The following is a 57,671-nucleotide window of genomic DNA, read 5'->3' as shown; positions in this document are numbered from 1 at the left end:
ATATATATGTTCTATATGCTTAAAAGATGCAAGAAGTATAGAACAGTTATACAGTCAGTTGTTTTGTTTTAAATGTAAATCATCCAAGTAAGATTTGGATGATTTACGCTTATTTGCTAATTATTTAAAATGGAAATTTATTTAACCATTGTCCTCCATCCATAGTAATAACTTCTCCATTAATGTAAGCTGCCTTTTCAGATAACATAAAAGCTGCCAGCTCTGCTATTTCTTCTGGGGTACCGGTGCGGCCTAAAGGTATAGATTGAAGTGTGCGCTCTACTGCTTTTTTTGATTCGAAAAGCTTTTCAGCTCCCCCAGTTCGTTCAATGGCTCCCGGTGCAATAGCATTTACTCTAATCCCGTACTTTGTTCCCCATTCTACTGCCAAAGTTCTGGTCATATTTAATACCCCTGCCTTAGCAGCTGATGAATGAATTACTCCCGCCCCCGCATTCCAGGCATATGTAGCTACCATATTCAAAATAGAACCTTGCTTTTTTTGATCAATCCAATACTTACCGACTTCTTTGCTACAATAGAAAGTTCCATTTAAAACTATATCAATAACAGAGTTCCAACCATTTACGGACAATTCTTCTGCAGGACAGATAAAGTTCCCTGCAGCATTATTTACCAAATGATCAATAGTACCAAAGTTTTCAACAGTTACCTCAACCATTTTTTTGATATCCTCTGGGCATCTGACATCAATTGGAATGTGTATAAAACTTCCTTTGGATGCCTTTAACTCTAATTCTTTTTTTGTTGTTATTAACTTTTCTTCATTTCTTCCAGTTAGAACTACATTTGCTCCCTCGAGCCCAAAACGTTCTGCCATTGCTTTACCCATACCACTAGAACTTCCGGTGATTACAACGGTTTTATTTTCCATATGATCCCCCTTCTCTGATATTATTATCAATAGTATAATTAATAAGCAGTAAAGTCAAAGAACAAACTGACAATTAAGATAATTACACTTTAAGATAATTGATTAAAAAAAATGATATACTAGAATCTTAGTATTTATGAAGGGTTGGAAGGGGCATGAACAGGCGTTCTTTTTTAAAAAAAGCATTTGGAAGTGTTATTACACTCCTAGGCTTAACAGGCGGGACTTATTATTACGCAAAAGAATTAGAACCACAAATGTTAACAATCAGCGAGCATGAAATCTATTCCAACAAAATTACAGCCGCTTTCAATAAATTTAAAATTATCCAGTTTTCTGATACACATCTTGGTTTTCACTATACACTTAAACAATTGGAAGAATTAGTTAACAAAATAAACCAAGAAAATCCTGATCTTATTGTATTCACCGGTGATTTAATTGACGAACCTGATAAATACATCCCTAATAGCCACCTTATTCGCCTATTGGGCAGTTTGGAGGCAAAATTCGGTAAGTATTGGGTGTATGGTAATCATGATCACGGTGGTTATGGAACAGATATGCTAAAAGAAATTATGAATCAAGCAGATTTTAAACTCCTAAAAAATAGTCATACTATCATAAAAAATAACAAGGAAGAAATTGTACTTGCTGGTGTTGATGATATTATGCTAGGAAAACCTGATTTAAATAAAACTTTGGCCAATACAAATAGTAGTCTCTTCACAATACTGTTGGCACATGAACCTGACTATGCAGATGTTACAGTAAATCATCCTGTCGATGTACAGTTGTCCGGTCACAGTCATGGTGGTCAAGTACGCTTTCCATTCATTGGACACCTTTATACACCTGCATATGCAGAAAAATATGTACAAGGTGAATACAAAATTAATAATGGCAGACTCTTATTATATGTTAACAGAGGAATCGGTACTACCCGCTTACCTTATCGTTTCTTATGCAGACCTGAAGTTAGCATTTACACTTTAAATAATGAAAGATGAACTAGGGTTTTGTTTATCTAGAATTTTCATGGCAATCTAAATATACATTAAAATAAATAATTGCTTTTTGTCCGCCACTTTTATTTTTATTCTTGCGCTGATCATTACTTTGCGATAGGATAAAGACAAGCTTTAAAGAAATAGATGAAAGGGGGAAGCATAAGGTGGATAAAGAGCATTTATATACACTGGCAAAAGCTTTATATACAATTAATCGACACGCCAAAACTGCTCCTCAGCCAAAACATTTGTATGAGATTAAAAAACAAGCAATAAATCAGCTGCTGAAAGAAAAATCAGCAATAAAAATAGGTCTTCATTTCTCTGAGCATCCGAAATTTAGTAATCAACACTCCACATTACTTGTAAAAGTAGCAGATTACTATTTTCACATTCCTCCTAGCAAGCAGGATTTTGAACAGCTTGAACATTTGGGCTCTCTTGATAGTGATTTTAGAAATCCGCAAGCCAAAATGCCCTTATCCCAAGCTAAAAAAGAGATCTATCAATATATAGGTTGGAAACGGCCCCCTCAAAAGAAAGATAGAAGGAAACAACAGCATTATTCTTCTTATTATACACCTTCCTCTTTAGGCAAAATGGAATGGCCACCAACAAAACCACACCGGAATTTTTAATTTAAAATGTTAATACCTTCTTATACATGTTTGAGCTAGACCTAAACAGGTAATATATAAACTATATAAGGAGGTAGAGTTATGGTTGAATTAGATGATTTTTTATACGATTTTCATCGATTTGCAAACGAAACACATAATTTGAAGGATAAATATGAAAAACTCCCCCCTGCTGAAAAACAAAGAATTATTGATGCGGCTCCAGAAATGATTAAGTCACCGAACGAACTATTCCATGCTATTTATACTTGGCTTGAACGTGTAGATAAAGAAATGAATATAACAGATAAAGACTAGAAGCGCAGTAATCAATACTGTGCCTCTAGTCTTTTTAAATTTGCTTTAAAGCTTTTCCTTCCAAAACCGAATACTATGGAGACAAAGTAATAACGCACCAAATCCCGCTAAGCATTGCAGACCTATTTTTAACAAGTCCGTTGCAGACACTGCCGGTAAATTCAGATATGAAGTTGAAAACATAATGAGAATTACAATTATTAAACTGCTAAGTATGTAATTAAGTAATTTTCTAGCTTGTAATTTTAAAGCCATATGAATAAATGGTTTTATTATACTATAGCAAATGATTGCACCGATAAATAAAAATAAATAATATATAAAATCATTTTCTCTCCCTACAAACGGCCACTTAAGAAAACTTAATAAAACATATGTCGAACCCATATGCCTCCTCCTCTTTTCATTTAATTAAAGGATACCTTCATTGTTTCCTCTAACTATAAATTTATACAATAAACTCAAAATAATCTGATATAATCGATCTATGGAAATGGGGGATAGAAAAATGAATAAAGCATTTTTATTAATCATTACAGGCGCAGCTCTGGGGAACAATTGGATGGTATGTCAAAAACTTATATTCATTCGGGTTTACCCCAATGGAAGTCGTTTCATTAAGAGCATGGACTTCGGCCCTTATGCTTGTAATTTTCTTGTTTCTCGTTTCACGAGATAAATTAAAGCTACACAAAACAAGTGACCTCAAATATTTTGTCGGTACTGGAGTTTTAAGTATTGTCTTTTTTAACTATTGCTTATTTACTGCAATTGAATTATCAACTATACCTGTAGCAACTGCTTTATTGTATACTGGGCCAGCTTTTGTCACTATTATGTCATTTTTTATTTTTAAAGAAGCTTTAACAAAAGTAAAGCTCCTTTCTTTGCTTATTACATTAGTTGGAACGTGTCTGGTAGTTGGAATCTTGCCTGTAAATGTAGGTTCAATACATATTGGTAGTATATTATTCGGTTTGGGGGCTGGACTAGGATATGCTATGTACAGTATTTTCAGCAAGTTTGCATTAAGAAAATACTCAAGCCTTCAAATTACAACATTTACTTTTATTGTTGCCGGTATAAGCTTACTGCCTTTTTTTCCATATAAAGAAAAGCTTCATATATTACTAAACCCTAATGTTCTTCTCTATGCGTTTGGACTCGGGCTCCTCCCTACTGCATTTGCATATATAATTTATACATATGGATTACAACAGACCGAGGCATCCAAAGCTTCTATATTAACAACAGTTGAACCTGTTGTTGCTACACTATTAGGCATATTTGTTTTTCAGGAGCATTTCTCTATTATCCAGTTACTTGGGATGACTTGCATTATTGGTGCAGTAATTCTCATACAGATCTTTACAGCTAAACCGCATCAACAACTTTCTCCCTAATGGCAATCAACTTTATTTGCCCTAAGTGACCTGCATCACAGAATATTCGCTAGCTTTGGGTTATTCTTTACTTACATTACTGAGTGGGAGGCAAATAAGATGCAAACATTTACAGTGGAGCATACACCAGCTGAGATAGTAAAAATTTTCCCTAAAGCAAGTGACCTTTTTAAAGAACGACGGATTGATTTCTGCTGTGGTGGTGACAAACCATTAAGTGAAGTTTTTCAAAAAGATAACATAGACAAGGACCAGGTTCTATCTGAATTAAATATAGCATACCAACAATGGAATAAAGAAAACCATGAACTTGTAGACTGGGATTCTCTTCCTTTATCAGACTTAGTGGATCACATTGTATCTAGTCATCACACATATCTAAAAAAGGAGCTTGCACCATTAGGTGAATTTGTGACAAAAGTGTATAGAGTTCACGGTTCAAACCAACCTCACCTTAAACAGCTTTATCGAACCTACAATGAATTTAGAATGGAAATGGAAGAGCACATGATCAAAGAAGAGAATGAAGTATTTCCTCTAATTAAGGAATACGAAAATAATCCATCTGAAAATTTGAAAGCACGTATTCATGAAGCAAACGGTGATTTAGAAGAAGAACATGAAGCTGCAGGAAAACTATTAAAAAGCATCAGAGAAATTACTTTTGACTTTACCCCACCAACAGATGCATGTAATTCTTACCGAATTACGTATGCCCGTTTAGCTGATATCGAACAAGATACATTCCAGCATGTTCATTTAGAAAATAACGTCCTGTTTAAAAGACTTTGAATACTGGATTTATTAGTATATTTAAGTAAATTAATAGTCAACTGCGAAATAAAAAAAGGATTGGGCGCGTCCCACTCCTTTTTGCTTTGTTTAAAAATATAAAACTATACTTTGTTTCGTTTTTTCTCCACCATTGCAGCTTGTTTAGCTTCTAACCGCATTTCAAGCTGCATAACCTCCTTTTCATTTCTTAATAACTCTTGTTTATTTTCCTTCACTAATTGCTCAAAGTTTAATGTTTTTGGTCTCATGTGATACACTCCTTTTATACATTCAATCATATTATACCCTTATTTTTGTGTAATTACTCATAATTGTTTGAACATTTTATAACATTTTAAATTTTATTTTTTTGGAGGATGAAAAATGGAGTATTTATTGAATAAAAAAATTCAACAGATTGAGATATCAGGAATTCGTCAGTTTTTTAATTTGGTATCCGGAGAGGAGAATGTTGTATCTTTAACCATCGGCCAACCGGATTTCCATACTCCTAAGCATGTAAGAATGGCTGCCAGTCAAGCATTAGCTGATAATAAAACGACGTATACACATAATGCAGGAATTATAGATCTTCGGAAGGCTATCTCTAAATTTAACGAGGAAAAATATCATCTTCTATATAATCCGGAGAATGAAATTATAGTTACTGCTGGTGCCTCGCAGGCTATAGATATTACATTCAGAGCTATCCTTAATCCAAATGATGAAGTGATACTACCGGGGCCTATTTATCCAGGCTATGAACCTTTAATCAAATTAGCTGGAGCTACACCAGTATATGCGGATACTACTAGTAATGGTTTTAAACTGTCAAAAGAGATTTTGAAGAGACATATCAATGAACGTACAAAATGTGTGGTGCTCCCTTACCCTTCTAATCCCACGGGTGCTTCTTACACGACCACCGAATTAAAAGAACTTGTTTCTATTTTGAAAGATAAAAATATATTCGTTTTAGCTGATGAAATATACAGTGAATTAATATACGAGGAACCTCACACATCAATTGCTAGTTTCCCTGAAATGAAAGAAAAGACCATTGTAGTAAATGGTGTTTCCAAATCCCATTCTATGACGGGCTTTCGTATTGGATATGTGCTTGCGCCAAAATGGATCTCAAATCACATGCTGAAGGTACACCAATATAACGTTTCCTGCGCTTCCTCCATTAGTCAATATGCAGCATTAGAAGCTTTAACCAATGGAAAAAATGATGCAATTCAGATGCGTGAAGTATATAGAAAAAGAAGAGACTATGTTTATAGCAGGTTATTATCCTTTGGCTTAGAAGTAGATTGTCCAAAAGGGGCATTCTATATTTTTCCGAAGTTTCCTATTACGGAGATGAATTCATTTGATCTTGGAATAGATTTGGTAAGGAAAGGGAAAATTGCTTTAGTACCGGGGAGCAGCTTTTCGCCACTAGGTGAGGGTTATATGCGATTATCCTATGCATATGAACTTAATACCATAGAAAGAGGCCTTAATCGACTGGATGATTATTTGCAAAAAGGTTATTTACGTTGAATGTTTTTTATTCAGCAATCTTACTTTTATGTTCTAGCTCATTATAAATGTTAAGTAGATGATCCAATTCCTGACTAATAGCAACTGAATCCGTATGGGTAAAACCTTTTTCCAATGCTACTTCAGTCATTTTATGACGCAGGAACTCTATACGTTTTAGTAAAGTATTGGTATTCATTGGATTAGCTTGCCGCCTCCTTTAGTTTAATTAAAAGAGCATTGTTACATGGAATATTTAAAGAATATGTTTTTATGCTTCCAGCTTTCCTATAAAATAGCTACTTTGTTCTCTGAAGTGGCTATTTTTAATGCTCAACTTCTACAAAACATAGGCAAAAATAACATACAATTTAACTATTAGTGACAGTTTACACTCGAATATATGTTCCTGTCAACACTAATGACTTTATATATAATTGGGAATTAGTATCTGCTACTCGAATACTTGGTATCTCTATGCTAATATAATATAGTAATGTTTTAAATTCGGAAAGGATGTCTCCAGTGACAGAAGGTAAAAAGAAAAATGAATGGCTTGAATGGATTAAAGCAATCATAATTGCAGTCTTAATTGCGTTATTTTTAAGAACTTTTATTTTTGCTACTTCTATAGTGGATGGTGAAAGCATGTATCCAACACTTGAGAATGGAGAAAGAGTAATATTCAATAAAATCGTCTACTTACTCGATGAACCTGAGCGTGGGGATATCGTTATAATAGAAAGACCATTAAAAAACTATGTAAAACGAGTAATAGGACTGCCTGGAGAAACCATTGAAATCAATGGTAGTAATTTATTAATTAATGGCAAGGAAGTTAAACAATCTTATCTAACAGAGGAAGCATTAAGACAAACTGGAAATTACGGACCAATTGAAGTACCACCTGACAGTTATTTTGTTATGGGTGATAATCGGGCAATAAGTAAAGATAGCAGGAATGGACTGGGGTTTATTGAAGAAGGAAATATAATAGGACGTTCGGAGTTTATTATATTTCCATTTGATGAATGGTCTATGACAAGGTGAGGTCAGACATTAGTCTGACCTTGTGTTATTTTTCATTATCAAAAAGACAATAGCCTATATTTAATGCAAGAATACCAAAGCAGATAATTCCAAAAGCTGTTTCCCACATATTTTAAGCACCTCTCTTTCAAATGGTGATGTTCAAAAATCTCTTACTATTTAAATAAATTAGTGCTTTAACTCCCTCTCTATCATACCAATATCTTTACCCTAAATAAAGTAGAAATATGATAAAATAGCATTAATAAATAATTGCATCAGAGTTATTTTAAATATTAAATTACTCTATTTTCAAGCAAAGTTCTTAAAAAAGGCAGGTAAGTTTATGTTTCATTGCCCATATTGTGGTACAAAAGTAAAAGAAGGTGAAAACTTCTGTATAAATTGCGGGAAACAACTTCCAACTGATATGGAGGAACGTTTCTCTATTAAAAAGGAATTCAATCAATTGTGGTTGCTCCCTATTGCTGTGGCCATTTTTTCGGTATTAGCTATTGGGTTTTATTATCTTATATTAGAGACCCAAGAAGGAAAAGCAAAAGAACTGTATGAAAAAGGCGAGCGAGAAGCGATGAATACGAATTATGAACAGGCGAAATCCTTCTTTGAAGAAGCGCTTCACCATAAGAAAAATTTTAATCAAGCTGAAATATCCTTTAATTTCATGGATATTGCTATCCAGGTTGAGTCAACCCTTGAAGAAGCATCAGATTTGTCGAAAGAAAATAACTACCAGGAGGCTGTGACGCTAATCAATGAGTCTGAAAAAAAATTACAAAACTTTAAAGGACCTGTTGTAAAAAATGTCATCACGATGATCTCCGAGAAAAGAAATCAAGTGAAAATAGAACAGCTTAACAGCAACTTAAATAAAGACCCTTCTATAGATGAATTAAAAATATTACTGTGGGAAGCAGAAGATATAAAAAACGAAGAGGCAGAACAAATTACTTCAGAGATACGTGACCAAATTATAGACTACACTTTTACAAAAGCTAGTGAGCAAATGATGATTAGTCATTTTAATGATGCAGCAGCGATTGTTCAGGATGGAATGAAATATGCCCCTGATTCCGAAAAACTAAAAAGTCTGCAAACTACGATCGATAAAGAGCAAACTGCTTTTGAGACTGCACAACAAAAAAGAATGGAACAAGCTATAAATATGGCTAATGAGGAGAAGCAGATAAATAAAGATGACGCGATCAAGCTCCTCTCTGTAAAAAGAGAAAGTGATCATCAAGGTAATTTAGTAGTTAAAGGGAAGGTGAAAAGTGTTGCCACCATACCTATTAACTCCATCTTAATAAAATATTCTCTTCTCTCTGAAAAAAATGAAGAGATTTTGAATAATGAAGTATATGTATACCCCGACAAGCTTCTTCCAAGTGAAGAAGGAAAGTTTGAATTCACTCATTTTGATATTAATAAACCTGCAGAAGGTTTCACCATACAGGTTAACAATATTACTTGGTATACAGATTAAATAGCAGCCAGAGAGGAGAAGTTATGAAAAAAATTGATTTAAAACCAGTTATTCTATCTGCTCTACTCCTTTTTACCGCTTTTATAATTGCATTCAGTTTATATCAAAAATGGAGCGGAACAGAATTGACTATTAATAACCCCGCAGTCACTAAAGTAACAACAGAATCAAAACAGCTAGATTTAAAAACAATTATCCACGAGGCTGAAAAAAGTGTTATACAGATTGAGGGGCAGAATGATTTCAACACAATAACAGGCTCTGGTTTCCTTTTCAATGACAAGGGTGACATCATTACAAATGCTCACGTCATTCGTGATGCAGATGTATTGTATGTCAGAACTGCCAATGCCCAAATTTATCCCGCAGCGGTTGTTGGGGTAGGAGAAGAAAAAGATGTTGCGGTTATTCGAGTTCCACAATTAGCAGATCAAAATTTAAACGTAGAGGAAAACAGCACCGTAGAAATAGGCGATGAAGTAATCGCCCTAGGAAGCCCTCATGGATTTCAAAATACAGTGACTTTAGGAATTATATCAGGTACGGACCGTAATTTTTCTGTAGATGGTTTCGATTATGAAAATGTTTATCAAATATCCGCACAAATTACACATGGAAATAGTGGCGGGCCTCTTATTGACAGAGAGACGGGAAAAGTTATTGGCATTAATTCCGTAGGTACTGAAGATGGATTAATTGGCTTTAGTATTCCAATGAATGAAGTTCTTTCGGATATTAAAAAATGGTCCAATGAAATGCAAAACACTCAGCTGGATTTTACGACTACCGCGGATATAATACGTTCTCAAAATGATGAGCAATTCGTACAGGACGCTGAATATTTAATTGAATATTTTTTGGACAGTGTTAATATAAGAGATTATATAAATGCGTACTCTCTCCTTGGGAGCAATCTACAAACAGAAAACACGTACGCTGAATTTAGAGAAGCGTACATTAACATAGTAAACCTATCCTACTCTGAGCTTGAAAGTAAACCGACTGAAAATGACCAAATCAGCACAAGCACTACATTAAAAATAGAACGTAAAAACCAGAAAAAGGATACCCAAAAAGAGTTGAAGTCATTAAAATTGAATTTCTTGGTTGGTTATGAAAATGATCAACTTAAAATTGTAGATCTCAAGAAAACCGAATTATAGATCACTATAATCCTCTCTTTATTAAATAAAGAGAGGATTACTTGTAACTAAGCAAAACGTCTATACCGTTTCCGTATTTATTACATAGGCTATAAGTGAAAGAACAGGAGGTGAACAATATGGGTTACAGTTGTGGAGGCGGATATGGCAATAACTTTGCGCTAATAGTTGTGCTTTTTATCCTTCTAATTATTGTAGGTGCAGCTTTTTACTGTTAAGTATGAATAGCTTGTGCTATAGGCTTATAGCACAAGCTACTTTGTAATTTTATACTCTTTCTATACTTTCTTATCGAAAAGTTATACCACTAATGAAGTTAATAACTATCCAATAATAATCTTTTCCTTAGGGAAATGATATTTACCACTTTTTTTGTTGCTCTTAAAAATAAATAGTAACGAGATGATTCCTACCCTTCCAATAAACATCAGAATCATTAAAACTATTTTGCTAAAGGTAGTTATTTCACTTGTTATTCCTAAGGAAAGTCCAACAGTTCCAAATGCAGATGTAACTTCAAATAAAATCTGTGTTAACGAAAATGGTTCAACGATCGTCATAATAAGTACAGAGAAAAAAACCAATATAACTGCCATCATTACCACAGTCACCGCTTTAAGAAGGTCTTCTTCATATACTTCCCTCTTAAAAATTCGAATGCTGCCTCCACCTCTTGCATAGGTGATAATAAATATAACTGCCAATGCAAAAGTTGTCGTTCGAATTCCTCCACCAGCACTACTTGGAGAAGCTCCAATAAACATTAGCAACGACATAAAAAGATGGTTCTGCTCTGTTAATTGACTTACATCCATGGTTGATAATCCACCACTCCTCGTAGTTACAGCCTGAAAAAGGGCGTAGAAAAAAGATTCATGCCAGGTTTTTCCAACGAAAAAATTGTTTATATCAAACAGGTAAATAAATATTGTTCCAATAACAATAAGAATAGCAAATGTGCTTGTAGTAACCTTTGTATACAGACTAAAACGCATAAATCTTTGATTATCCGACTTGGAAAATATGTATTCTTTTACTTCAATTAAAACTGGAAATCCAATAGCACCAAAGATAATAAGTAGGATATTAATAAACTGGACAAAGTAATCATCTTTAAATGGAATTAGCGACTCGCCAGTTATGTCAAATCCACCGTTCGAAATTGCACTAATTGTGCCAAAAAAACCGTTTAAATAAGCCTCTTTTGCTGTCGGAAAATATTGAAGGTAATAGGTACCTAATACGATAAATCCAATTAATTCTATAGTCAACAATACGTACACTATTTGTTTTATTAACCGTACCATTCCTTCAAAAGTATGTTGATTTTGGTCTGTCATTATTAGACGTCTTTCCTTTAAACCGATTTTTTTACCTAAAAAAAGCCAAATAAAAGTACCAATTGCCATAACACCAACTGCGCCTAATTGAAGAATCAAAGCAAGCAGAATTATTCCGGTTGTACTTAGAGTATCCGCAATCGTAATAGAGCTTAAGCCGGTCACACTAAGAGCACTTACTGCTGTGAAAACAACATCAATAAAAGGAATTTTCACCCCTTCTTGATAAGCAATAGGTAGTGACATGATGGCTGTTGAAAGTAAAACTGCCAAAAAGTAAAATATTAACAACACCTGTACAGGTGTCAATTTATTCATCCAATATAAAGATGGATAACGAAGTTTCATAGCTATTCTCCTTATTTCATGCATTCATAGTTCCTATAAATTCTCATATCATTATACCAGTAGCTTTTTAAAATTGCTCAAATTTTTCTTTTTACTGTATTTACTGCACTATATTAAAACGAATAAATGACCCTATTAAAGGGTCATTTCAATAATATATGCTAGGTTAGCTCTTTAAACTTTTTAATTAAGTTTTTTCCTTCGTATCCTTGTTCAACCAATTTGACAAGCATCTCTTCAATTTTACTTTTTTGTCTGTCTATAATTGTACCAAGAAACAGTACATTCATGTCTGAACCGATCTCATTAATACTTACAATAGAAGTGATAAAAGTTGCATAATCATTACTTTCTTTTGTAATTTTAACTTGAATCATAATTTCATCTCTTATTTCTTTCATACGATTAAATAATGATAAATAAGAATGGTCCACATAAGCTTCTATTGTCCATTGATTGCGTTCGTCCTCACGATTAATAATCAGACCATCTTTTAATTCTATGCTATGCTTTTTAATTTCTTCGCCTTCCTGTTCAAGGATTTCCAATGATTTTAGTTTAAAGGTTTTCAATGCCTTCCCCCTCACCTATCCACCGATATACGACATCTCAATTTTTTTGCGATTTGTATTTTTTTGCTCCATCCGTTCATCTGAATAGCGATCTTTTCTTCTTCCCCAAAGTGAAGCCAACTCATCTGTAAGTTGCTCTCCTTCAAGTCCATTTCTAATCTTCTCTTTTATATCAAAGCCTTGAGAAGCAAACAAGCAAGTATAGAGCTTTCCATCTGCTGACAAACGGATCCGGGTACAAGTACTACAAAAAGAATCTGTAACAGAAGAAATTACACCGACTTCTCCACCACCATCTTTATATCGAAAACGAGAAGCTACTTCTCCATAGTAGTTTTCAGTGGCTGATTCAAGGGGGAGTTCTTCATTAATCTTAGAAACAATTTGTTTCTTGGAAACTACATTATCAAGATCCCAGCCATTATGGTTACCAACATCCATAAATTCAATATAGCGTAAGATAATATCTTTGTCTTTAAAGTACTTTGCCATTGGAATAATTTGACTTTCATTCATTCCTTTTTTAGCAACCATATTTATTTTCACTTGTAAACCTGCTGCTTTTGCTGCTTCAATACCTTTTAAAACAGGAAGTGTACCAACAGCTCTTCCATTAATCTGTTTAAAAACCTCGTCTTCTATTGCATCCAGACTTATGTTAACGCGTTGAAGTCCTGCTTCTTTTAATTTGTGAGCTCGCTTGGGTAATAATATTGCATTAGTTGTTAAAGCGATATCAGCAATCCCAGGGATTTCATATAATCGAGAAATAAGCTTGTCCAAATCTTTCCTTAGCAACGGCTCTCCACCAGTTATTCTAATTTTCTCTACACCAAGCTGGGCAAACGCCTCCGCCAATTGTACTATTTCGTTAAAACTTAATAATTCTTCTTCTGGTAGAAATGCATAATCATTTCCAAAAATTTCTTTTGGCATACAATAGGTGCATCGCAAATTGCATTTATCTATTACAGAAATTCTAAGATCTTTTAAAGGGCGTCCCAGATGATCTTCGATTGGTACTCTATTATTCACAGGAATCCTCCTTCTACAATCAATTGAAATCCTGTTGTCCTTCATAATTATTTAATAATAAAATTTCAACTTCATCTCCTATTTTAAACCCTCTTGTCCCGCCTGGCAACACCATGAGACAATCAGAATATGCCAATGAAGTGACAACATTTGATTTATCAATACCAGCTACCTTTGTATAAACTTTCCCATCCTTATAAACAACGTAACATCTAACAAATCTGGTAAAGGGGTTAGGCTTTGGAAATTCATCAGCAAGTGTTGCTTTTATTCGCTTTAAATAAGGTGTTGTACTAAACTGACTGGCTTGAATAATTGGTCTTAAGAACAGTTCGCCACCAACATAACACGCTGATGGATTCCCGGATAAACCAAACAACAACTGATTTCCCAGCACTGCAACTGTAGTTACACTTCCTGGTCGCATTGCAATTTTGTTAAATAGTACCTCTGCACCTAACTTTTCATATATCGCTGGCATAAGATCAAAATCACCTACGGATACGCCGCCGGTTGTTACCAAATGATCTACCTCTTCAAGCGCTTCTTTGATCGTTTCATAACTCGATTCGAGTTCGTCTGCCAACTTTCCTAAATATTTTGGAGTTCCTCCTGCTCTTTCAATTTGGGAGGAAATCATATAAGCATTTGAATTTCTGATCTTTCCAGGTCTTAATTCCTCATCTACATCCAATAATTCTGTGCCTGTGGCAATAATTCCGATAACTGGTTCTCTAGCAACTTTGACGCTGCTATAACCAAAAGTTGCCAGGGAAGCAATTACACCAGGGGTGATGATAGTTCCTTTTTCAATAAGTACCTCCCCCATTACAACTTCAGAACCCTCTTTAATTATATTTTGGCCCATCTCCATTTTTCGTTTTAAAGAAACGTACGTTTTATCATCTTTTTTATACGTTTTACATATCTCAAACATAGCTACACAATCTGCGCCCTCTGGAATTTGTGCCCCAGTCATAATTCTGGTTGCCTGATTATTATGTAATTTTTTAGTTGGTACCTGACCTGCTCCTATATGTTCAACTACTTCAAATTCAATTGGTGACTCTAAAGAAGCTTCATTTGTGTCTATAGAACGTAAAGCAAACCCGTCATAGGGAGATTTATGAAAGGAAGGTACATTATTTGTTGCAACAACCTGTTGAGCCAGTCTTCTTTGATGGCTATTTTCAATAGGTACTTCTTCCACTATCCCTTTACTTGCATAGTTCATTACTTCCCTAATTGCTTTTTCTACAGGAATTGGTTTGCGAATCTCGACCATAATTAAAACCTCATTTCCAGTTCTACTTCTATACTTAAAGTGTAACAAATCTAATGGTCAATTGATATCAATTATATCTTAAAGCTCTATTTATATAAGGTTTGGTTTCAAAAATTATTGGGTACATATTTATTAATGATAACTAACTACAGAGGGGTGTAGATATGAATGAGATATCTTCTTATCAAATTTATCTAAATAACAAAATTCCGACAAAAGACATTATTAGGATCCATCAACTTGCGGTAGAGAGTAGTTATAATATTTACTTATATCGAGACAGCGCTATAGCAGACGCAAGAAATTTACCCAAGCTTATTTCATTCTTTTTTCTAAGTAGCAAGAAAAAAAGCATTAAACTTATTATTGATGGAGAAGACGCCAAAAATTGTTATAAAGAAATTAAACAAATTCTTGATAACCATATCGAAGCTCAGTTACGAGCAGAACATAAAGTCTATAATAACCAGTCAATCGTTGTTTAATTGTTACTTACATCTAACTTAGCGAACAAAAAATTAATTAAATGACCCATTTCACACCACTATAACGTGGTGTTTTTTATTTGGCTACAATGTTCCCGTCTTTCGGAACAGTTCACTCCTACTGCGTTGTAAATGAAGCTACATTAATTACTTTACAACAGTTGCATGAAGTTCTTACATTTATTAAATCACTCTATTGAGTAAAGGTTAGTTAATTGCATAAACTGTGATCATTAAATTCTTCATCCAAACACTCTACATAGTTTTATGAACAGCCGATATTGGAAGAATATAGAAGTATATTTCCTGCTTTAAAAACCAACCTAAATAGTGTTGATATGCATGATAAAGGAGGAAGACAAATGACTGTTGGAAGCCAAGTAAAACAAACAATTGCCGGGTTAAAAAGTGCACAAGCAAGTTTTGAACAATTTGCCTTGCAAACAGAGAATAAACAAGCGAAGCAATTGTATGAAAATGCCGCTCAGCAGACGATGACAATTTTGCAAAGTGTTGAGCCTAGAATTCAACAGCTTGAAAAAGAAGAACCTCAATATAAAGGTTTTTAATAAGAGAAAACAGAATCAGGGATGTATGGGGAAAGCCCATCTCCCTTTTTATTACATGAATGGATGAGTGAACAAGATGAAAAAGGTTAAACTATTAACAATTGTATTATTAACTATAACTTTATTCGCCTGCAACAGTAACAATGCATTAGAGCCAACAAATAAAAATAATCATGTCGAGCTCACTAAAATTTCCACTAATCAAGCGATAGATCAGCATGCTTCAAATGAAGCAAAAGAATTGTTAAGTAAATATAAAGAAATTATAAAAGTTAACGCTGTTAATACAGAGAAAGAGTTAATCGCTACAGTGGAGGTTAGACACCAAGCTAGACTTCAATTAAGTGAGATACGTAAAAAACTTAAAAATAAACTTGTGAAAAACTTTCCTGACTACAAGATTGAGCTATCAACTGACAAAAAGTTAGTCCTTGAAGTAGAAAAAGCAGAAAAACAAATTGAAGAGAACAGTTATACTTCTAAAGAATTAAAAAAGAAAGTAAAAGAATTAATTGAACTATCTAGAGAACAAACATAGAAAGAGGGATTTGGCGTGGCTGATAAAAAGAAAAAAAAACTAACTCCTGAAGCACAGCAATATCAATCCTATCAAGAAAAAAGAGAAGTAAAACGGCCTATCTTTAAAAATTGTATTAAAGCCTTTTTTGTAGGTGGCACAATTTGTCTTATTGGCCAAGCCATTTCTACATTTTACATTTATTATTTTGATTTCACAGAGCAAACAGCCGGCAATCCAACTGTCGCCACTCTTATTTTCATTACTATGTTTCTTACTGGCTTTGGAGTATATGACCGTATTGGCCAATTTGCAGGTGCCGGCTCTGCTGTTCCAGTTACAGGTTTTGGAAATGCTGTTGTTGCTTCAGCTATCGAGCATCGTACAGAGGGATTTGTGCTGGGGGTTGGCAGCAATATGTTAAAACTCGCAGGCCCTGTAATTGTTTACGGTGTTTTTTCGGCATTCGTCGTAGCGCTTATTAAAACAATATTAATAAAATGGGGTGGGTTATAATGCTTGTCGGCCATCAAACATGGATGTTTAAAAATAAACCAACTATTATTTCCACTGGCACGGTCGGCGGACCCTTTGAAGCGAATGGGCGAATTGCAAATGATATTGATATTTTGCACGACGATATGTGGATAAAACAGGATTCTTTTGAAAAAGCACAACGGACCATGATGGAAGAAGCATGTCAAATTGCATTAAAAAAAACAGATGTGGAGAAGGAACAAGTACAGTTTTTCATAAGTGGCGACTTAATTAACCAAATAACCCCTTCTACATTTACTGGTAAGACACTAGACATACCTTACTTTGGTTTATTCAGTGCCTGTGCAACTTCAATGGAAAGCTTAGCCCTAGCATCTTCTATAGTCAACTCTGGAGGGGCAAACTATATACTAAGTGGGACATCCAGTCACAACGCTGCAGCAGAGAGACAATTCCGCTATCCAACAGAGTATGGAGGTCAAAAACCCCCGACAGCCCAATGGACAGTGACAGGTGCAGGTTGTGCGTTACTAGCAAACAAAGGAACTGGTCCTGTAGTAACCTCAGCTACGATTGGCAAGGTCGTAGACATGGGGATTACCGACCGTTTAATATGGGAGGAGCAATGGCCCCAGCAGCAGTAAATACGATAGAAGCACATTTTAGAGATAGAAATATCGATCCATCCTATTATGACCTAATTATCACTGGGGATTTAGGCCACATTGGTAGAGAGGTTTCTCTAGATTTAATAAATGAAAGAGGATTAGTAATACCTGAAGAACAATATGTGGATTGTGGGTTAACCATTTATCGAGAAGATCAACCCGTATTATCTGGAGGAAGTGGTACAGCTTGTTCAGCGGTTGTCACCTATGGTCACTTTCTAAACAGAATGAAAGAAGGAGAAATCAATAAGATGTTAGTTGTCGCCACAGGCGCTTTACACTCTCCACTAAGCATCCAGCAAAATGATTCCATTCCATGTATCGCCCATGCAGTATCAATCGAATCAGGACGTGATATTTCATGATATTCTTTTGGGCATTTGTCATAGGTGGTTTTATATGTGTTATTGGGCAAATATTATTCGATGTATTTAAGTTGAACCCTGGGCAGACATTAACTATTTTAGTTATTTTAGGAGCTATATTAGATGGTTTTGGATGGTATGAGCCATTAATTGATTTTGCAGGTGCTGGAGTAACTGTGCCCATTACCAGCTTTGGTAATTCATTAGTACATGGTGCGATGGCAGAAGCTGAAAAACATGGTTTGATCGGTGTTGTCACTGGTATGTTTGAAGTCACAAGTGCCGGTATCTCAGCAGCAATTATATTCGGAGTTATCGGGGCAATTATTTTTAAACCAAAAGGATAGAAGGTGTTTTAATTGACTGTTGGGTCTCAAGTTAAAAGTTGTTATTCTTCTATAAAAAGTGTGGAAGCAGGCTTAAGTCTTTTGGCAAGCAAAACACAGGACGTAGAAACACAAAATAAATTCAATGAAGCACAAAAAATTGTTACCACCGTAAAGGAAGAATTAAAACAGCAAGTTACTCAACTTGCGAAACAAGAACCTCAATATAAATAAGAAAGGATATATGTTTATGCCGGAATGGTTTGTAATTGTGTTAAAATCAGTCATTTTATTAATAGTGTTATTTTTTATGACAAAATGGCTTGGAAAGAAGCAAATCTCTCAATTAAATATCTTTGAATATATTTCTGGCATCGTTCTGGGAGGCATCGTGGCTATTCATACGATTGAACCAGAACGCAATATATTCTATGGAATAATTGCCATGTTTATTTGGTTTATTGTCCCATTTGCTGTAGAATTTATTGCCCTAAAAAGTAAAAGCTTTAGAAATTTCACCCAGGGTAAAAGTACTGTTCTTATTCAAGACGGAAAAATTATGGAGGAAAATCTAAAAAAGGAGGGCTACTCTACTGATGATCTACTGGAGAAGTTGAGAGATAATGATATTTTTTTAGCTTCGGATGTAGAGTTTGCCGTATTAGAGCCATCTGGTTCACTTAGTGTTCTCCCTAAGAAGGAAAATCAACCTTTAACAGCAAAAGATTTAGGACTAAAACTGGCACCAGAAAAGGAGCCGCAGACTGTGGTGATGGATGGGAAGGTATTATTAGAGCCTTTAGCTAATCTTTCCTTAAATACAAATTGGTTGGAAACAGAGTTAGATAAATTAAATGTCAGTATTGAAAATGTGTTTCTTGCCCAAGCGGATAATAACGGGCAACTTACCATCGATCTCTATGATGATAAACTTACCGTACCACAACCAACAGAGGCAAAATTGCTTCTGGCAACTTTAAAAAAATGCCAGGCTGATTTGGAATTGTTCGCTTTAGAAACCAATAATATACAATCCAAAGAATTATATGAAAGAAATAGTAGAAAATTACAGCATGCAACCGAGTTAGTACAACCTTATTTAAAATAAATTCTTTCTTCCATCCCTATCTTGATGTACAATAAGATATTATTATATCTAAACAAGAAAAGGATGACTCCTATGAAAGAAAAAATGAAAGCTTATCGCTTTCCAATTATTTTGCTTCTTTCCATTATAATCGGGTCCGTCATCGGACTTATTTTTGGAGAGAAAGCAATGGTAATAAAGCCTCTTGGGGACTTATTTATTAACCTTTTATTTATGGTCGTTATTCCATTAGTATTCTTCACAATATCTTCTGCCATTGCAAGCATGGACAGTATGAAACGGCTTGGTAAAATTATGGGGTCTATGATTACTGTTTTTGTTGTAACAGGGATCTTTGCGTCGATATTTATGCTGATTGCAACTGTGATTTTCCAACCAGGATCTGGAGTAGATATTCCGCTTGAAAATCCAGGAGAACTAGAAGAAATGACTTTATCAGAACAATTGGTAAATACATTTACTGTCTCTGATTTTGTAGACTTGTTTTCACGACAAAACATGCTGGCTTTAATAGTATTCTCTGTTTTGGTAGGTGTTGCTACTGGCATTACAGGTGAAAATGGCAGATCTTTCACTCGTTTTTTAACAAGTGCATCTGAAGTATTTATGAAGCTGGTTCAACTTATTATGTATTATGCTCCAATAGGACTTGGTGCATATTTTGCTTCACTCGTGGGAGAATTTGGCGCTGATTTAATCGGTGATTATGCAAAAGCAGTAATTGTTTATTATCCTGTATCTATATTGTATTTCGCCATAGGCTTTACGCTATATGCCTTCCTTGCGGGTGGAAAGGTTGGAGTAACACGTTTTTGGAAAAATATTTTGTCTCCAGCAGCTACTTCTCTGGGCACAGGTAGTAGTATAGCTTCTCTTCCTGTTAATTTACAGGCGGCAAAGCGAATAGGCGTCCCTAAAGATGTACGTGAAACAGTACTGCCTCTTGGTGCGACTATACATATGGACGGTTCTTGCTTGTCTGCTATGCTTAAAATTGCATTTGTCTTTGGTGTATTCAATATGGATTTCACTGGAATAGATACCTTTTTAACTGCAATCGGAATTTGTCTATTATCAGGCATTGTGATGAGCGGCATTCCTGGTGGAGGGTTTATGGGCGAAATGATGATTATAACATTATATGGTCTTCCTATGGAGGCTCTGCCAATCATTTCTGCTATCGGAGTTGTAGTTGATCCACCTGCCACGATGGTTAATGTGACTGGTGACACCGTATCAAGTATGCTTGTAACCAGACATCTTGAAGGAAAAGATTGGATGGATAACGTAGAAGTAGAAGCAAGTTAAAAAACGAGTAACATCTCTATAAATTAAAAAGACGGGGAGATCCCGTCTTTTTAATTTATCTTGATAGCTATCTTTCCAAATTGCTCGTTCTGTTTTAATAGGTCAAAAGCATCCTGCATTTCATCCAAATTATATATACTGTCAACTACTGGTCGCATAGCAAAATTTTCTATATGATTTAATAATGCTGTTAATTCTTGACGACTTCCCATTGTCGAGCCTAATAACTGGTACTGCCCGTAGAAAAAAGCACGCAGATCAAGATCTATGGTATCCTCAGTTGTCGCACCAAAAACAACCATCCTGCCACCTTTCTTAAGCACTTCCAAAGAACGATTAAATGTTGCTTTCCCTACACTGTCTATAACTAAATCCACAGTTTCGTTTTTTAACTTACTTGTCCAATCACTATCATTACTAAGAGTAATATCAGCACCAAGCTCTTTTGCTTTTTGAAGCTTGTCTTGACTACGGGAGCTTATAATTACTTTTGCACCCACATTTTTAGCAAATGATATTAGATATGTTGCAACCCCACTTCCTGCTCCCGGTATAAATACAGTATCCCCTTTTTTTATTTCCCCTTTGGTGAATAAAGCTCGATAACCGGTCAGTGCAGATAAAGCAAGTACACCTGCTTCATCCCATGTGAGATGACTTGGCTTTCTTTCAACTTGCTCGGCAGAAATAGCTATTTTTTCAGCAAATGTTCCATGATCAGGCATTCCCAAAATGTCAAAACCTTTGGGAGGCGCATCACTATTTCTGTCCCAGCGAAGCGCAGGATTTATAATCACTTCATCACCTACTTGGAATTCAGTTACTTCCTTACCAACAGAATCTATAATACCCGCTCCATCCGAACCGAGAATCAATGCATCCTGCTCTTCACCTCGTCTATTTGGTATATATAAATCTCTTCGATTCAAACCTGCTGTGCGAAGTGAGACTACTACTTCGTTATCTAGAGCAACAGGATCAGGCATCTCCTTTATTTTTAATTCACCAAATTCATGTACGAAAGCCTTCAAAATAATCTTCCTTTCTAATAAAAACTGCTAAATTCGGCCAGTTCATCTTTTTTTGTAATATCGTGGCTAAATAATGGTATAAATATTTTTTCCTGATGATTAAATGTTTTTTTAATTAAATCTAAATATTGCTGCTGGTGCTTTCTACGTTGAAGAAAGAAACCCCCATCTGCATGATTAGGAAGTACTTTATTTATTATCAATGTTTTCACGGGAAGCTCATATTGGTCAAGTAATTTGATTGCTTTTTCGGTTTCCATAATAGGAAGTCTTTCGGGATTTAACACAAAAACAAAACCTGTCATTGTATCATTCAACATAATTTCCCTTACTTTTGAAAAACGCTCTTGCCGTGTTTTGAGCACTTCATATATTGGATCTTCAACTGGAACTCCGTCATTTAACAATTGAGTATAATTTTCATTTGCTTTTTGTCTTTTTTGCAGGAGCCCTTCAATCCAAACACCCATTAACTCAGGTAGAGATAATAGACGGATCGTATGCCCAGTAGGTGCAGTGTCGAATATTAGTTTATCAAAGTTTTCGCTTTCCTCTAATATTATTGAGATCAGCTTATCAAATAACGCTGCTTCATCTGCTCCAGGCGAGGCTTTAGCAGTGTCAAGCTGCCGATGTACTTCTTCCATCATACTTGATTGGACTGTTCCTTTAATATTATCTTTTACGGTATTAATGTAATTCGTAGTTTCTCTTTCTGGATCAATTTCCAGGGCATACAGCATGTTATCTACCTGTGTAATATCTCCGCCAATTTTTTGGCTGAAAATATCTCCTAAATTGTGGGCTGGGTCTGTTGATACTAGTAATGTATTATATCCTTTTTCTGCTGATTTCCAGGCAATAGCAGCGGCGGAAGTCGATTTTCCAACTCCCCCCTTACCCCCTACAAAAATAATTTTCTTACTAAAATCGATCATCGTATATCACCTTTTCCATGTTAATAACTTGTCAGCAGCAACGGATGCCTGTTAATGGAGACTTTTCCATACCCATTCTCAAATGCCAGTCATGAAACTTTTCCATCATGTATGGGTATAATTCAAGTGTGTAATAATAGACAGGGTTTGGTATCCCAATCATCTCTGAATATAGCAGGAGCATGAACAAGTCGTCTTCATCTCTTAGTTCACGAGCAATTTCCTGACGATGTGGCATACTTAATACTTCATCGTAAAACTGCACTAATTTTTTTAGTTGTTCAAACATAATACTGCTCCTTTCCCTAAATAATAAAAATATGAACCCAGTTTATATTAATCGTATACCTTTTCAAAAAAGAAACTTATGTATGAAGAGGGACCATTTTCATGATCCCTCTTTAATCCCTATCCGTAATTTTCAGTATCATCATCCAAGGGTGTTTCCTGTTTACCTGATAAGACAGAAAAAGCAGTTAAGATAATCCAAATGGCAAACACAAATATAATTGCTCCAAGAACAAATAGTAGAGTATTTGAGTTACTTCCAAACCACGACCATTCAAATAATACCTGTTGGAACATAGCATACAAAGTCATGAACATCAGGAAAATCATCGGAATTAATACAACAGCATAGTTTCTTCCTAACCGTTTTAGCCATACAGCAATTAGCATTAAACTAATCCCTGCTAACAATTGATTTGCTGTTCCAAAGAGCGGCCATAATTGGTATCCTCCAGAACCAAAACCTTTCGGACCTTCTGGCAACAACACCAAGGCTGCACTGGAAACAACGGCCACAGTTGTGGCAACATGAGTTTTTGTCAAAGCAGGGACCTTGTATTCCACACCAAGTTCAGCAATAATATATCGCATAAGTCGTACAGATGTGTCTAATGTTGTAGCAGCGAAACTCACTACAATTATAGAAACAATCGTAGTTGCTATATCTGGAGGAATTGCTAATCCACCTGCCAGACCTGCCGCTCCTTCTACAAATACTCCTAATCCAGCTCCATTAGCAGCAGAAAAGCTACTATATGTTGCCAAAAATTCATCCGTATTTGCAAAGAAAGTTGCTACCGCAATAATAGAAACTAACGCTAGTACGCCTTCCCCAACCGCACCTAAATAACCTACCATGCGAGCATCTGTTTCTTTATCCAATTGTTTTGAAGAAGTCCCAGAAGATACAAGCCCATGAAACCCAGATATAGCACCACACGCTATAGTTATAAATAATAATGGCAACCATGGTGTATCCGGATTGGCATTTGTAACTGGAGCAGTCATCTCGGGATTTGTAAACAACAGACCCAAATATAATATACCTAAACCTACAACTAGTTGGTGGGAGTTAATAAAATCTCTTGGTTGTAGTAACTTCCAAACCGGTAAAGTGGAAGCAATATAAACATATATCATAAGAATTACAATCCAAATTAGAAATGCAGTGGAAACTGCACCTAGTCCAAATAATCCAGACCCATCTTCTCCACCCATGTATTGTACTAAGTCGATCTGCAAAAAGCCTACTTTACTAGCTAAGATAGCAGCTAAGTACATTGCAGCCAAAGCAAAGAGTGAAGGTACCAGCATCTTTTTATTTCGTTTGTAAACCGCATGACCAATCCAGATTGCAAGAGGAATTTGGATAAATACTGGTAGAACACTAGCTGGATAAGAAATAAACAAATTAGATATTACCCAAGCAAAAACTGCATTAACCATTAATACTAGTATTAAAATAATAAATAAAAACAAAATTTTCGCCCTTTGACCAACAAGTCGATGTGCTAATGTACCAACAGATTGACCTTTATTACGGACTGAAAGAACCAATGTACCAAAGTCATGCACTCCAGCAGCAAAAACTGTCCCCAGTATCACCCATAAGAAGGCAGGTAGCCATCCCCAATAAACAGCTATCGCTGGACCTAGGATTGGGGCTGCCCCAGCAACTGAAGTAAAGTGATGCCCCCATAATACAAATTTATTAGTAGGGACAAAGTCCACCCCATCTTTATACCGATGTGCTGGTGTAACATAGTTAGGGTCTAAACGAAAAATCTTTTCAGCTACAAATTTTGAATAATAGCGATAACCTAATGACAATACAACAATACCTAGTAATGCAACCAAAATTCCTGACATGAAAATCCCCCCCTTAAAATTTTTAGGATAGCTAGAAAGACTTATCCTATTTTACGCTATGTGAAAGCGCTATCTATTATAACCATTATATTAATTCATAATTATTTAAATTGCAACAAAATTTAACCCATAAAAAACCTGGAGTAATAATGTCATACTCCAGGTTTTTAGGATTATCTACAATTCTTTACCCATACCTTTTAGAAATGAGAGGATCATTGTAATACTTTTATTAATTTCCGGATCTTTTAACGCCTTAATCATACCAATATAATTCATCTTTTCTTGATTGCTTGGCGGTACTTCCATGGCTTCTTTCAACCCGTGATTAATTTTATCTGTCACATTACTAACTTTATTTACATCGATTTCACCAAGTAAAAGGAAAAGTTCCACGAGATTTTCTAAAGTCGCAGAGTATTGTGGCTTATTTAATTCTTGAACCACATTTTTTGTTGCTTCTTTTCGGTGTTTTATTAAGGCACTCGCTGCATCTAGCATTCCGCTTTCATTCATTGCTGATAGAAGATCTATTCCTTTTATACATGACTCTTTGTTTTCGCTTACTGATTTTATAAGCTCTTCCAAATTATTTTTCTCTACTTCTTCAGCGGGAATCTCCATACGTTTAATATCTGATATAGGATTAGCCATTTTGGTTCACCTTCCCTGGGAAAATATAGTCTTTCCGCTCCCATTTCCTCTCAGGCTGTACACCAATCTGGGGTTGGCGATTTCCCCTTCGGTAATTATTATCCGGTAATGGACTTTTCCCTTTTTTCTCCAATACTTCCATTCTTACTGCAATTTCTTTATAAGCAGGTGTATTAGAATCCTTATCTACACTATTATCTGTCAGAAAGTTAACAGCAGATTTTCCACTTGCATTTAATGGTAAATATAATTCATTACCACTAACTCTATCTGTAATATGCACTTTACCAGTAGTCTCTCCTGCTTTTGATACTAATTTTACTTTTGCTCCTTCCTTAATCTCTCGTGCCTTTGCTAATTCTGGCGAGATTTCAATGAAGGAAGAAGGTAATTCCTTTACAATTCCAGAAGATTTATATGTCATGTTTCCTTCGTGAAAATGTTCAAGTACTCTTCCATTATTAACATGCAGATCAAATTCTTCATCTGTATCATGTTTTAATTCAAAGTTTAAAGGATATAATTTTGCCTTATTATCTTCAAAAGGAAAGCCCTCTGTAAATAATAACGGGGTATCCGTACCATCTTCATTGACAGGCCATTGCAAACTATTATAGTTTTCAAGCAACTTATAATCCACACCTGCAAACAATGGTGCAAGAGAGGCGGCTTCCTTCATTATTTCAGAAGGATGGCGATAATCCCAATCATAACCCATTTTATTTGCTAAGTCTTTCAAGATTACCCAATCCGGTTTAGACTCACCCATTGGGTCTAAGGCTTTATATAGTCGCTGGATTCGTCTTTCTGTGTTCGTGAAAGTCCCATCTTTTTCAAGACTCGGCGCAGCAGGTAAAACTACGTCTGCATACTGAGCTGTGTGAGTCAGAAATAGGTCTTGTACCACAAAGAAATCCAATTTTTCCAATGCATCTGTAACATAATTGATATTTGCATCAACAATCCCTGTATCTTCACCCTTGATATAAAGCGCATTAAGCTTGCCTTCATGGATTGCTACCATCATTTCATGATTATCCATCCCAGGTTCATTAGGAATTTCTGTGTTCCATGCTTTTTCATAGCGTGTTCTCGCATTATCATCTGAAACCTTTTCGTACCCAGGGAAGAAATTAGGCATACTTCCAAAATCACTACACCCTTGAACATTATTATGTCCTCGTAACGGAAACGCTCCAGTTCCATTTCTCATATAATTTCCTGTAATTAATAATAAGTTAGATATTGCCGTACTAGTATCACTTCCAAGTTGATGCTGAGTAACGCCCATAGCCCAGCAAATGGCTAGTTTATCAACATTTACAATCTGTTTTGCAATATCAATCAGATCTTCTCTTGGAATATTGGTCATCTTTTCAGCATACTCCAGCGTAAATTTGCTTAAGCTTTCTTTATACTCCTCGAACCCATTAACCCACTTGCCTATAAAATCCTTGTTTTCCCATCCTTGATCAATAATGTATTTAGTGACTGCAGATAACCATACTAAATCTGTACCACTCTTTGGCTGAAAAAAGCGATCAGCTCGTTGAGCCATCTCATGTTTACGGAGGTCAAAAACGTATAATTTTTGACCGAATAATTTGTGGGATCGTTTTATTCTGGATGCCAGGACTGGATGAGACTCAGCAGTGTTGGAACCTATAGTAATTACCATTTCAGCTTCTGCAATATCATCTATAGAACCGGAATCTCCTCCGTGACCAACTGTCCGAAAAAGTCCCTTAGTAGCTGGCGACTGACAATATCTGGAACAATTATCCACATTATTTGTACCTATTACCTGTCTAGCAAATTTTTGCATTAAGTAAGATTCTTCATTTGTTGCTTTAGAAGAAGCAATAAATCCTAAAGAATCTGCTCCTTTATCTTTTTTAATCTCATTAAATCGTTTAGAAACATAGGATAAAGCTTCCTCCCACTCCACTTCTACAAAGTGATCATCTTTTCGAATTAATGGACGAGTAAGTCGTTCTTCGGAATTAACAAAATCCCAGCCAAATTTACCTTTAATACAAGAAGAAATGCCATTTGCAGGAGAGTCCTGCTGTGGTTCCACTTTCAGTATCTTTCGGTCCTTTGTCCATACATCAAAAGTACAGCCGACACCACAATATGTACAAACTGTCTTGGTTTTTTCAATTCTCTCTTCTCTCATAGATGCTTCAGTGTCGGATACCGCGAATAAAGGGCCATATCCTGGCTCTGTCTTCTTTGTTAAATCTATCATGGAACGTAATAAACCTGGCTCTTGGTCTGTCATAAAACCAGCTTCACCTACCATGTTTTTTTCCATCAGAGCATTACAAGGACAAACGGTTACACACTGTCCACAACTAACGCAGGAGGACTGGTCAATAGGTACATCATTATCCCATACTACACGAGGTTGTTCACGTTTCCAGTCTATTAATAACGTCTCATTTACTTGAACATCCTGACACACTTCAACACAACGCCCACATAAAATACATTGGTCTGGATCATACCTATAGAATGGACTGGAGTTATCTATTTCATACGGTTTTGGTTCAAAAGGACGTGACTGTTCCTCCAAGCCAAATTCAGCTACTGTATTATGAATCTCACAAGATCCATTATTATAATCACAAACAGTACAGTACAGTTCATGTTTCTCCAGGATCCGGTCCAATGCTTCCTTTTGGGCTGATTTTGCAGTTTCAATGACCGTATCTACTTCCATCACATCATGAATGGTTGTTCCACAAGCACGAACAATCTCCCCATCAACTTTAACCATGCATGTGTCACATGTTTTGATAGGTCCTAACGATTCGTTATAGCAAATTTGTGGTACAAATTCATTTGTAGTATTAATTAAATCCAATAGATTCTGGCCCGGTTCTGCCAGGTACTCCTCCCCATTAATAGTCACAACAATATGTTCTTGCAATTCTATTCCTCCCCCTAGTTAGAAAATAATAGATAAGTATATTTGTTCATTGCCCTATTAGTAACTTTTTAAAACATATTTTCAAATAATAACAAAAATATTTCGACTAATTAATCCTTATTCTTTTAAATAAAAAAGAGCACTCCGCTAAGAATGCTCTTTATGAATTTATTACTTAATATAATTTTCCTTGCCTAAACAATATAGTTGAGAGCCGCATAACCGAATGGATATAGCAGTTCTGTCTTAGTGGAAAAGCATCACCAAAATATTGTGGAAAGACCGTATCAAACGTATGCTTCATTTTATCATAAAGACGCTTATACACTTCTTCCTCTGAATAAAACTTTGTTTCTCTACCTTGCAACCATTCAAAGTAAGAAACAATTACTCCACCAGCATTTGCAAGAATATCCGGGATAATTACATTACCCTTATCACTTAAGTAAGTATCTGCTTCGCTTGTGATTGGTCCATTGGCACCTTCTACAATTATTGGTGCTTTTATTTCCTTCATATTATCTTTGTGCACTTGATCTTCCAAGGCTGCAAGAAAGAGAACATCAACATCTAAAGTTAATAACTCATCCCGGTTACGCACCTCGGCTTTAATCTCTGCATCTTCCAATTGGGCTTCAGAAGTTGGTAAATCCTTGTTGTTGTTATTGGCATATTTTATTAAGGCGGAAATATCGAGCCCCTCTGAATTATAGAGAGTAACATTCTGATCACTAACTGCTATTACTTTATTATTTAAATGATTACATTTATAAGCCTCTAAAGCAATAATTGAACCAACATTTCCAAAACCCTGTATTGCTATTCTTAAAGATTTGTCATAATTAGCAAGAGCTGTTTTCGCAAAAATATTATCCCGTTCTTCCAACCATTTATACTTCTCCCCAATAAAGTCGCTCATCATATAGCGAAAGGTAAAATAAACACCCCTGCCTGTTGCTTCTTTTCTGCCAAGTGAACCTCCATTTAATACACTTTTACCAGTGAAGCTCCCTCTATACTTTTGGCCGGGATGTATACTCTTATACTCTCCCATCATCCAGTCCATCTCTCGCTCTCCTGTTCCCACATCTGGTGCAGGTATGTCTTTCTCCGGGCCTAAAATATGACTAAAGTACTGCACATATTTTTTGCAAATCAGATTCAATTCCTTAACATCATAATCTCGCGGATTAATGATAACTCCCCCTTTACCCCCACCAAAGGGAACTTCATGGAGAGCATTTTTTAATGTCATTAATGTACTAAGGTTAATGACTTCGTTTTCATTTACAGATTCATGAAAACGAATCCCACCCTTATAGGGCCCCAACGTATTATTATGTTGCACTCTAAAGGATGGGATCCGAACAATTTCTCCGTTCTCTAAAGGAATGCGGAGAAAAGACTTATGAACATGGTTTGGGGTTGATAGAATTGATACCAATGACCTAAAGGCCTTTTCTCTCGTCTTATCAGTCAATTCTGGCAAAAAGCTGGTATCATCAAATAAAGCATCAAGAGATTCCTTCACAATTGCACTCGTAGCACTTTCCATCACTTCTTCCTCCTATCTGAATATGTTGCCTTTTAGTCTAACAAAAGAGGAAGTCGGAAAGCAATTTAAAGCAAAAATATAGCTATTACTGTTGAAGTCAACAATCCAATAATAACGGGTAAAAAGTTTTTTCTAACTAATTCCATGACAGAAATTCCACAAAAACCTGCAATGGCAATCAACGACGACCAGGCTACAATTGTGCCCCCACCAGTCCAAACAGAGCCCATTTGTCCAATAGCTGCAAGAGTTCCAGCATCAATAGACGTATTCTGCAAAGATGCGGCTAATGCTCCTGTTAAAGGCAAACCAGAAAAACCAGAGCCATCCAATCCGGTAACAATACCAATAATTAGTATACTTATACCTGCTAAAAAGGCATTCTGTGGTAGGAATTCTTGGGTGGATTGCACTAAATCAAACAAATAAGCCGGGGCATTCTTTTCTAGTCCAAGGATCTTTCCAGAGAAGTCGGAACTACCCAAAAAGAAAAAACCTGCAATAGGAATTACTGGTCCCATTGCTTTAAAAGCAAAAACAAAACCATCTGTAATATGTGTGCTAATATAATCCAATGCATGTTGCTTACCAAATGCCACAGTTGCAAGTAACAAAAGAATTACTGCTACTCCGCCAACAAATGCGGCCCCATCTCCACCTTCAAATCCACTCATTCTTCCCGATGATAATTTTTCATAAACCATGTAAATTACCACACCCAACAGGGCTAAAGGTACAATAACCGCAAATAGCTTACTCCACTTCGTCAAACTCTTCACATGAGCCGTTTTGTTTGTTTCCTTTGGTGCCTGCATATGTTCTAAATCAGCTTCATTTAGCGGGTCTTCTTTTCTTCTAATTTCCTTTCGAATAAATAAATATGCGAGACCAATGGCCACAAAACCGGTAATAAGGGAAAGTAACAAAGCTTTATCAGCTACCATATCGATATTAATTCCAGCTGCTTTTGCCGATAAACTTGGTGCTACTTGAACAATATAGTCCGAAGACAGAGCCATGCCTTGCCCTGCAATAGCTATTGCCATCGCGGCGGCCATTACCGGTAACCCCGCTCTTACTGCAGCGGGTACGAGCAATGCGCAGATGAGTGGAACAGCAGGGGTAGGCCAGAAAAATAATGATATGACATAGGTTACACCCACTAAAACAAAGTAGGATACATGGCCATTAATCATCATCTTCTGTATTGGTTGAATCATTCGTTGGTCTGCCCCTAAATCTCTTAATGAATTTAACAAAGCAAGCATAAAGGTGATTATCAAGAATATACTAAACAGTTCTTGAGCAGCTACAAGATTGGCTTGAAATATTGCAATAAATCCAGATATGATACTCCCTTTAGCTACCCACGCAACAATAAATGTTCCTAAAAGTGTCGGTAAAACCACTCCCTTTCTAAAAATCATGGTAACGATTATTAGAAGAGTAAATAAACCATATAACCAATGGGACATTGTCAGTTCCATAAACCTCTCTCCTTCGTGTAATGGTTATATAGCCTATGCAAAAGGAAAGTAGATCGCGACAATAACATAAAGGGTTTATATTTGCGAGAAGCGGGAATACATTTTCTAACATCAGAAGGAGGCAATTTAAATAATGAAACCATATGTAAAGGAATTTACTAATGATGAGAAGTTAAAAACAGCGGTATCTATTCTACAAGACAAGGGAATTGATAAAAAGGATGTATATCTCCTATCTCACGACGATGATCGAACAAAACGTTTAGCTAGTAGCACAGACGCTAACACAATTGGTATAAAAGAAATGGACCTGGGAGATGCAGTTGGGAACCTATTCAACAAAAAAGGTGACGAGTTACGAACGAAGCTACAAGAAATTGGGTTCTCTGAAGCGGAAGCTGAGAACTACGAAGAAGATATGGATGAAGGAAAAGTATTACTAATTGTGACAAACAATGAAAATGTAGCAAGCTATCTTGACTAATAAGTAAGGCAACCGAATCCCGGTTGCCTTATTTACTTTAATTAGAATTATTTAGTTCAGCTGCACACTCCGGGCAAAATAATTTACCCTGCACTTGTTCACCATTAAAAAAACCATTTTCGCAATATACTTCTTTTTCACATTGAAAACACTTTCCTATTAATTCTTTCAAGTACACACCTCCCATTTAGTTATGGTATAGATATATTACTATGCTTGCCAAGTTGAGACGAACAATAAAAAGGTAATCATAAAAGATTACCTTTTTTGGATAATACGTATCTAGTATTTAAGCTGCTTTTAATAAGGTCCTTGGTTGAGTGTGAAACAAGAAAAATACAAGTATTGTACAAATAATGAAGGACGGGAACATATAGGAACCGTTGTAAACTAGGGAATAAAGCCACACTGGTTGACCTTCTATTGCTGACTCAAAAAATACTACACCAGCAGTATAGTGAGCAACAAACCGCAGGAATGAGCCTAACAATACCCCAAGTGCAATATAACTAAGATAAGAGCTTGTGTTATTATGTTTTACTGCTTGCTGAATTTTAGGAGCAAAAATTCCTGCAAAGCCAAGAACAGTAAAAGCAATTGCATAATCAATAAAACCTTGCAAAGGATGTAAAATATAAGCCGTACCTGTAGCAACTTGTAAGGCGCCCCATAAGAAACCTGAAAGCAACCCTCCTTTTACTCCCCATCGGAAAGCCACAATAAAGACAGGAATCATTGCAAACGATATGGAACCTCCTTGTGCCCAAATTTTAAAAGATAACGGCAGTATATCCAATAGTAATGCTAGCGCTGTGAAAACAGCTACCTCAATTAAAAATAAAGTACGATTTGAACGCATACATCTTGATCTCCCCTCTTTACATATTTAGACAACAAAAAAAGCAATGCCAAAGGGGAAGACTTCCTGATGGGGAAACCAGTCATAAACATTACTTTTCCATCAAAAAAGCCACCATCCCTACGCTAGTATTAACTAACAGGTTCAAAGGGTAAGAACAATTATTTGTTCACTCTCAGCCAAAACGGCTCCCCCTGAAGGCTTTGTTCTTAATTTTGTTATCAATTTAATTATATCTTAATTCTTAAACTAGTACAACTAATCTAATTAAGAAACATGATTAAAATTTAGTAACTGTGGTAATAGAGAAGTATGTAAATAGTTTTAGAAACTGGTGGAGTACTAGTTGATGAGGATGTTAAGATAAATTTTGAAATTGAAGCTCATAAACAAACTTAATGATCAAATTAGAAACAATTCAAACTCTAAAATTAAAGCTATGCTATTGTTGCATAGCTTTTAACTTGGGTTTGAAAATCTTCTAACAAAGGAATAGGTAAATAGAACTCATGTTAGAGGAGGATATAACTTGGGACTAAATGTTGCTCAAAAATTAATAAAGGAACATCTTATTTCAGGAACAATGGAACCAGGTGAAGAAATCGGGTTAAAAATTGATCAGACATTGACGCAAGATGCTACGGGTACAATGGTAATGCTTGAACTTGAAGCAATGGGATTAGACTACGCAAAGACTGAAGCTTCTGCCCAATACGTAGACCATAATTTGATCCAGGAAGATAGCAAAAATCCGGATGATCATCTATTTTTGGAAAGCGCAGCAAAGCGATTTGGATTATACTATAGTCGCCCTGGGAACGGTGTAAGCCATCCCGTTCACATGCAACGTTTGGCTAAACCTGGTAAAACTTTATTAGGGTCTGACAGTCATACCTGCGCCAATGGCTGCATGGGAATGCTTGCTATGGGTGCTGGAGGAATAGATGTTGCAATGGCGATAGCTGGAGAACCAATATACATTACGATGCCAGAAATTTTTGGAGTCAAATTATCAGGTGAACTACCGGATTGGGTTAGCGCTAAGGATATTATTCTTGAGTTATTACGCCGCTATGATGTTAAAGGCGGTGTCGGGAAAATAATTGAATACTATGGACCAGGTGTTAAAAACCTTTCCGCAATGGATCGCCATGTTATTGCTAATATGGGTGCAGAACTTGGAGCTACAACTAGCGTTTTCCCTTCAGATGAAGAAGTGAGAGGCTTCTTAAAAAAACAACAGCGTGAAGAGGATTGGAGAGAATTAAAAGCAGACAATGATGCGACATATGATTTGGAGGATGAAATCAATCTATCTGAATTAATTCCTTTAATTGCTAAGCCTTCCAGTCCTGGAAATGTCGTACCTGTAGAAGAAGTGGCTGGAACTCCTATTTACCAATCTTACATTGGTTCTTCTGCAAATCCAGGGTTTAGAGATTTTGCAGTAGCTGCGGAAATAGTAAAGGACCGTACAATTGCACCGGGAATTTCATTTGACATTAACCCTACTTCCAGGCAAATGCTAACAAATTTGGTAAAGGAAATGCATATTGCAAGTCTACTTGGTTCTGGAGCACGGATGCATCAGGCAGGTTGCAATGGTTGTATCGGGATGGGACAAGCTCCTGCTTCAGGTAAGAACAGTTTAAGGACAACACCAAGAAACTTCCCTGGCAGGTCTGGTACGAAAGAAGACAGCGTATTTCTTTGCAGTCCTGAGGTAGCAGCAGCATCTGCCTTAACCGGAGAGATAACAGACCCCAGAACCCTGGAATTCCCTTACCCAGAAGTTAAGGAATTAAAAAATCAAAATCGTAATGATGATCTTCTGGAGCATCCCTTACCTCCAGAAGAGGCCAAACAGGTTGAATTAATAAAAGGACCTAATATTGTATCAATACCTGAAATGGACAAACTACCAGATACGTTGGAGCTTCCAATTCTTCTTAAAGTAGGTGACAATATATCTACTGATGAAATATTAGCTGGTGGTGCAAGGGTCTTGCCATATCGTAGTAATTTACCTGAAATTAGTAAATTCACCTTTGAAAACGTAGACTCCACTTATGTAGAGAGAGGAATTAAAAGTAAAGAATTGGGTGGACATATGATTGTCGGCGGAAATAACTATGGGCAAGGTTCGAGCAGAGAACATGCTGCTTTGGCACCAAGGTATTTAGGCTTACGTGCCGTACTAGTTAAGGATTATGCGAGAATTCATTGGCAAAACTTAGTTAACTTTGGTGTCTTACCACTTCAATTTACGAACGAAGAAGATTATGATAAATTGACTGAGGGTGAGGTGCTGACCTTCAAAGATGTAAGAAGAAAAATCCAAGAAGATAGTACATTATCTGCCACTTTGCAAAAAAGCAATAAAGAAATAACTGTCCAACATAAGCTTACCAACCGTCAGAAGGAAATTATCTTATCTGGAGGGTTAATCAATTGGATAAAAGAACGTAAATAAAAAAAAGCGCATATTGCGCTTTTTTTATTTACAAGAAAATATTGCCTTTTAAATCTATGAAGCTTTTCTCTTCATTAGCCATAAGAAATAAGGAGCTCCGATAATTGCTACAATAATACCTGCCGGAACTTCGTTTGGAGCGAATATAGTCCGACTTAGTACATCTGCAAGCAATAATAAAAATCCACCAATTAATATGGAAACAGGTAATAATCGTTTATTGGCCGGTCCTACAAGTAATCTTGCAAAATGAGGAGCTATTAAACCAATAAATCCGATCGCTCCTACCGCTGCCACACTAAAGGCAGCCAACAATGTAGCTAAAAGAGCCAGTTGAAATCGAACAGACATTACTTTCAATCCCAACCCTTTCGCTGTATCATCCCCTAAAGAAAGTGTATCCAATATATCTATCCTCAGAAATAGTAAAGGCAATATTAGAAAAACCGGCCACACCAAATAATAAATTATTTCAGTCCATCCCTTTGCATAAGTGGTACCTGATAGCCATGTTAGAGCTGAGGCCACACCCATATCTGCTTGGACTACAAGAATTTGAATAGCGGCCGTACCAAACGCAGAAATACCGATCCCTAATAGAGCTAGGATTGTCGGTTGGAACTGTGCACGAATAGCTAAAACCATAACCAAAATAAAAAACAGAAATGCTCCTATCATCCCACCAATAGGAATCCAGACAGCGGATACACCAAATACATACATCATTAATAGCGCGCCCAAACCTGCACCTGAAGTAATTCCAATAACAGAAGGGTCTGCAAGCGGGTTTCTAAGTACTCCTTGAAAAATCAAACCACTGGCAGCTAATAACATCCCACTCATTAAAGCTACAAGTGCACGCGGAAGCCGAAGTTCTAATATTAGATCCTTCATGAATTTATTACTATCTCCTATCAACGCCTGCCAAGTAGTAATAGGTTCAAATCCGTAATTTCCTGAGGATAGACTTATTCCCAGCCCTACAACAATCGCTATGATTAGCGCAGGAATAATGATTTTCAAAGACACCCCTCTAGTAATTTTCCCTGCAATAATAGCTGTATTTTCTTCTCCATATTTTCTTTTCCTCATTCTTAATACAAGATAAATTAGCCAAGGAGCTCCAATAAATGCCGTAATTGCTCCAACAGGCAGCTCAGAAAATGAGGGATCCACAATACGAGCCAATATATCAGCTAAAAGTAAGACATTCCCTCCCCATAGAAATGAAGCAATGATTAATGGGAAATGTTTTCTATAACCGATAAGTTTAACAATATGTGGTGCAACTAATCCCACAAAGCCAATGGGTCCAACAACGCTAACTGTTACTGAAGTTAGCAAAACTGCTGCAATTATTGCAACAAATTTCAGAATGGCAACGTTTTGTCCTAAAGCTGTTGCAACATCGTCACCTAGGGTTAAAGTATCTAATTTAAAAGATAATAGTAATACGAGAAGAAAGCTAATAAACACAATTGGTAAAGTAAATTGCACACCACTCCAATCATTTTGAACAAGTGTGCCAGATCCCCAAAGAAAAATACCTGCAGTTTCATTTTCATAAAAAATTTGCAGTACACTTGTTAGAGAAGAAAACAAAAACGTAACAATCATACCTGCTAGCACCATTCTGACAGGAGTTGCACGGTTTCCTCCTGATAAAGCAAAAACAAGTAAGAAAGTAATAATTCCACCTAGAAAAGCAGGAATAATGCCGTTTCCAATCAAAGAAGCTGGCACAAATACAGTTGATAGAACCACTGCGAAATAAGTACCTGAATGGATACCTAATGTACTTGCTGAAGCTAAGGGATTCTTTGTAACTGATTGTAAAATCACACCTGATACCGCCAAAGCGCCACCAGCAATTACTCCCATTAGTGCACGAGGAAGTCTCAACATCCTAACAGTATGATGTGCGAGCTTATCTTCAGGCGATAGTATAGCATCTAACACTACCTGGTAAGGGATAGAAACGCTTCCTTGATTAATATGTATAAATACTAGAAAACATAAAAGAGCGGTTCCACCTCCGAAGGTAAGAACCGCAAGCATTGTCTTTTTTATCGATTGATTCATCTAATCACTCATTTACCATAGCATCGACTAACTGTTTTGTGAGTACCTCAGCAGATAAAACTCCTCCAAATGTCCAAGTATCACCAGGTAATGAGTGGGTGTTGCCTGCCTGTACAAAAGATAAATTCTCCCACACCGGATTACCTTTCAATTGATTTTTAAATATATTATCATCTTCTTGCACGATATATAAAAACTGCATATTTTCTTCTTGGAAATTTTGTAGTGCTTCCACTGTTACCTCACTATAGCCGTACGGTTCAACTTTATCAGATTCATATGCATTTTTAAAGCCCAAGTTATTCATGATTTGTGCTACCATGGAATTATCAGTAAATAATCGTAATGTTGGCGTGTTTTGAGCTGTAAACGCTTGAGTAGCAATGTATTTCTCTCCTGCTAAATCTGCCTCTTCCACACGTTTCTTTTCACTTTCAATGACTTCGTCAAGATTTCGCAAGGCTTCTTCTGCTTTGGCGTCTTGGTCAACGATTTTCGCCACTGTTTTAAACTCTTTTATCATGTTCTCATAATGATTTTTTACAGCTTCATCACCATAAGGTGCAAACGTAACTACTGGAGCAATATCCTTTAAGCTGTCTAAATATTGCTCATGTCTGAATTTCACTCCAATGATAAGATCTGGATTCAATCGAGAAATTGCTTCAAGGTTAGGTTCTTGACGTGTACCTACATCTTCAACGCTTTCATCAAATTTCTTATCAATATTTACCCATTTGTTAAAGCCATCTAAATCAGCAACTCCTGCAGGTTGGATTCCAAGTGCAAGCAGGTCTTCTGCATAAGACCACTCCAGCACGACAATGTTTTTTGGTGTTTCTTTAAGCGTTTGTTCACCAAATGCATCTTCTATTGTAACATTTGCTTCTTCTTTACCAGTGTTTGATTCCTCTTTTGATTGGGTGGCATCTTTTTCATCAGATCCACAGGCTGTCAAAAAGCAAATAAATAAAAGCAATAAAAATAGATAACCTAATTTTTTCATTTCTTTCTCTCCTTTAATCCTCTATGTAAGTGATAACGATTATCATTATCATATGTTAGATTAGTACTTATGTCAATAATAAACAAACTATTACATTTTATTTGTTAACCGCACAAATTTATTTTCAAACAACCTTTTCTTTTTCGAGTTATTCTTTTGAGCAAAAAAGGATATAACATCTGCAAGCGCATTCTCCAGAAGTTCACGATCATTTGAACTCTCCAATAATTCAATAGCCTTCTCATACTTATTGCCCGCTTTAGAAACTTCCGGATTCTTTTTATGTTCCAAACAATACGCATACTGCATATGGATCATTCCTAACTTTCGAGCAGAGTAATGTGATAGTTTAAAATAAATACGAATCGCATTTTCGTAATTAGGAACTGCTTCTTCAAGTTGCGACTGGTCAAAATAATAAAAAGCTAACTCTGTATAAGCTTCCGCATGAACCATTGTGTTTTTCAAAGTCGAATCTTCAAACATAGGAAGCGCTTTTTTTAAATAAGCAAAAGCTTCTTGGTTTTCTCCCCTACTCCCAAGATTCTTGGCTAAACTCACCATACAGTTGATAATAACATTAACATCCTGCTGACTTTCTGCTATTTCCATTGCTTTCTTTAAATAATTCTCACCTTCTTCTGGTTTGTTTACTGTAGAATGAAGCACACCTAGTTTAAAATGCAGAAATTGTATCATTTGCAAATCTTTTTGTTTGCTTTCTACAAAATGGGCTAACGCCTTTTTATAATATTTAATTGCTCTTATGTACTTCTCAAGATTTTCTTCTGTCTCTCCTAAAACAAGATATGCTCTTGCAAGCTTAATTTTTTCGATATTTATTTCATTGCTTTCCATTAACTTTACTGCTTCACTCATTATTCTTCGAGCAAGCTTATAATCATTCATAAAGGCCAACTCGCTATATAAAATTAAGTCATCAACAGAAGGGCTTTTTTGCTCTTCATAGAGCCTGGTGATAATTTCAATAGATGCGCTCCCCTCTCCAATTTTGGCGTGACTTGTTGCTTCCATAATTAACAGTAAGTGTGTTAGTTGCTCGTTTTGGAACTTATTCCGATATTCCTTCGCTTTTGAAATAACATTTGGAAAATGATTGCGATTAAATTCTATCAAAATTTCTTGAATAGCCTCTTTGCTATTATCATCATCTATTTCTTTTATTTTTTCTTCTATATTAAAAATGTCCATTTTTCCCATTATTATTAACTCAACCCCTGTCTATAAAAATAATCCAATATTCGTCTAGCATTCATTAGAATTATAACTTGTAAAACAACTTATTCCCAAAACAAGCCAATATGTGGCTAATTATTATAAACACCTGTGAAAACCTTAGTTAATCTATTAGTTAGCATGCTTTCAAGTAGTATTACCTTTGAAGTAAGTTGCAGATTCAGAAGAATAGATACGAATATTAATTTTACCGTTTTTAGAGAAAGCGCGTATTAATATTGGTTGATTATACATGTTTTTAAACACAAAATCAGGCCCCCACCAGCTTACGGTAGCGTCTTTGCCAGGAGGAACGTAAGGCACTTCGCGGCTATGAGTATAACGCTCTACAATTTGAATACCTTTTAGATTAACTGCATTAAAAAGGGTAGAGGAGACTTGACAAATACCACCACCGATATCTTCTGCAAGCTCTCCCCTTACAATCACTGGAGCACGCTTATACCCTTTTTCTTTTGTTCTCTTTCCGACTACTTGATTAAAAGAAAACGTCTCCCCGGGAAATAAGACATAATTATTTATTGCAGTTGCTGCCAAAGATATATTATGCGATCGCTCCTTATTGTTTTCTTTATAGTAAGTCACGTAGTTGCCCAGTTCTTTTCCCCGTATTTCTTCCAGCAAAGAACGATCCACTCGTGGATATACCTTTCGCATTGGTACCTTAAGCTTTTCATCTTCCGAATTATAAAACCGTTCACGAAAATTTATTTGAAACTTTTCTCTATCGATTGCTAAGCCCGGTTTCCCGTCAATAATTTTATCATTATCACTGATAGTTGCATTTTGCGGTTCTTTATATAACTGCTTATCCAAATTATCCATTAACTGTTCTAGCTTCTGCTGATTAATGAATAATGGATCAAATAAGGCAAGTCCATATTGGTCAACCTCAGCTTTTTCTATGTTAACTAACTTATTTTCTGCGGATACGGGATACACTACCACTAAAACAAAGATAAAAAATAAAATAAAGAAGTAGATTTTTTTCATCTTTCATACCTCCTGTGGATAGTATGAGAAGATAGGCTAAAATTAAACCCAAAAATATAATAATCAAATAAGGTAAATCGCAAAAGCAATAAGAGAAAGAAGAATTGTAATAGTATAAATCCATATTTGTATTGGTACGTTTGATTTTAAAGAAGATTTTTCATATTCCAATGATCTTTTTAATTGATCTTCAACCGTATCCCCTTCTTCCTCATACTTTTTCATCTTTTCTTCTTCTTGTTTGAATGCATAAAATGTACCCCAAAGAGCTACCCCAAATAAAACGAATAAAAATAATAAAAGACCTGTATTCATCCTAATCCCTCCTATTGTAAGTATACTCGAATTGTTTACACTATGTCAGTGATGAAAAACACTTTTACTGTGTTGAAATTTGACATGTATAACTTGCGAGCTAATAAAAAACCGCCTAAAACTGCAATTAAACAGTTAGGCGGTTTTATTTTTAACGAAAATCTTTTGTGTCTTCCATATAATCGGTTAGCATTCTATATCCCACTAAAGCAGTGAGGAGTAGCAAAAAGTTACATAATGTTTTATTTTTCATTATTTGTTAACCTCCTTATATCGAATGTTTATTTTTTTAGATAAATTAGGTCTTAAAAAGGACGGAATTTACCTTTCTTAAGCACTAATTTCGGTCCTCCTAATAATAGAAGGGAACGGTTATCAACTACCTTCTTCATAGTGGCAGCACTTTTTCCTTGGATTTTATAACCAGAGAAAATGTTTCCAATACCATCAGAATGACCTAAAGAAGCAACAGTACCTTTATCATTAAATACAAAATCAGTTAATGGTTGGTTAGAGATTAATGCTTTTAGGTTAGCTGCAACTACATCTGCTTCCTGCATGGCAAGTTGTGCAGTTGGTGGATAAGGACGATCCGCTTCTTTGTTCCAAACCCATGAACAGTCACCAATGACGAACACATTCTCTTCGCCTTTCATACGTAAGTCGCCATCTACATTTACTTTACCTTTAGTTAGTTCAAAACCAGATTTACCTAGCACTGAGCTACCCTTTACACCACCAGTCCAGATAATCGTACCTGCTTTAATAAGCTCTTTGTCATCACCTACTACGAAACCTTCTGGTGTACATTCAGAAATAGCTGCTCCAATTTTAATTTCTACTCCGCGATCTTCTAAAGATTTCTTAGCATAAGCTACTAATTCTTTATCAAACATTGGAAGTATAGATGGAGCTGCTTCTACATTGATGATGCGGACTTTACTTCGATCGATATCATACTTCTTACAAAGCTCAGGCACCTTATTAGCTAATTCACCAACTAACTCAATCCCTGTGAATCCTGCACCACCAACTAAAATGTTTAAGCTGTGATCTTCTGCGTTTTGATCATTGTTATATTTAGCAAATTGATACTCAATATGCTCACTGATTTCACGGCTTGAATCAATATCTTCAATGGCAAAAGCATTTTCTGCCATTCCCTTGATTCCAAAGTCATTTGACTCAAAGCCTAGACCTACCACTAAGTAATCATATGATAGTTCACTATTTTCAAGTACAACACGTTGTTCATCTTTCTTAATTTCTACAACAGAATCATATACTAAACGGACTCTGTTTGGATTTACTACATCACTAATCATAACGCGTGCCTGGTTTGGATTAATTGTTCCGGCAGCTACTTCATGAAGCCATGTAGACTCATAGTGGTAGTTATGTTTATTTACTAAAACAATTTCAGCCTGTTCAGGAGACAATGTCTTTACTAGGCGTCTAGTTGTTGTTAAACCAGCATAACCCGCACCTAAAACTACTATTTTTGGTTTGTTACTCATAAGAATTTCCACCTTCCTGATTGGTTCTAAGTATGATTATAGTTAAAGCGTCATTTATACCTATATTAAAAATTGATAGCACTGCGCTAAGAACTATTCTTACAATACTTTTATAATAGCAAAGTTTTATTAAATAGGCTAATAATCAATCACTAAAATAAAAATTGATTAATTATACCGGCCGCACAGTTATTTCATTTACATTGACATAATCTGGCTGGGAGACTGCATAAATTACTGATTTTGCAATGTCATCAGTATGCAACGGCTTACGATCTGAAGATTGACTCGCAGACGCTAGATCTGTATCCACTTTTCCTGGTGAAATATTTGTTACTCTTACTCCTGTTTTCGCGAGTTCCTTTTCAAGTCCCATAGAAATAGCCCGTACTGCAAATTTTGTGGCACTGTATACAGTGCTTACTTTGGTAACCTCATGTCCGGATACCGACGCAATGTTAATAATATGCCCTGATTTTCTTTCTAGCATTTCCGGCAGCACTCCATGAATTCCGTATAAAACACCTTTAATATTGACATCGATCATTTTTTCCCATTCATCAACATGACCATCTTGAACTCGGGAATGTAACATTTGGCCGGCATTATTTACAAAAATGTCTACCTTTCCGAACGTGTTCCTCGCCTGTTTGATTAATACATCCATATCTTCTTTATTAGAGACATCTGTTTCCACTGCTAGTGCTTTACCTTGCATCGATTGATTAATTTCTTCAGCAACACCTGCTAATTTTTCTTTATTTCTGGCAGCCAGCACTACATTCACTCCAACATCAGACAAATGCTTTGCAATTCCCTTGCCTATCCCACTACTTGCACCTGTTATAATTGCTGTTTTACCTATTAAGTCCATCGTTTCTCCTCCTTTTAAGATTATTTATTTTCTTTTGGCTCAGTTGGCTTTGGTGGGTCAACTGGCTTTCCATCTTCCGGGTTATTTTCTGGCTCTTCTATCGGGGGTTTTGCTGGTTGCTCTGTTTCTTCCTTATCCTCTGTACCTGTATCTTTGTCCGGAGCTTGATCCTGAGATTCCTCATTTGCTTCCTCTTTAGAGTCCGATTCGTTTTTTTCATCTGACTCTGAAGTTGATTCATCAGTCTTTATTTGACTATTTTCCTCGGCTGCATTTTTTTCAGGCGTATTACCCGAGTTTTCTTTACTGGAGTTTGTACTACTCTGTTGGTAAGTTCGCTCAGATTGGTAATGATTATTTGAAAACGAAGTTGGAGTCTCCACTGTTTCAGTTTCGCTACTAACCGATTCTATTTCCTCAGGAACGACTTCCTCCACTTCCTCTTCCATTTCCACATCTGCATCTACAGTAAATTGCTTCTTTTTTATCCACTCTTCCCCATTTTTTGCTCGATAGTGTAAATCGAGCGTTTTTATTACAGGTTCTGCCAATGTAAGAGTAGTAGTAGAAGGAGCTGGAATTTCGTCTAAAGTACTATCTTCCTCCTCTATTTTCGCTGATTCAACCTTATTTATCTGCGACTTCTGCACTCCTGCAACTACTATTACTAAAAAAACGATCAAAAATAGTACGTTTATAGCAATTAACTTCCTGCTTTTCATCTGCTCCCCCCTTCACTGTTTATATTTTATTAAATATATCTTAGTCTTCCTTATTGTAAGCGTATTGCAAGATAGTTTTCAATAATAATACATAGATTATTTTTTGTTGTTTGGAAGATTAATAGAGCGATAAACAAAACAAATACTATAAAACGCTTTCAAACATATGATATAATTTTCTTAATAAAACGTTTTTAATCTATTACATTTGTTTAGAAGATTTCTATTTTAATCTTTATAAAAAGGTGGGGTAACAGATGATTCAAACTCAAGTACGTGTTATTAATAAGCACGGAGAGGACGTAAAGCATGACGGAATAGAAGTAGGTGAAGTCATTGTGAAAGGTAATGGAACAGAACAATTTAAAAATAGAAACGATGAAGGCTGGGTATATACGGGTGACCTGGGTACGATTGATAGCAATGGCAACATCCATGTTATTGATCGAAAAAAAGATATTGATACAGCAGAAACTAAGATATCCTCTGTTGGTTTGGAGAGATTATTGCTTAAGCACCCTGCTGTTCAGGAAGCATCTGTTGTTCCCGTTCCCCATGAGAAACTGGGAGAAGTTGCCCATGCTTTTGTTGTATTATATGAGAACCAAGACGCTACAGAGGAAGAACTTATCGAATATTGTCGGCGTACACTCGAATTTTCCGAATGTCCAAATGCAGTTACTTTTATGGATGAGCTTCCCAAGACAGCGAGCGGTAAAATTCTAAAAGTACAGCTACAAGGGGAAAATTAAATAAAAAAAGAAATTGACATAACTTAGAGATACTGCCATAATAACTACGATAAGTTCATACGGTTACCTTTAAACCAGTCCAGTGAGGCTGGCAAGGTGGAACAGATAAAATTCTGTTACTGAAAGAGAAGCAATTCTCTTTGAAGTTAGCACCTTGCCATATTTGGTAAGGTGCTTTTTTATAGACTAGAAAACTGGAATTCTTCCTGCTAAGGAAAACAGTCAAATATTATCTATCCTTATTCTGTTTCCATGAGAGTTTCCAAGCTGTCTTCTCTAAAGAAAGTTCTTTTGCTTTAATTATGAATATCCTCTGGGTAACCGATGGGCACTATAAAGGAGGATGAATTGTGGCACATTATAAAGAGATTCAAGTTGATGAGCGATTACCATTGTTAAAAAGTTTGCCGTTAAGTATTCAGCATTTATTTGCAATGTTCGGTTCCACTGTATTAGTTCCAATTTTGTTTGGGGTAAATCCAGCAACTATTTTACTAATGAACGGCTTCGGTACATTATTATACATCTTTATTACAAAGGGAAAAATACCTGCATTTTTAGGCTCGAGTTTCGCCTTTTTATCACCGGTTTTTGCCGTACTTGATAATTATGCCGGAGACCAGGGGTACAGTTATGCTCTTGGAGGATTTTTGGCTGTCGGGATTGTTTTGACTCTTGTTTCTATTCTTGTAAAATTCGTTGGCACGACCTGGATTGATGTTATTTTCCCTCCAGCTGCAATGGGAGCCATTGTTGCCGTTATTGGCTTGGAACTTGTTCCCACCGCAGCAGAAATGGCTGGATGGATTGCCCCAGCTGGTGCAGACCCTACTTGGACGATGGATCCTAAAGTTGCTTTAGTTTCCTTTCTTACTTTAACTATTACGATAGTCTGTTGGGTTACCTTAAGAGGTTTTCTGAAAATAATTCCAATACTTTTAGGGATTATCGGTGGTTATATTATTGCTTACTTCTTTGGCTTAGTTGATTTTTCAACTGTAAAGGAAGCTTCTTGGATATCCCAACCTGAATTTTATAAAATAAAGTTTGATTGGTCAGCTATTTTAATTATTCTTCCTGCAGCGTTAGTATTAATTCCCGAACACATTGGTCATTTATTTGTAACTGGTAATATTGTTCAAAAGGATTTAATGAAAGAGCCTGGATTAGATCGCTCATTGGCGGGAAACGGGATCTCTACCATTATTTCCAGTTTTCTTGGTTCCACTCCAAATACTACCTATGGTGAGAATATTGGAGTATTAGCGATTACAAGAGTATATTCCACTTGGATAATTGGTATTGCAGCAATACTTGCTATGGTTTTATCCTTTGTTGGTAAATTAGCAGCTCTAATATCATCTATACCTACTGCAGTTATGGGAGGAATCTCCCTATTGCTTTTCGGTATTATTGCGGTAAGCGGACTTCGTATGCTTGTCGAAGCAAAAGTAGATTATAACCGATCTCAGAATCTAATTCTTACCTGTGTTGTTTTAGTGATAGGAATTAGCGGAGCCACCGTTCAAATTGGCACAGTTGCTCTATCTGGTATGGGCTTGGCAACAATTGTAGCAATCGTACTCGGTCTGTTCTTTAAATTACTTGACATATTAAAGCTCTCAAATGAAGATAGCTAAAAAGATAAAAAGTGGTAGGCGTAATTGAATTCGCCTACCACTTTTTATTTATTAAACTCCATTTTCCAACTGTAATACTCATTATCCGCATTTTTTTCATAGCTCAAATAAGCGTTGAATTTTTTCCCTTGCTTACTTGTTAACCCTTTAACGAAAGCTTTTTTATCTTTAAGTAGCGCCTTTACCATTGTTTTGGTTGGACGTTTTTTCATTGCAGCAAGGTACTTATCGTTTTTCCAAACTACGAATTTACAGCCCTTCTTCCAATTTGTACAACCGAAACCCTTCTTGCTTTCTATTATCTTTCCCTCACATGCCGGACACTTTCCAATCACTTCTTGTTTGGAGGAAGATGTAACCTCATGAATAATCTTTTCTTCTTTATTTTTTATTTCAGCAACTGCGTCTTTTGTGAATGCATAAATCATATGAAGAAACTGGTCTTTTGTAACTTTTCCCTTTTGAATATCAGAAAGGCTCTTTTCTAATTTACCAGTGAATTCCAAATCAAATAACTGTGTAACTGGTAAGGTCTCGACAAGACTTCTACCCAAATTAGTACACACCAGATTTTTATTCTGAAAGGCAATATAGCCAACATCCTTTAATTTCTTAATTGTTTCAGCTCTAGTTGCCGGGGTCCCAATACTAAACCCACTTAATACAGCTTCTGTTGATGCATCTTCATCTTCTTTATACCTTTTTCCACATGTTTCCATCACTCGCAGTAACGTTTTTTCTGTATGATGCTTCGGCGGCTTTGTGACATGAGAAGTTACTTCCGATGAATCAGTTAAAACGAGGTCTCCTTTCTGCACATGAGGTAAGAAAGAGTCTTTGGAAGGCATCTGTTCTACCTTTTTCCAGCCTTCTGCCAATTGTACTTTTCCTTTCGATACGAAAATCCCTGTGACCCCTTCAACCTTTGTATATAGCCTCGTTTCCTCCACTTCTGCAAGTGGCATAAATTGCATGATAAAACGATTTTTAATTGAGTTATAAACAATTTGTTCCTCATTCGATAAACGTTTAGGCTTTATGTATGTTGGTATAATAGCACTATGGCTTTCCACTTTAGAGTTATTAAAAACTCTTTTCAGTTTTTTAAATTTAATTTCATCTTTATAAGGCAAGTCTTCCGAATGTGTCTGTAAAACCTTTGCAGTTTTGCCTACTAAACTTTCATCAAGAGCAATACTCGATGTTCTTGGGTAAGTAATGTATTTCTTTTCATAAAGTGATTGGGCTACCTTTAAGACCTTATCGGATGTCCATCCCTTATATTTATTCGTAATGTAACCTTGTAAATTAGACAAATTGAAAAGAAATGGTGGAAACTCTTTTTTCTTTTCTATCTCTTTTTTACTAATTTCACCTGGCTTCTCATTTAGATTCCGCTGAATATCATCCAATGCTTCTCTGTTTTTAAATTTATCTTCTTTCTGAGCTGTATAAATCCCTTCATATTTCTCATTACGATCTGTTCGAAAGATTGCTGCCAACTTAAAATAATCCTCTGGCTGAAAAGTTTCTATTTCTTTATCACGATCATAAATGATTTTCAAAGTTGGTAATAAAACTCTACCAATATTAAGAGCCTTACCTCCACCCTTTTGATACTTTAAAGTCGCTACAGAGGTTAAATTAATTCCAATCACCCAGTCCGCCCATTGCCTGCTTACCCCCGCATCTCTTAATGATTTCATATTTTCATTTGGTTTTATTCTTTCCAAACCAGAGAGCACTTCCTTCTCTGTCCATTCATTTAGAAGTAATCGATAAACCTGCTTAGTAGGTCTGTTATCTCTGTAAATAATACTATCTCCAATTAGTTGCCCTTCCCGATCATAGTCACAAGCTGAGATAATAGTATCCACATCCGAACGTTTCATAAGCTGATGAATAACTCGTAACTGTTTGGCGGCTCCTTGATCCTGACGTTGTTTATTCCCATAACCTGATTTAACTTTATATTTGAATTTAGAGGGGATAAATGGAAAGTTATCTAATTTCCACTTTGCCATTTTACTATCATAGTCCTTTGCATCATAGAGCTGAACTAAATGGCCAAAAGCCACGTAATAATATAACCATTTCCTTCGAAATAGCCTTCTTTCTTTGTTCTAATTTTCAATGCGTCGGCAATATTTTTAGCTACCGAGGGTTTTTCAGCGAGGATTAATTTCATATAATCACCTATTTCTACATATTGGGTTTAAAAGTTGAAGACATACAGAGGAAAAAAATAGAGAAGCTACCTTCTATTATACACGAACATATATTCAGTTGGGGATTTAACTTTCCTATCAAAAATAACATCTGCATCTCGTACTATATTACGGATGCAGATGTTACTTATCAATGCTCTTTAGATAATCTTCTGGTTAATGGGTAAACACCTATACTTTGAATAATTAAAGAAAGAACAATTACTGAAAAAGTCAATGAAACAAGTAAATGATCATTGGAAGCTTCTGCTTCTAACCCAAGAAGTAAAGCAACAGACATCGTCCCTTTGATACCAGCCCATGTAATCATTAAAGAGTCACCCAAAGTAAAACGTTGACGCCAGCGAGGTATCACCATTGTAGACGTTGCCAATACAATAAATCGGCTGACCAGAGATAATATAAAGATAATCACGACCAATGCCCATGACACATCGAATAAATAATTAGCTGATTGAATACCGATTAACAGGAAAATTATCGATAAGATCGTTGGTTCTACAATGGTCCAAAATCCATCTAATGAATCACGAAATTGTTCTTCCTGCCGATGTTTTCCAAATTCATAGGATAATAGTAATCCGGATGTAACTGTTGCTAATACTCCTGAAACTCCCAGTAGCTCTCCAAGATAAAAACTGCCATATGCAATGATTATACTGAGCATTACCTGGTATTGCCGGTGATTGGTATAGTGAATTGCCTTACTAAGCAACCAGCCAAAAATTATTCCAATAAATACCCCACCTAGTGACACAAAAAGAAACTCCGTAATAAATGATGTGACCGAAAAGCTCTGGTCATGCAGATACATTTCCAATAATACTGTAAATACCACAATACTTGTTCCATCATTTAGTAGAGATTCTCCTTCTACTACGTCAGAAACCTTTTCATCACTAGTAGAATTTTTTAAAATCGAAACAACAGAGACAGGATCTGTTGGTGATAAAATTCCTGCTATTAACAAGGAACCTATTAAGGATAGATTTATAAACAGATTTCCTACTGCATAAATAGAAAGTCCAAGTATTGCTACTGTAAACTAAACCGACAGTTCCCATTCCCCCAATCAGCCATTTATTCTTTTTTAATGCCTGAACAGAAAAGGAATAGGACGATATGAATAATAATGCTGGTAAAAATACATTAAATATTATTTCTTTTGTAATCGTAATCCCTTGAAAAATTGGAACGAAGGAAAGGAAGATCCCCAATACTACGAGAACTACTGGGACCGGGAAGTAATTCTGTTTTTTATCGATCGAAAAAACGATATATCCAGCAAGTAACAATAATAAAATTTGATGCGTAATCATCCGCCTTCCCTCCTTACATTTTTACTTATTTTTTCCCAAAATATAATAATCCGGTTAGAGCTCCTACTATACACATGACTGCTGCAAATATTAAAAATGGTATAGCTCCAAGTTGATAAATGATGGGGACAGATAATGCGGTGACTAACCCTCCACCTAAAAAAGGCTCGTACACCAGTTGTTTATAACCAAACCCTTGGAATGCTGGAGACTCATTATTCGGATCCACTACACGCATCAATAGAAGACCAGTAGCTGTGACTCCCATCGACTGACCAAAATCACCAATCCCTCTTTCAAACCAATACGTTGGGATTATTCTAGGAGCCAGTACAAGAAAACCAAATACATTCCAAAGAATACCTGCCCCAGCTAATAATAGAAACGGAATGATATACTCTCCGATTACGTCCAATGAAACGGTTCCAATTGCAGTTAGTATTAGTATATCAAGCGAGAATCCTTGGATGCGGTTAATCATTCTACGATCGAGAACCTCGGAATTATCTACTTTATTAAAGACAACTTGAATGAGAATTCCGCCAATCATTGCCAGAGGAAATAGAGGAATATATGTCATGAATGCAGAGTCTGTCCACATCCCCCATGTGACACTTTCTATCCATATTAACAGCTTTAAGATAAGCCAACCAAGAAAAACTGCCATTCCCACAACCGCGAAATGGAGTGAAAGTGGCTCAATGGATTCAGGTCTTACGGTCATTTTTGCTGCAGGTTCTCTATTCTGGAATTCCATGATCCCTTGTTTTCTTAGCGTTGAAAAACCTTTCACATCTTTAATAACCTGGGTTTTCTCTTTTCTGACTGCCCAATTAATCAAAATGATTCCCATAATTATTCCTGAGAGGATACCAACAGTCGCAAGGCCAATGGAAAGATCATAGGCTTCAGAAAAGCCCATCTCTTTAAATGTGCCAGCCATTCCTGCTGCTGTACCGTGACCACCTTCAAATGCTACTTCAATAAGAGCACCGGCCATTGGAGGCAATCCCAAAAATGGAGTTAATACTAATATAGTTAATAATATACCTATTACATATTGCCCCCATCCCATTGTCCATCCAAAGGCAAGTTGGGGACCACCATATTCCCAAATTTTTGCCAGTGTAGGGATGGTGGCACCTAAAAATAAAGTAGCAAAGACTACATTAATCATTATTCCTGGTAAGGCGCTCCATACTTCCATCACTTCCTTTGTCATAATCCCATTTGTTAAAAAGGAATTATCACTTACCACAAATCCAGCAAGCTTCCCAAGTACTTGTGGACCTAGAATTAAAGCTATAAATCCACCTATAATGGAGGATGGCAAGAATAAGTTTTGTAACCATTTAACTTTTATTCGGATCCATTTTCCAATTAGTAGAAAGGCTGCCAAATACAAAAAGGTAAAACCTATTTGTTCTGGTGTCATTTCCCCAACTCCTTCGTGAATAGAATTACTTGTAATTTCGTTCCCGGTAATGTATCTCCCTAAACTAATTCGGTCATGTACGGCTACTTCACTGGAGAATAGATTATCACCCATAAAATGAAAAAACGTTATTAAAAAAAACGGGATTACTTGTGAGGTACAAAACGATAATTCACACGATTTGCATAACTGTAATATAAGTTTAAAAATATTAAAAGGGCTTAGAGAAACAGATTCTCTAAGCCCTCTTTATTCTATTAAAACGGTCTTTAGCGGCATAATCCCTATTTAAGAATAGAGCACGATTGTTTAATAGTTACTTTGATAACCATTCATGGGAATGATCTGATAAACTTTGAAGGCTATTCATAAATAATCCTGCATGATAACCATCACAAACAGCATGATGAACTTGTAAGGCCACTGGTAGAAATATACCATCATCTTTTTTTATAAACTTTCCCGCCGTAATAATCGGGAAAAGAAAATTACCGCCATTATTTATATTCAGGTTAAAAGCAGTAAATGAACTCCAAGGGATCATCGATATAGGAACAGTGTTATTAGGAACAGGAGATTTTGGGAATAAACCTCCTACACCTTTATACGTATTTACATCTTCTTCATACTCCTTATGGAATTGTTTAAAGCTGTCAGTTATTTCAGTCCATATGCTTGAGAAAGTTTCTGAACTGTCATCAAAGATCGTGTAACTTGGATGTAACTTTTCCCAGCAACCCAAATATCCCTCGTTATCAAACGATTTTCTGAATGCGGTATTGCTATTCACTACGTTTGTTACCATGTAGATGAACGTTGGATAAAACTTGAAATCATTTTTTTTGATGTTGTTATATAAAATACTAATATCTATCTCAGACGTCATGCTAAACGTTGTTTGTTGATTCAAATAATGTTCGAAATATTCCTTTCGATACCAATCATCTAAGTTAATCCTCTTAAAACTCATTATTATATGCCTCCTAAATTTTATTAACTTTTTATTTAGAAGGCTATTTTCTCTGTTTTCTTCATCGATAACACCCTTCCTCCAGATCAGTTACTCCGTTAAATGGCCCTATTCCAGCAGCACAACATTGTTCAATTATCGCGCCCTTTTGCGGAACAGGGTACAGGGCATCATTTATTAAATCTTCCCATTAAAACGGTATTGTAATACTTACCGTCGGAAAGAACCTTGTCATTTTTTAAAACTCCTTCAGTTTTAAAGCCAAAACTTTCATAGAGTTTTATTGCTTTCTCATTTGTTTCAAGAACGTTTAAGGTTATTTTTCTTGTTCCGTTTAAGTCAGCCCAAGCAATTGATTCTTTTAAAAGGTTTTTACCAATACCGTAGCCCCAATAATCTTTTAGGACACAAACTCCAAACTCTACCTTGTGTGCGAATCGTTTTAATGGATTCCCTTCACATCTTGAAAATCCGACAACCTTGTCATGAACCACGGCAACTAAAAAAAGGTTTTTCTTATTTTCTGTATCTGCTTTGATTAATTGTTCAAAACCTTGTACATCAATGAATGCCTCACCTTTTTCTCTATCAAGGTTTTCTGTCTCTCCATCAATCTGCAATCTGATTTCAGACAAATCCTTTGCGTCTTTATTTTCTGCAGACCTAATTACGTAGGGCTTCCCGTTAACAATAAATTCCTTCAGACCAATTCTCATCTCGTGTCCCCGCCTTTATTTGGTTTATTCAATTAAACAATATGGCCCAATACAGGCACAGTGCTTCCTGCACAACTGCGCCCTATTGTTGTATTGTATTTTTTGATTTTTTCATGCGATACCATTTAAATACGAGTCAATATTATTGACAAAATAATTTAATTATGCTATAATTTACATTTATTATACTTTCGTATATAATAAGATTCTCCTGGCCAGGGGAATCTTATTTTTGTTATATGGGGGAATCAATGTATGGAGAAAAATGAATCCAGTTTAACTTCCTTAATATCAGCTTTTGGTCGAGCATACCATAGTAAGTATGACACACCAAAGATTTTTGATGATTATATTGCAAAAGATTTAATTACCCAAAAGGAATTTGAAGATATTCGTAAAAACATGATTCAAGGAATTCAATTTTTTAATCATGAAATTGCTATAAAATTTCAAGATCAACCTGATGAAATATTAAAATGGATTACACAAGTTCAACTCTCTCCAACTCCATTAGCACGTGCTGCCTATTGTGAAAAAGTATTATTCCATGAGATAGTACTAGGAGCTAAACAATATGTCATTCTAGGAGCTGGATTGGATACATTTTGTTTTCGGAACCCAGAATTAGACCCTAAGTTGGAAATATTTGAAGTTGATTATCCGTCTACACAAGATTTTAAAAGGAATAGGCTAGCCAAATCTAATTATCAAATTCCGGATAATTTTCACTTTGTTTCAATGGACTTCACCAAAGATATTATCCTACAAAACCTTATTGATGAGGGTTTTCAACCAAACAAAAAAACCTTTTATAGTCTCTTAGGTGTTTCCTATTACTTAACAAAAGAAGAAATTTCAAATTTAATTAAAGAATTATTTGCAGAGATTCCATTGGGAAGTTCCATCGTTTTTGATTATGCAGATGATAAACTATTTGAAGAAAAAGGATTATCTAACCGAGTTCAGAATATGGTGCAAATGGCATCCGCTAGTGGCGAACCAATGAAGTCATGTTTTACTTATGACGAAATAGAAAAATTGTTAGAAGATGCAGGATTACTTATTTACGAACATTTATCACCCTATGTTATAAATAATAAATTCTTTAGCGATCGATCGGATTATTTAAAAGCCTTTGAAACGATTCATTACATCCATGCTGTAAAAAAATAATTATTTGTTTAATAAAGCTTACCCCTTAATCCTCTATTTGATTGAGGGGTAGGCTTATTATTAGTTATTACACAATCTGGCACAGTGCTTCTTCCACAACTGTTAGCAATAGGTAAGCCTTTGAGGTCATCTCCAGCTTTTGTCGGGTAGGTCAGGGATATTACTATCCCCTTCCCCCCTAAGAACGCACGTGTGCCTTTCAGCACATACGGCTCAAGCATGCATTTATCCTTGTCTAGTCTAAATTAATCCTATTATCTTCTTTCTCTTTATGTAGCTCATAACGCCCCGAACTTGAGCCTTGTTTGGAATATTATCTCTTGCAGGGAATATCTTGTGATATTCTAGATGGCAAGATATGTGAACCAATTCTATGTTCTTATATTCATTACTTCCACCTTTAACTCTAGGAATTTTATGATGCATCTCTAAACCTTCGGTTCTATCTGCGATTGATTTACTACACAAAGGGCATTTGTATTTCTGCTTTTTCGCTAACTTTTGTCTATACGCTACATTGTTCCTATCAAACTCTTTAATATCACGTTTCTCAAAATAATCTTTGAGATTTTTATTAAAAGGACTATAATCATGTTTAATTTGCACGTGTCGTACAATTGGTATCCAAGACACCTTTTTCAGTTGGTTATTAGTAATTGGATCAGTTAATATCCAATTATTTTTACTTTGACCAGTTTTATCTGGTTTAAAGTATCTTTGACTAATCCATTGCCAACTCTTTTTCGGGTGAAGTCTTCGTAGAAATTTGTATTGGATTTTCCAGATATGTGAATCCATTTCCGAAAAGACTTTTTTGGCGACAGTTGGACTCCAGTAATTCGCTGTGCCTAAAGTAATAGGATTAAGCGTCTCAATTAGTTTTTGTACGTTTTTCCCGTATAATTGCCTTGCTTTATCGCTGATTTTCCTCTTCGCATTTTTAATGCTATCCTTGGAAGGTTTGGTAAGAACTTTACTACCATTATGAGTTTTATATTTTCTTATGTTGAAACCTAAGAAATCAAACCCTTCTTCAATATGCGTTATTTTCGTTTTGTTCATTGCTAACTCAAGCCCCCTGGTTTGAAGGTACGGCTTCAGTTTATTATATAAACCATTAGCATCTTCCTTAGATTCACACATGATGACGAAGTCATCAGCATATTTAGTAACGGCAAACTTAGCCCGATTTTCATAAGAAATTTTAGTTTTCCTCTTTACCATTCGGTATTTTATGTTAAGTAAATCTTCTAGGCCATGTAGTGCAATATTGGCTAGAAGTGGTGAAATAATGCCACCTTGAGGAGTTCCATCTTCCGATTCATGGAATACATTGTTATCTACAAAACCTGCTTTTAACCACTTTGCTATTATATTAAAGGCTGGAAACCCTTTAATTTGTTCAAGGATATAGTCATGGTTTAAGTTATCGAAACAACCTTTGAAGTCGCCTTCAAATATCCACACCTTCTTATTACCAACAGTGGTGTGAATTCTTTGAATTGCATCATGACAATTTCTTTTAGGTCTAAAACCATAAGAAGTTGGTTCAAATTTAGCTTCCCACTGTGGTTCAAGGGCTAACTTAGCAATGTTTTGATAAACTCTATCTTTCATTGTCGGTATTCCCAGGGGTCTAAGTTTTCCGTTTTTCTTTTTGAGATAAGTTCGATAAGCTGGCTTTGGTCTATGACACTTGATATTCATGTCCTTCATTTTATTATAGAGTTCAATTCTCTCATAAGGAGTTAAAGCTTTATGTCCATCAACCCCAGCCGTTCGTTTCCCCTTATTAATTTGGGTAACTCTTCGAATTGAGAGTAGTAATGCAGTTTGACTTCTCATTAGCAGCCTTTGTAAATCTCTTACCCTACGGATGTTTCCTAGACGTTCGGCATGGAATATTCGTTGCTGTAATTTTTCTACATACTGACTAATCTTTAACCAATTAATACTATCCCAATCAGTAATGTTTGGTAATGCGGACTTCATAGAAGTGTTCATCGGCTGTTACCATCCTTTTGAATTATTCATCAACGCTTTATTCCATGTTGCACACCAGTTGGAAGTCAGCACTCTTTCGAGTTATGTTATGAAACACTATCCACCCAGTTATTTTCGATTCCTGTTCCTTTCGGCATGGTGGCATTCACTTCTTCCAACCTCCCATATCCATTTGGGGAATTGGGCTTTGCTTACGCTCAGCTTACCTCTAATTTTCAGGACCCCAATTGGACTTACCAAGTTTAACTTCTGCCAGCTATGAGTAGGTTAGGTTTCTCCAATACACCGATAGGTTTGTGGGGTTGCATTAAAGATATTCAGGGGAGAATACTTTCCCTACCTATGAAACGTCAGTCTAGCTGTGTCTTATCTGACGACTGCGGTGACGATGCTTATAGAGATTCATTTATCATTAACCATGCTACTCTTTCCCTCGCTCCCATCCACTTAGACACGAAGTTTCAAGTCAAGCACATCCTCATGCAACCTACATCATGATTACTCATCATGCAGTTTCGGAAGGGAATATCCTAATGCAACTGGATAATCTATATAGACACTGGCTTCATACGAAAGAAGTCACATCTTGTCGCACCCCCTGCTCCACACGAAACGTGCAGGTTTCCCCGCATTTCGCGCTCCATCTAACAAGATGTACTGTGATGATAAGTTACTCGTTACCTTCGAGCAATGAAATCTATGACGGTAAACCTCTTGTCCGAAAGTTTGCACTGTGGCATCTCTCCTTGTCTGAGCGATGTTCCCACTTTCCTACCCGATCGGTGCAATGCACGTTTGTAAAACCATCGTTCCATTCGCTAGACTTGGGGCTGTTCCTCCACTTCCATTACAGAAGATTCTTCGGTCATACCCCTACCCTCGCAAAGATAAATGCTTTTCAGCGCATGCCTTATAGCAAACGTTTCGAGTGACAGCTCTTGGTTCAACGTTCCTTGCTTTCCAAGTCCCTTACAACGTAGCTATCGATACTGGACGTAGGTGCTTCCTATAAGCCTGTGAGCTGGATACCGCCGTTGTCCGGTATAGCGTATTTCAGAGGGCGCATTTTTACTCTACACCACTCACGTCATCGTTGGATGACACATAAGTTTCCCTATGTTCAATCTTTAGACCCGTACATTCGGAAGTTTGTCAGTCCCCTTTCGTGAGAACATTCTCACCATATCCAGTTTTTCAGCCGTGCGGCATATCCGTCGGCATACCTTCTCTTATCAAGTGGCTTCAGCCTTCGTTCTGCCGAATCACCTGTGCTTCATACCCCAAAGCCTGTCAGCCTTGACGCATGCAGGATTTGTTGACGGGATGGTTTCAGGAAACATGGTTCCATCATTCCCATCCTCCGTTGCAAAGTTGAAATTTATTAAAATTCCCTGCATGTTCACGCTTCGAAGCGTTATAGCGGAACTT

Annotated in this window: 53 protein-coding genes, 3 pseudogenes and 1 riboswitch; of the genes and pseudogenes, 24 read left to right on the top strand and 32 right to left on the bottom strand. The window is 36.1% G+C overall.

The window, feature by feature from the left end:
• Positions 1-124: 124 nt before the first annotated feature.
• Positions 125-895, bottom strand: coding sequence for a 2,4-dienoyl-CoA reductase (fadH, locus tag JCM12304_RS12610; RefSeq protein ID WP_060680766.1), 771 nt, complete (start codon positions 893-895; stop codon positions 125-127).
• 155 nt (positions 896-1,050) lie between these two features.
• On the opposite strand from fadH, the gene JCM12304_RS12605 reads away from it, so the two are divergent.
• The 3 genes from JCM12304_RS12605 to JCM12304_RS12595 all read left to right on the top strand — a co-directional run bounded on the left by JCM12304_RS12605 (position 1,051) and on the right by JCM12304_RS12595 (position 2,840).
• Entirely contained in the window at positions 1,051-1,905 is an 855-nt protein-coding gene (locus tag JCM12304_RS12605) for a metallophosphoesterase (protein WP_060680765.1), read from the top strand.
• Between the two features lie 164 nt (positions 1,906-2,069).
• On the top strand, positions 2,070-2,543 hold the full coding sequence (locus JCM12304_RS12600) for a YkyB family protein (RefSeq protein ID WP_060680763.1): 474 nt from the start codon (positions 2,070-2,072) through the stop codon (positions 2,541-2,543).
• Positions 2,544-2,624: 81 nt separating this feature from the next.
• Positions 2,625-2,840 (top strand): hypothetical protein, encoded by a 216-nt coding sequence (locus JCM12304_RS12595; protein WP_019376081.1) that lies wholly within the window; start codon positions 2,625-2,627, stop codon positions 2,838-2,840.
• A 45-nt stretch (positions 2,841-2,885) separates the two neighbouring features.
• Here the strand turns inward: JCM12304_RS12595 and JCM12304_RS12590 are convergent, their stop codons facing one another.
• Complete coding sequence (locus tag JCM12304_RS12590; protein ID WP_019376082.1) at positions 2,886-3,227, bottom strand: hypothetical protein; 342 nt, start codon at positions 3,225-3,227, stop codon at positions 2,886-2,888.
• 215 nt (positions 3,228-3,442) lie between these two features.
• Here JCM12304_RS12590 and JCM12304_RS12585 point away from each other — a divergent pair, with 215 nt between their 5' ends.
• The gene (locus tag JCM12304_RS12585; protein WP_256200830.1) at positions 3,443-4,243 is read left to right on the top strand and encodes an EamA family transporter; all 801 of its coding nucleotides are present in this window, start codon (positions 3,443-3,445) and stop codon (positions 4,241-4,243) included.
• A gap of 99 nt (positions 4,244-4,342) precedes the next feature.
• Entirely contained in the window at positions 4,343-5,035 is a 693-nt protein-coding gene (gene ric, locus JCM12304_RS12580; protein ID WP_060680761.1) for an iron-sulfur cluster repair di-iron protein, read from the top strand.
• A 104-nt stretch (positions 5,036-5,139) separates the two neighbouring features.
• Here the strand turns inward: ric and JCM12304_RS19125 are convergent, their stop codons facing one another.
• Positions 5,140-5,286: an FbpB family small basic protein gene (locus tag JCM12304_RS19125; protein ID WP_019376085.1), complete on the bottom strand. Its 147-nt coding sequence runs from the start codon at positions 5,284-5,286 to the stop codon at positions 5,140-5,142.
• 115 nt (positions 5,287-5,401) lie between these two features.
• Between JCM12304_RS19125 and JCM12304_RS12575 the strand changes: the two genes are divergently transcribed.
• The gene (locus JCM12304_RS12575; protein WP_060680759.1) at positions 5,402-6,565 is read left to right on the top strand and encodes an aminotransferase A; all 1,164 of its coding nucleotides are present in this window, start codon (positions 5,402-5,404) and stop codon (positions 6,563-6,565) included.
• A 7-nt stretch (positions 6,566-6,572) separates the two neighbouring features.
• Here JCM12304_RS12575 and JCM12304_RS19120 read toward each other — a convergent pair whose 3' ends face one another.
• Positions 6,573-6,743, bottom strand: a complete 171-nt coding sequence (locus JCM12304_RS19120; RefSeq protein WP_019376087.1) for an aspartyl-phosphate phosphatase Spo0E family protein — start codon at positions 6,741-6,743, stop codon at positions 6,573-6,575.
• 326 nt (positions 6,744-7,069) lie between these two features.
• Here JCM12304_RS19120 and lepB point away from each other — a divergent pair, with 326 nt between their 5' ends.
• The 4 genes from lepB (at position 7,070) to JCM12304_RS19115 (ending at position 10,461) form a co-directional block, all read left to right on the top strand.
• Positions 7,070-7,594 (top strand): signal peptidase I, encoded by a 525-nt coding sequence (lepB, locus tag JCM12304_RS12570; protein WP_019376088.1) that lies wholly within the window; start codon positions 7,070-7,072, stop codon positions 7,592-7,594.
• A 325-nt stretch (positions 7,595-7,919) separates the two neighbouring features.
• The gene (locus JCM12304_RS12565) at positions 7,920-9,080 is read left to right on the top strand and encodes a zinc ribbon domain-containing protein (RefSeq protein ID WP_060680757.1); all 1,161 of its coding nucleotides are present in this window, start codon (positions 7,920-7,922) and stop codon (positions 9,078-9,080) included.
• A 23-nt stretch (positions 9,081-9,103) separates the two neighbouring features.
• On the top strand, positions 9,104-10,243 hold the full coding sequence (locus tag JCM12304_RS12560) for a S1C family serine protease (RefSeq protein ID WP_060680755.1): 1,140 nt from the start codon (positions 9,104-9,106) through the stop codon (positions 10,241-10,243).
• A gap of 119 nt (positions 10,244-10,362) precedes the next feature.
• Positions 10,363-10,461, top strand: coding sequence for a YjcZ family sporulation protein (locus JCM12304_RS19115; protein ID WP_157360463.1), 99 nt, complete (start codon positions 10,363-10,365; stop codon positions 10,459-10,461).
• Positions 10,462-10,566: 105 nt separating this feature from the next.
• Here JCM12304_RS19115 and JCM12304_RS12555 read toward each other — a convergent pair whose 3' ends face one another.
• The 4 genes from JCM12304_RS12555 to JCM12304_RS12540 all read right to left on the bottom strand — a co-directional run bounded on the left by JCM12304_RS12555 (position 10,567) and on the right by JCM12304_RS12540 (position 14,823).
• A complete protein-coding gene (locus tag JCM12304_RS12555; protein ID WP_060680753.1) occupies positions 10,567-11,931 on the bottom strand; it encodes a TrkH family potassium uptake protein in 1,365 nt (454 codons plus the stop codon).
• Positions 11,932-12,092: 161 nt separating this feature from the next.
• The gene (locus tag JCM12304_RS12550; protein WP_019376097.1) at positions 12,093-12,503 is read right to left on the bottom strand and encodes a YwpF family protein; all 411 of its coding nucleotides are present in this window, start codon (positions 12,501-12,503) and stop codon (positions 12,093-12,095) included.
• A gap of 15 nt (positions 12,504-12,518) precedes the next feature.
• Positions 12,519-13,538, bottom strand: a complete 1,020-nt coding sequence (gene moaA, locus JCM12304_RS12545; protein ID WP_019376098.1) for a GTP 3',8-cyclase MoaA — start codon at positions 13,536-13,538, stop codon at positions 12,519-12,521.
• Positions 13,539-13,557: 19 nt separating this feature from the next.
• Complete coding sequence (locus JCM12304_RS12540) at positions 13,558-14,823, bottom strand: molybdopterin molybdotransferase MoeA (protein WP_060680751.1); 1,266 nt, start codon at positions 14,821-14,823, stop codon at positions 13,558-13,560.
• A gap of 164 nt (positions 14,824-14,987) precedes the next feature.
• Between JCM12304_RS12540 and JCM12304_RS12535 the strand changes: the two genes are divergently transcribed.
• The 9 genes and pseudogenes from JCM12304_RS12535 (at position 14,988) to JCM12304_RS12495 (ending at position 20,667) form a co-directional block, all read left to right on the top strand.
• Entirely contained in the window at positions 14,988-15,308 is a 321-nt protein-coding gene (locus JCM12304_RS12535) for a hypothetical protein (RefSeq protein ID WP_019376100.1), read from the top strand.
• Between the two features lie 362 nt (positions 15,309-15,670).
• Complete coding sequence (locus JCM12304_RS12530; protein WP_019376101.1) at positions 15,671-15,877, top strand: DUF1657 domain-containing protein; 207 nt, start codon at positions 15,671-15,673, stop codon at positions 15,875-15,877.
• A gap of 76 nt (positions 15,878-15,953) precedes the next feature.
• Positions 15,954-16,415, top strand: coding sequence for a hypothetical protein (locus JCM12304_RS12525; protein WP_060680749.1), 462 nt, complete (start codon positions 15,954-15,956; stop codon positions 16,413-16,415).
• Positions 16,416-16,430: 15 nt separating this feature from the next.
• Positions 16,431-16,910: a stage V sporulation protein AC gene (spoVAC, locus tag JCM12304_RS12520; protein ID WP_060680746.1), complete on the top strand. Its 480-nt coding sequence runs from the start codon at positions 16,431-16,433 to the stop codon at positions 16,908-16,910.
• Positions 16,910-17,925 (top strand): annotated as a pseudogene (spoVAD, locus tag JCM12304_RS12515) (stage V sporulation protein AD). The gene spoVAC and the pseudogene spoVAD overlap by 1 nt, the downstream one beginning before the upstream one ends.
• Positions 17,922-18,272: a stage V sporulation protein AE gene (gene spoVAE, locus JCM12304_RS12510; RefSeq protein ID WP_060680744.1), complete on the top strand. Its 351-nt coding sequence runs from the start codon at positions 17,922-17,924 to the stop codon at positions 18,270-18,272. Before spoVAD ends, spoVAE begins: the two are co-directional and overlap by 4 nt.
• Before the next feature lie 12 nt (positions 18,273-18,284).
• Positions 18,285-18,485: a DUF1657 domain-containing protein gene (locus JCM12304_RS12505; protein WP_019376106.1), complete on the top strand. Its 201-nt coding sequence runs from the start codon at positions 18,285-18,287 to the stop codon at positions 18,483-18,485.
• 16 nt (positions 18,486-18,501) lie between these two features.
• Positions 18,502-19,359: a DUF421 domain-containing protein gene (locus JCM12304_RS12500; protein WP_060680742.1), complete on the top strand. Its 858-nt coding sequence runs from the start codon at positions 18,502-18,504 to the stop codon at positions 19,357-19,359.
• 72 nt (positions 19,360-19,431) lie between these two features.
• Positions 19,432-20,667, top strand: a complete 1,236-nt coding sequence (locus JCM12304_RS12495; protein ID WP_060680740.1) for a dicarboxylate/amino acid:cation symporter — start codon at positions 19,432-19,434, stop codon at positions 20,665-20,667.
• A 50-nt stretch (positions 20,668-20,717) separates the two neighbouring features.
• Here JCM12304_RS12495 and JCM12304_RS12490 read toward each other — a convergent pair whose 3' ends face one another.
• From JCM12304_RS12490 to JCM12304_RS12455, 8 genes are all read right to left on the bottom strand, one after another.
• Positions 20,718-21,698: a zinc-binding dehydrogenase gene (locus JCM12304_RS12490; RefSeq protein WP_060680738.1), complete on the bottom strand. Its 981-nt coding sequence runs from the start codon at positions 21,696-21,698 to the stop codon at positions 20,718-20,720.
• A gap of 14 nt (positions 21,699-21,712) precedes the next feature.
• Positions 21,713-22,636, bottom strand: a complete 924-nt coding sequence (locus JCM12304_RS12485) for an ArsA family ATPase (protein ID WP_060680736.1) — start codon at positions 22,634-22,636, stop codon at positions 21,713-21,715.
• Positions 22,637-22,667: 31 nt separating this feature from the next.
• A complete protein-coding gene (locus JCM12304_RS12480; protein ID WP_019376111.1) occupies positions 22,668-22,925 on the bottom strand; it encodes a cory-CC-star protein in 258 nt (85 codons plus the stop codon).
• 119 nt (positions 22,926-23,044) lie between these two features.
• Positions 23,045-24,793 (bottom strand): carbon starvation CstA family protein, encoded by a 1,749-nt coding sequence (locus tag JCM12304_RS12475; RefSeq protein ID WP_019376112.1) that lies wholly within the window; start codon positions 24,791-24,793, stop codon positions 23,045-23,047.
• A gap of 177 nt (positions 24,794-24,970) precedes the next feature.
• Positions 24,971-25,447: a helical membrane plugin domain-containing protein gene (locus tag JCM12304_RS12470; RefSeq protein ID WP_060680733.1), complete on the bottom strand. Its 477-nt coding sequence runs from the start codon at positions 25,445-25,447 to the stop codon at positions 24,971-24,973.
• On the bottom strand, positions 25,440-28,382 hold the full coding sequence (gene fdhF, locus JCM12304_RS12465) for a formate dehydrogenase subunit alpha (RefSeq protein ID WP_060680731.1): 2,943 nt from the start codon (positions 28,380-28,382) through the stop codon (positions 25,440-25,442). The genes JCM12304_RS12470 and fdhF overlap by 8 nt, the downstream gene beginning before the upstream one ends.
• A gap of 175 nt (positions 28,383-28,557) precedes the next feature.
• Positions 28,558-29,937: a Glu/Leu/Phe/Val family dehydrogenase gene (locus JCM12304_RS12460; RefSeq protein WP_060680729.1), complete on the bottom strand. Its 1,380-nt coding sequence runs from the start codon at positions 29,935-29,937 to the stop codon at positions 28,558-28,560.
• A gap of 65 nt (positions 29,938-30,002) precedes the next feature.
• Positions 30,003-31,424 (bottom strand): hypothetical protein, encoded by a 1,422-nt coding sequence (locus JCM12304_RS12455; RefSeq protein WP_060680727.1) that lies wholly within the window; start codon positions 31,422-31,424, stop codon positions 30,003-30,005.
• Positions 31,425-31,557: 133 nt separating this feature from the next.
• Here JCM12304_RS12455 and JCM12304_RS12450 point away from each other — a divergent pair, with 133 nt between their 5' ends.
• Complete coding sequence (locus JCM12304_RS12450) at positions 31,558-31,908, top strand: YflT domain-containing protein (protein WP_019376117.1); 351 nt, start codon at positions 31,558-31,560, stop codon at positions 31,906-31,908.
• 37 nt (positions 31,909-31,945) lie between these two features.
• Here the strand turns inward: JCM12304_RS12450 and JCM12304_RS20105 are convergent, their stop codons facing one another.
• Positions 31,946-32,080 carry a hypothetical protein gene (locus JCM12304_RS20105; protein ID WP_256200829.1) on the bottom strand — a complete coding sequence of 45 codons (135 nt, stop codon included), beginning with the start codon at positions 32,078-32,080 and terminating at the stop codon, positions 31,946-31,948.
• Positions 32,081-32,197: 117 nt separating this feature from the next.
• Complete coding sequence (gene thiT, locus JCM12304_RS12445; protein WP_060680725.1) at positions 32,198-32,767, bottom strand: energy-coupled thiamine transporter ThiT; 570 nt, start codon at positions 32,765-32,767, stop codon at positions 32,198-32,200.
• A 100-nt stretch (positions 32,768-32,867) separates the two neighbouring features.
• Positions 32,868-32,972, bottom strand: a riboswitch (TPP riboswitch).
• 324 nt (positions 32,973-33,296) lie between these two features.
• On the opposite strand from thiT, the gene JCM12304_RS12440 reads away from it, so the two are divergent.
• Positions 33,297-35,240 carry an aconitate hydratase gene (locus JCM12304_RS12440; RefSeq protein WP_060680724.1) on the top strand — a complete coding sequence of 648 codons (1,944 nt, stop codon included), beginning with the start codon at positions 33,297-33,299 and terminating at the stop codon, positions 35,238-35,240.
• A gap of 54 nt (positions 35,241-35,294) precedes the next feature.
• On the opposite strand, the gene JCM12304_RS12435 is transcribed toward JCM12304_RS12440, so the two are convergent.
• The 8 genes from JCM12304_RS12435 to JCM12304_RS12400 form a co-directional block, all read right to left on the bottom strand.
• On the bottom strand, positions 35,295-37,322 hold the full coding sequence (locus JCM12304_RS12435; protein WP_060680722.1) for an iron ABC transporter permease: 2,028 nt from the start codon (positions 37,320-37,322) through the stop codon (positions 35,295-35,297).
• Between the two features lie 4 nt (positions 37,323-37,326).
• Positions 37,327-38,328, bottom strand: a complete 1,002-nt coding sequence (locus JCM12304_RS12430; RefSeq protein ID WP_060680719.1) for an ABC transporter substrate-binding protein — start codon at positions 38,326-38,328, stop codon at positions 37,327-37,329.
• A 90-nt stretch (positions 38,329-38,418) separates the two neighbouring features.
• Positions 38,419-39,540, bottom strand: coding sequence for a tetratricopeptide repeat protein (locus JCM12304_RS12425; RefSeq protein WP_172675291.1), 1,122 nt, complete (start codon positions 39,538-39,540; stop codon positions 38,419-38,421).
• Between the two features lie 171 nt (positions 39,541-39,711).
• On the bottom strand, positions 39,712-40,578 hold the full coding sequence (locus tag JCM12304_RS12420) for a VanW family protein (RefSeq protein WP_060680713.1): 867 nt from the start codon (positions 40,576-40,578) through the stop codon (positions 39,712-39,714).
• A gap of 63 nt (positions 40,579-40,641) precedes the next feature.
• On the bottom strand, positions 40,642-40,893 hold the full coding sequence (locus JCM12304_RS12415; protein ID WP_019376125.1) for a hypothetical protein: 252 nt from the start codon (positions 40,891-40,893) through the stop codon (positions 40,642-40,644).
• A gap of 305 nt (positions 40,894-41,198) precedes the next feature.
• Entirely contained in the window at positions 41,199-42,410 is a 1,212-nt protein-coding gene (locus JCM12304_RS12410) for an NAD(P)/FAD-dependent oxidoreductase (RefSeq protein ID WP_019376127.1), read from the bottom strand.
• A 172-nt stretch (positions 42,411-42,582) separates the two neighbouring features.
• Complete coding sequence (locus tag JCM12304_RS12405; RefSeq protein ID WP_019376128.1) at positions 42,583-43,284, bottom strand: SDR family oxidoreductase; 702 nt, start codon at positions 43,282-43,284, stop codon at positions 42,583-42,585.
• A 20-nt stretch (positions 43,285-43,304) separates the two neighbouring features.
• Positions 43,305-44,006, bottom strand: a complete 702-nt coding sequence (locus tag JCM12304_RS12400; protein WP_019376129.1) for a prolipoprotein diacylglyceryl transferase — start codon at positions 44,004-44,006, stop codon at positions 43,305-43,307.
• Between the two features lie 257 nt (positions 44,007-44,263).
• Between JCM12304_RS12400 and JCM12304_RS12395 the strand changes: the two genes are divergently transcribed.
• Both JCM12304_RS12395 and uraA read left to right on the top strand, forming a co-directional pair.
• On the top strand, positions 44,264-44,758 hold the full coding sequence (locus tag JCM12304_RS12395) for a class I adenylate-forming enzyme family protein (RefSeq protein WP_060680711.1): 495 nt from the start codon (positions 44,264-44,266) through the stop codon (positions 44,756-44,758).
• Positions 44,759-45,108: 350 nt separating this feature from the next.
• The gene (uraA, locus tag JCM12304_RS12390) at positions 45,109-46,398 is read left to right on the top strand and encodes a uracil permease (RefSeq protein WP_060680709.1); all 1,290 of its coding nucleotides are present in this window, start codon (positions 45,109-45,111) and stop codon (positions 46,396-46,398) included.
• A 44-nt stretch (positions 46,399-46,442) separates the two neighbouring features.
• On the opposite strand, the pseudogene JCM12304_RS12385 reads toward uraA, so the two are convergent.
• The 5 genes and pseudogenes from JCM12304_RS12385 to JCM12304_RS12365 all read right to left on the bottom strand — a co-directional run bounded on the left by JCM12304_RS12385 (position 46,443) and on the right by JCM12304_RS12365 (position 53,066).
• Positions 46,443-48,586, bottom strand: a pseudogene (locus JCM12304_RS12385) (type IA DNA topoisomerase).
• Positions 48,587-48,756: 170 nt separating this feature from the next.
• Positions 48,757-49,945, bottom strand: a pseudogene (locus JCM12304_RS12380) (cation:proton antiporter).
• Positions 49,946-49,970: 25 nt separating this feature from the next.
• Positions 49,971-51,380, bottom strand: coding sequence for a sodium/glutamate symporter (locus tag JCM12304_RS12375; protein WP_060680707.1), 1,410 nt, complete (start codon positions 51,378-51,380; stop codon positions 49,971-49,973).
• Between the two features lie 316 nt (positions 51,381-51,696).
• Complete coding sequence (gene catA, locus JCM12304_RS12370; protein WP_060680705.1) at positions 51,697-52,350, bottom strand: type A chloramphenicol O-acetyltransferase; 654 nt, start codon at positions 52,348-52,350, stop codon at positions 51,697-51,699.
• Positions 52,351-52,520: 170 nt separating this feature from the next.
• Positions 52,521-53,066 (bottom strand): GNAT family N-acetyltransferase, encoded by a 546-nt coding sequence (locus tag JCM12304_RS12365; protein WP_060680703.1) that lies wholly within the window; start codon positions 53,064-53,066, stop codon positions 52,521-52,523.
• A gap of 255 nt (positions 53,067-53,321) precedes the next feature.
• Here JCM12304_RS12365 and JCM12304_RS12360 point away from each other — a divergent pair, with 255 nt between their 5' ends.
• Positions 53,322-54,239, top strand: coding sequence for a class I SAM-dependent methyltransferase (locus tag JCM12304_RS12360; protein ID WP_060680701.1), 918 nt, complete (start codon positions 53,322-53,324; stop codon positions 54,237-54,239).
• A gap of 240 nt (positions 54,240-54,479) precedes the next feature.
• Here JCM12304_RS12360 and ltrA read toward each other — a convergent pair whose 3' ends face one another.
• Positions 54,480-56,231, bottom strand: a complete 1,752-nt coding sequence (ltrA, locus tag JCM12304_RS12350) for a group II intron reverse transcriptase/maturase (RefSeq protein WP_256200828.1) — start codon at positions 56,229-56,231, stop codon at positions 54,480-54,482.
• Between the last annotated feature and the right edge of the window lie 1,440 nt (positions 56,232-57,671).

Source organism: Virgibacillus halodenitrificans JCM 12304, assembly GCF_001310895.1.
GTDB classification, from domain to species: domain Bacteria; phylum Bacillota; class Bacilli; order Bacillales; family Amphibacillaceae; genus Virgibacillus_Q; species Virgibacillus_Q halodenitrificans.
The sequence above is the reverse complement of the archived record's forward strand: the minus strand, read 5'-3'. Positions and strand labels throughout refer to the sequence as shown.

Coding starts and splice junctions, on each gene's coding strand:
- fadH (WP_060680766.1), bottom strand. CDS start 895: ATGGAAAATAAAACCGTTGTAATCACCGGAAGTTCTAGTGGTATGGGT.
- JCM12304_RS12605 (WP_060680765.1), top strand. CDS start 1,051: ATGAACAGGCGTTCTTTTTTAAAAAAAGCATTTGGAAGTGTTATTACA.
- JCM12304_RS12595 (WP_019376081.1), top strand. CDS start 2,625: ATGGTTGAATTAGATGATTTTTTATACGATTTTCATCGATTTGCAAAC.
- JCM12304_RS12590 (WP_019376082.1), bottom strand. CDS start 3,227: ATGGGTTCGACATATGTTTTATTAAGTTTTCTTAAGTGGCCGTTTGTA.
- JCM12304_RS12585 (WP_256200830.1), top strand. CDS start 3,443: ATGGAAGTCGTTTCATTAAGAGCATGGACTTCGGCCCTTATGCTTGTA.
- ric (WP_060680761.1), top strand. CDS start 4,343: ATGCAAACATTTACAGTGGAGCATACACCAGCTGAGATAGTAAAAATT.
- JCM12304_RS19125 (WP_019376085.1), bottom strand. CDS start 5,286: ATGAGACCAAAAACATTAAACTTTGAGCAATTAGTGAAGGAAAATAAA.
- JCM12304_RS12575 (WP_060680759.1), top strand. CDS start 5,402: ATGGAGTATTTATTGAATAAAAAAATTCAACAGATTGAGATATCAGGA.
- JCM12304_RS19120 (WP_019376087.1), bottom strand. CDS start 6,743: ATGAATACCAATACTTTACTAAAACGTATAGAGTTCCTGCGTCATAAA.
- JCM12304_RS12565 (WP_060680757.1), top strand. CDS start 7,920: ATGTTTCATTGCCCATATTGTGGTACAAAAGTAAAAGAAGGTGAAAAC.
- JCM12304_RS12560 (WP_060680755.1), top strand. CDS start 9,104: ATGAAAAAAATTGATTTAAAACCAGTTATTCTATCTGCTCTACTCCTT.
- JCM12304_RS19115 (WP_157360463.1), top strand. CDS start 10,363: ATGGGTTACAGTTGTGGAGGCGGATATGGCAATAACTTTGCGCTAATA.
- JCM12304_RS12555 (WP_060680753.1), bottom strand. CDS start 11,931: ATGAAACTTCGTTATCCATCTTTATATTGGATGAATAAATTGACACCT.
- JCM12304_RS12540 (WP_060680751.1), bottom strand. CDS start 14,823: ATGGTCGAGATTCGCAAACCAATTCCTGTAGAAAAAGCAATTAGGGAA.
- JCM12304_RS12535 (WP_019376100.1), top strand. CDS start 14,988: ATGAATGAGATATCTTCTTATCAAATTTATCTAAATAACAAAATTCCG.
- JCM12304_RS12530 (WP_019376101.1), top strand. CDS start 15,671: ATGACTGTTGGAAGCCAAGTAAAACAAACAATTGCCGGGTTAAAAAGT.
- JCM12304_RS12525 (WP_060680749.1), top strand. CDS start 15,954: ATGAAAAAGGTTAAACTATTAACAATTGTATTATTAACTATAACTTTA.
- spoVAE (WP_060680744.1), top strand. CDS start 17,922: ATGATATTCTTTTGGGCATTTGTCATAGGTGGTTTTATATGTGTTATT.
- JCM12304_RS12500 (WP_060680742.1), top strand. CDS start 18,502: ATGCCGGAATGGTTTGTAATTGTGTTAAAATCAGTCATTTTATTAATA.
- JCM12304_RS12495 (WP_060680740.1), top strand. CDS start 19,432: ATGAAAGAAAAAATGAAAGCTTATCGCTTTCCAATTATTTTGCTTCTT.
- JCM12304_RS12485 (WP_060680736.1), bottom strand. CDS start 22,636: ATGATCGATTTTAGTAAGAAAATTATTTTTGTAGGGGGTAAGGGGGGA.
- JCM12304_RS12480 (WP_019376111.1), bottom strand. CDS start 22,925: ATGTTTGAACAACTAAAAAAATTAGTGCAGTTTTACGATGAAGTATTA.
- JCM12304_RS12475 (WP_019376112.1), bottom strand. CDS start 24,793: ATGTCAGGAATTTTGGTTGCATTACTAGGTATTGTTGTATTGTCATTA.
- JCM12304_RS12470 (WP_060680733.1), bottom strand. CDS start 25,447: ATGGCTAATCCTATATCAGATATTAAACGTATGGAGATTCCCGCTGAA.
- JCM12304_RS12460 (WP_060680729.1), bottom strand. CDS start 29,937: ATGGAAAGTGCTACGAGTGCAATTGTGAAGGAATCTCTTGATGCTTTA.
- JCM12304_RS12455 (WP_060680727.1), bottom strand. CDS start 31,424: ATGGAACTGACAATGTCCCATTGGTTATATGGTTTATTTACTCTTCTA.
- JCM12304_RS12450 (WP_019376117.1), top strand. CDS start 31,558: ATGAAACCATATGTAAAGGAATTTACTAATGATGAGAAGTTAAAAACA.
- thiT (WP_060680725.1), bottom strand. CDS start 32,767: ATGCGTTCAAATCGTACTTTATTTTTAATTGAGGTAGCTGTTTTCACA.
- JCM12304_RS12435 (WP_060680722.1), bottom strand. CDS start 37,322: ATGAATCAATCGATAAAAAAGACAATGCTTGCGGTTCTTACCTTCGGA.
- JCM12304_RS12430 (WP_060680719.1), bottom strand. CDS start 38,328: ATGAAAAAATTAGGTTATCTATTTTTATTGCTTTTATTTATTTGCTTT.
- JCM12304_RS12425 (WP_172675291.1), bottom strand. CDS start 39,540: ATGGACATTTTTAATATAGAAGAAAAAATAAAAGAAATAGATGATGAT.
- JCM12304_RS12420 (WP_060680713.1), bottom strand. CDS start 40,578: ATGAAAAAAATCTACTTCTTTATTTTATTTTTTATCTTTGTTTTAGTG.
- JCM12304_RS12415 (WP_019376125.1), bottom strand. CDS start 40,893: ATGAATACAGGTCTTTTATTATTTTTATTCGTTTTATTTGGGGTAGCT.
- JCM12304_RS12410 (WP_019376127.1), bottom strand. CDS start 42,410: ATGAGTAACAAACCAAAAATAGTAGTTTTAGGTGCGGGTTATGCTGGT.
- JCM12304_RS12405 (WP_019376128.1), bottom strand. CDS start 43,284: ATGGACTTAATAGGTAAAACAGCAATTATAACAGGTGCAAGTAGTGGG.
- JCM12304_RS12400 (WP_019376129.1), bottom strand. CDS start 44,006: ATGAAAAGCAGGAAGTTAATTGCTATAAACGTACTATTTTTGATCGTT.
- JCM12304_RS12395 (WP_060680711.1), top strand. CDS start 44,264: ATGATTCAAACTCAAGTACGTGTTATTAATAAGCACGGAGAGGACGTA.
- JCM12304_RS12375 (WP_060680707.1), bottom strand. CDS start 51,380: ATGACACCAGAACAAATAGGTTTTACCTTTTTGTATTTGGCAGCCTTT.
- catA (WP_060680705.1), bottom strand. CDS start 52,350: ATGAGTTTTAAGAGGATTAACTTAGATGATTGGTATCGAAAGGAATAT.
- JCM12304_RS12365 (WP_060680703.1), bottom strand. CDS start 53,066: ATGAGAATTGGTCTGAAGGAATTTATTGTTAACGGGAAGCCCTACGTA.
- JCM12304_RS12360 (WP_060680701.1), top strand. CDS start 53,322: ATGGAGAAAAATGAATCCAGTTTAACTTCCTTAATATCAGCTTTTGGT.
- ltrA (WP_256200828.1), bottom strand. CDS start 56,231: ATGAAGTCCGCATTACCAAACATTACTGATTGGGATAGTATTAATTGG.